40 protein-coding genes, 1 tRNA gene and 3 pseudogenes are annotated in these 40,521 nt (G+C 62.2%); 30 read left to right on the top strand and 14 right to left on the bottom strand.

All coding sequences use genetic code 11. The annotated features are described in order from the left end of the window. The 5 genes from E2H86_RS26355 to E2H86_RS23695 all read left to right on the top strand — a co-directional run. Positions 1-83: hypothetical protein (locus E2H86_RS26355; protein ID WP_243744096.1), on the top strand; the 83-nt coding region annotated here is incomplete at its 5' end. Positions 84-575: 492 nt separating this feature from the next. Further along, a complete protein-coding gene (locus E2H86_RS23710; protein WP_133331943.1) occupies positions 576-830 on the top strand; it encodes a hypothetical protein in 255 nt (84 codons plus the stop codon). A gap of 130 nt (positions 831-960) precedes the next feature. Next, on the top strand, positions 961-1,464 hold the full coding sequence (locus E2H86_RS23705; protein WP_133331942.1) for a CinA family protein: 504 nt from the start codon (positions 961-963) through the stop codon (positions 1,462-1,464). Positions 1,465-1,476: 12 nt separating this feature from the next. Further along, on the top strand, positions 1,477-1,983 hold the full coding sequence (locus E2H86_RS23700) for a hypothetical protein (RefSeq protein ID WP_165976117.1): 507 nt from the start codon (positions 1,477-1,479) through the stop codon (positions 1,981-1,983). Between the two features lie 9 nt (positions 1,984-1,992). Then, a complete protein-coding gene (locus E2H86_RS23695; RefSeq protein WP_133331941.1) occupies positions 1,993-2,436 on the top strand; it encodes a DUF421 domain-containing protein in 444 nt (147 codons plus the stop codon). A 77-nt stretch (positions 2,437-2,513) separates the two neighbouring features. Here the strand turns inward: E2H86_RS23695 and E2H86_RS23690 are convergent. Then, positions 2,514-2,601, bottom strand: a tRNA-Ser gene (locus tag E2H86_RS23690). A gap of 134 nt (positions 2,602-2,735) precedes the next feature. Between E2H86_RS23690 and E2H86_RS23685 the strand changes: the two genes are divergently transcribed. The 8 genes from E2H86_RS23685 (at position 2,736) to E2H86_RS23650 (ending at position 8,494) form a co-directional block, all read left to right on the top strand. Beyond that, complete coding sequence (locus E2H86_RS23685) at positions 2,736-3,407, top strand: Bax inhibitor-1/YccA family protein (RefSeq protein WP_133331940.1); 672 nt, start codon at positions 2,736-2,738, stop codon at positions 3,405-3,407. Between the two features lie 184 nt (positions 3,408-3,591). Further along, on the top strand, positions 3,592-4,971 hold the full coding sequence (locus tag E2H86_RS23680) for a nucleobase:cation symporter-2 family protein (RefSeq protein WP_133331939.1): 1,380 nt from the start codon (positions 3,592-3,594) through the stop codon (positions 4,969-4,971). An 87-nt stretch (positions 4,972-5,058) separates the two neighbouring features. Then, entirely contained in the window at positions 5,059-5,451 is a 393-nt protein-coding gene (gene tusD / locus E2H86_RS23675; RefSeq protein ID WP_133331938.1) for a sulfurtransferase complex subunit TusD, read from the top strand. 1 nt (position 5,452) lies between these two features. Continuing rightward, entirely contained in the window at positions 5,453-5,812 is a 360-nt protein-coding gene (gene tusC / locus E2H86_RS23670; RefSeq protein WP_133331937.1) for a sulfurtransferase complex subunit TusC, read from the top strand. Next, the gene (tusB, locus tag E2H86_RS23665) at positions 5,812-6,108 is read left to right on the top strand and encodes a sulfurtransferase complex subunit TusB (RefSeq protein ID WP_133331936.1); all 297 of its coding nucleotides are present in this window, start codon (positions 5,812-5,814) and stop codon (positions 6,106-6,108) included. Before tusC ends, tusB begins: the two co-directional genes overlap by 1 nt. Next, a complete protein-coding gene (locus tag E2H86_RS23660; RefSeq protein WP_133331935.1) occupies positions 6,105-6,440 on the top strand; it encodes a TusE/DsrC/DsvC family sulfur relay protein in 336 nt (111 codons plus the stop codon). Before tusB ends, E2H86_RS23660 begins: the two co-directional genes overlap by 4 nt. Then, positions 6,437-7,438: a glycosyl transferase family protein gene (locus tag E2H86_RS23655; protein ID WP_133331934.1), complete on the top strand. Its 1,002-nt coding sequence runs from the start codon at positions 6,437-6,439 to the stop codon at positions 7,436-7,438. Before E2H86_RS23660 ends, E2H86_RS23655 begins: the two co-directional genes overlap by 4 nt. A gap of 96 nt (positions 7,439-7,534) precedes the next feature. Further along, positions 7,535-8,494, top strand: coding sequence for a glutathione S-transferase family protein (locus E2H86_RS23650; RefSeq protein WP_133331933.1), 960 nt, complete (start codon positions 7,535-7,537; stop codon positions 8,492-8,494). Positions 8,495-8,607: 113 nt separating this feature from the next. Here E2H86_RS23650 and cysG read toward each other — a convergent pair whose 3' ends face one another. The 6 genes from cysG to E2H86_RS23620 all read right to left on the bottom strand — a co-directional run bounded on the left by cysG (position 8,608) and on the right by E2H86_RS23620 (position 16,257). After that, positions 8,608-9,999 (bottom strand): siroheme synthase CysG, encoded by a 1,392-nt coding sequence (gene cysG / locus E2H86_RS23645; RefSeq protein ID WP_133331932.1) that lies wholly within the window; start codon positions 9,997-9,999, stop codon positions 8,608-8,610. Next, positions 10,000-11,280, bottom strand: a complete 1,281-nt coding sequence (gene serS, locus E2H86_RS23640; protein ID WP_133331931.1) for a serine--tRNA ligase — start codon at positions 11,278-11,280, stop codon at positions 10,000-10,002. Between the two features lie 29 nt (positions 11,281-11,309). Next, on the bottom strand, positions 11,310-11,684 hold the full coding sequence (gene crcB / locus E2H86_RS23635; protein ID WP_133331930.1) for a fluoride efflux transporter CrcB: 375 nt from the start codon (positions 11,682-11,684) through the stop codon (positions 11,310-11,312). Beyond that, a complete protein-coding gene (locus E2H86_RS23630) occupies positions 11,681-13,006 on the bottom strand; it encodes a replication-associated recombination protein A (RefSeq protein ID WP_133331929.1) in 1,326 nt (441 codons plus the stop codon). Before E2H86_RS23630 ends, crcB begins: the two co-directional genes overlap by 4 nt. 12 nt (positions 13,007-13,018) lie before the next feature. After that, positions 13,019-13,654: an outer membrane lipoprotein chaperone LolA gene (lolA, locus tag E2H86_RS23625; RefSeq protein ID WP_133331928.1), complete on the bottom strand. Its 636-nt coding sequence runs from the start codon at positions 13,652-13,654 to the stop codon at positions 13,019-13,021. Between the two features lie 62 nt (positions 13,655-13,716). Further along, positions 13,717-16,257: a DNA translocase FtsK gene (locus E2H86_RS23620; protein WP_397466788.1), complete on the bottom strand. Its 2,541-nt coding sequence runs from the start codon at positions 16,255-16,257 to the stop codon at positions 13,717-13,719. Between the two features lie 315 nt (positions 16,258-16,572). Here E2H86_RS23620 and aat point away from each other — a divergent pair, with 315 nt between their 5' ends. From aat to infA, 3 genes are all read left to right on the top strand, one after another. Then, positions 16,573-17,253: a leucyl/phenylalanyl-tRNA--protein transferase gene (gene aat / locus E2H86_RS23615; protein ID WP_133331927.1), complete on the top strand. Its 681-nt coding sequence runs from the start codon at positions 16,573-16,575 to the stop codon at positions 17,251-17,253. 57 nt (positions 17,254-17,310) lie between these two features. Continuing rightward, positions 17,311-18,018, top strand: coding sequence for an arginyltransferase (locus tag E2H86_RS23610; protein ID WP_133331926.1), 708 nt, complete (start codon positions 17,311-17,313; stop codon positions 18,016-18,018). 103 nt (positions 18,019-18,121) lie between these two features. Continuing rightward, complete coding sequence (gene infA, locus E2H86_RS23605) at positions 18,122-18,340, top strand: translation initiation factor IF-1 (RefSeq protein WP_002553999.1); 219 nt, start codon at positions 18,122-18,124, stop codon at positions 18,338-18,340. A 175-nt stretch (positions 18,341-18,515) separates the two neighbouring features. Here infA and clpA read toward each other — a convergent pair whose 3' ends face one another. Both clpA and clpS read right to left on the bottom strand, forming a co-directional pair. Next, on the bottom strand, positions 18,516-20,786 hold the full coding sequence (gene clpA, locus E2H86_RS23600; protein WP_133331925.1) for an ATP-dependent Clp protease ATP-binding subunit ClpA: 2,271 nt from the start codon (positions 20,784-20,786) through the stop codon (positions 18,516-18,518). Between the two features lie 30 nt (positions 20,787-20,816). Next, positions 20,817-21,179: an ATP-dependent Clp protease adapter ClpS gene (clpS, locus tag E2H86_RS23595; RefSeq protein WP_013973290.1), complete on the bottom strand. Its 363-nt coding sequence runs from the start codon at positions 21,177-21,179 to the stop codon at positions 20,817-20,819. Between the two features lie 230 nt (positions 21,180-21,409). On the opposite strand from clpS, the gene cspD reads away from it, so the two are divergent. Continuing rightward, on the top strand, positions 21,410-21,670 hold the full coding sequence (cspD, locus tag E2H86_RS23590) for a cold shock domain-containing protein CspD (RefSeq protein ID WP_133331924.1): 261 nt from the start codon (positions 21,410-21,412) through the stop codon (positions 21,668-21,670). Positions 21,671-21,736: 66 nt separating this feature from the next. Here cspD and icd read toward each other — a convergent pair whose 3' ends face one another. Beyond that, a complete protein-coding gene (gene icd / locus E2H86_RS23585; protein WP_133331923.1) occupies positions 21,737-22,993 on the bottom strand; it encodes an NADP-dependent isocitrate dehydrogenase in 1,257 nt (418 codons plus the stop codon). A 429-nt stretch (positions 22,994-23,422) separates the two neighbouring features. On the opposite strand from icd, the gene E2H86_RS23580 reads away from it, so the two are divergent. The 8 genes from E2H86_RS23580 to E2H86_RS23545 all read left to right on the top strand — a co-directional run bounded on the left by E2H86_RS23580 (position 23,423) and on the right by E2H86_RS23545 (position 33,385). Then, positions 23,423-25,648, top strand: a complete 2,226-nt coding sequence (locus E2H86_RS23580) for an NADP-dependent isocitrate dehydrogenase (RefSeq protein WP_133331922.1) — start codon at positions 23,423-23,425, stop codon at positions 25,646-25,648. A gap of 97 nt (positions 25,649-25,745) precedes the next feature. After that, positions 25,746-26,186, top strand: a complete 441-nt coding sequence (locus E2H86_RS23575; protein WP_133331921.1) for an NUDIX hydrolase — start codon at positions 25,746-25,748, stop codon at positions 26,184-26,186. Positions 26,187-26,245: 59 nt separating this feature from the next. Then, positions 26,246-27,370 (top strand): tRNA 2-thiouridine(34) synthase MnmA, encoded by a 1,125-nt coding sequence (gene mnmA / locus E2H86_RS23570; protein WP_133331920.1) that lies wholly within the window; start codon positions 26,246-26,248, stop codon positions 27,368-27,370. Then, positions 27,367-27,993, top strand: a complete 627-nt coding sequence (gene hflD / locus E2H86_RS23565) for a high frequency lysogenization protein HflD (protein ID WP_133331919.1) — start codon at positions 27,367-27,369, stop codon at positions 27,991-27,993. Before mnmA ends, hflD begins: the two co-directional genes overlap by 4 nt. A gap of 198 nt (positions 27,994-28,191) precedes the next feature. Continuing rightward, a complete protein-coding gene (gene purB / locus E2H86_RS23560) occupies positions 28,192-29,562 on the top strand; it encodes an adenylosuccinate lyase (RefSeq protein ID WP_133331918.1) in 1,371 nt (456 codons plus the stop codon). Positions 29,563-29,643: 81 nt separating this feature from the next. Continuing rightward, a complete protein-coding gene (locus tag E2H86_RS23555) occupies positions 29,644-30,810 on the top strand; it encodes a ribosomal protein uL16 3-hydroxylase (protein WP_133331917.1) in 1,167 nt (388 codons plus the stop codon). Then, positions 30,803-31,237 carry a GNAT family N-acetyltransferase gene (locus E2H86_RS23550; RefSeq protein WP_133331916.1) on the top strand — a complete coding sequence of 145 codons (435 nt, stop codon included), beginning with the start codon at positions 30,803-30,805 and terminating at the stop codon, positions 31,235-31,237. Before E2H86_RS23555 ends, E2H86_RS23550 begins: the two co-directional genes overlap by 8 nt. A 189-nt stretch (positions 31,238-31,426) precedes the next feature. Next, positions 31,427-33,385 (top strand): DNA topoisomerase III, encoded by a 1,959-nt coding sequence (locus E2H86_RS23545; RefSeq protein WP_133331915.1) that lies wholly within the window; start codon positions 31,427-31,429, stop codon positions 33,383-33,385. 131 nt (positions 33,386-33,516) lie between these two features. On the opposite strand, the pseudogene E2H86_RS23540 reads toward E2H86_RS23545, so the two are convergent. Together E2H86_RS23540 and E2H86_RS23535 are read right to left on the bottom strand one after the other, a co-directional pair. Continuing rightward, positions 33,517-33,801: pseudogene (locus E2H86_RS23540) on the bottom strand (ATP-binding protein); the annotation flags it as partial. Between the two features lie 159 nt (positions 33,802-33,960). Continuing rightward, a complete protein-coding gene (locus tag E2H86_RS23535) occupies positions 33,961-34,545 on the bottom strand; it encodes a TetR/AcrR family transcriptional regulator (RefSeq protein ID WP_133331913.1) in 585 nt (194 codons plus the stop codon). Between the two features lie 262 nt (positions 34,546-34,807). Here E2H86_RS23535 and E2H86_RS23530 point away from each other — a divergent pair, with 262 nt between their 5' ends. After that, on the top strand, positions 34,808-36,235 hold the full coding sequence (locus E2H86_RS23530; protein WP_207955651.1) for an MFS transporter: 1,428 nt from the start codon (positions 34,808-34,810) through the stop codon (positions 36,233-36,235). Between the two features lie 156 nt (positions 36,236-36,391). Here the strand turns inward: E2H86_RS23530 and E2H86_RS23525 are convergent, their stop codons facing one another. Beyond that, on the bottom strand, positions 36,392-37,246 hold the full coding sequence (locus E2H86_RS23525; RefSeq protein ID WP_243744095.1) for an NAD(P)-dependent oxidoreductase: 855 nt from the start codon (positions 37,244-37,246) through the stop codon (positions 36,392-36,394). Positions 37,247-37,375: 129 nt separating this feature from the next. Here E2H86_RS23525 and E2H86_RS23520 point away from each other — a divergent pair, with 129 nt between their 5' ends. The 4 genes and pseudogenes from E2H86_RS23520 to E2H86_RS23505 all read left to right on the top strand — a co-directional run. Then, a complete protein-coding gene (locus tag E2H86_RS23520; RefSeq protein WP_133331911.1) occupies positions 37,376-38,227 on the top strand; it encodes a LysR family transcriptional regulator in 852 nt (283 codons plus the stop codon). A 102-nt stretch (positions 38,228-38,329) separates the two neighbouring features. After that, complete coding sequence (locus E2H86_RS23515; protein ID WP_133331946.1) at positions 38,330-38,935, top strand: hypothetical protein; 606 nt, start codon at positions 38,330-38,332, stop codon at positions 38,933-38,935. A 78-nt stretch (positions 38,936-39,013) separates the two neighbouring features. After that, positions 39,014-39,630: pseudogene (locus E2H86_RS23510) on the top strand (cytochrome b/b6 domain-containing protein). A 114-nt stretch (positions 39,631-39,744) separates the two neighbouring features. Next, positions 39,745-40,005, top strand: a pseudogene (locus tag E2H86_RS23505) (molybdopterin-dependent oxidoreductase); the annotation flags it as partial. Between the two features lie 3 nt (positions 40,006-40,008). On the opposite strand, the gene E2H86_RS23500 reads toward E2H86_RS23505, so the two are convergent. Beyond that, entirely contained in the window at positions 40,009-40,488 is a 480-nt protein-coding gene (locus E2H86_RS23500) for a nuclear transport factor 2 family protein (protein WP_133331910.1), read from the bottom strand. Between the last annotated feature and the right edge of the window lie 33 nt (positions 40,489-40,521).

Here is a 40,521-nt window from a genome sequence, read left to right as displayed (position 1 = left end):
CCCTGGGTGGCGGTAACTGGGACCACTCGGCGCTGATCAAAGGCCTGGAGCACATGGCCAACTTCTCGATCCGCGACCTGTAGGAGCGAGCGCAGCTCGCGATAAGGCACACACTGGCTGGCCTGCTGCCCCTGGGTCTGTGCAGTACCAGGGGACGAGCGCTGAAGCCAGGCGATGTCGCTTTGCAAGTCGACCCAGAGGGCCCGGTTCCGGGGTCGACTCGCCCCGTGAGTGGGTCAGGCGATGACCTTCAGGAACATTACGGTCGCCAGCAGATCCAGGGCGAGCACGGCAACCACGACGAAAATCATGTAGTAGCGGTCGTCTTGAGTCATTTTGCTTTTCCCCAAGCTGGTTGTTTTCCAGGGGTGGAGCAATTCCTGTTCCAACAACGGATCGCTAAAGGAAGAGGCCAACCCTACCCCTCGTCACATTCTTGTACCATTTAGTACATTCCATGATTAGAATCCGCGGCCTCTTCGATGTTGTTCTACAAGCGGACAATCTGATACCTGGAGTGTATTGAGTCGATGCAAGCGGATTCGAATCGCCTAGTGAGCGTTCTGGAGCACCAGATGCTGCTCGAAGACTTCAGCAGCCGTTCAACCCAAGCTGAAGATCAACTGAAAAATGTCGTTCGCGGACAATCCACTCTCACCGAGCTAGAGCATCTGCTCGGCCCTTCCGAGGTATGTGGGATTTGGGGAGACGTGAGACTTTTCCGGTGGCAGTTCGTGTACACCGAAATGGGCTTTGCGCTAAGCGACCCTCAGGTCCTCACCGTGGCCATCGACGGTAACGGCTACATCACTGATTTCGCATTGGTCTAGCATAGAGCACCTGCTCGCTTTCCAGAGTCCAGGCGAGGAAGGACACCGGAAATCGCCGGACAGCAGATAGGAGGAACCAATCCCCACCCGCTTGCGTCCACCGCAAAACATCAAGCGAGTCGACTCTGCAATGGAAACCGACCCCGTGCTGGCCGCGCTTGGCTATCTGAAAGAAAACCACTTGATTCTGACCACAGCCGAATCGTGCACCGCGGGATGCATGGTCGCCTTGTTGGCGGCAGTGCCTGGGACTGGTGAGGTGCTGGAAAGCGGCTATGTCGTCTACTCGCCCGCCGCCAAGAAGCGACTGTTGGGTGTCAGCGTCGAAACCATCGAGCGCTATGGCCTGACCAGCGAAGCGGTGGCCTGGGAGATGGCCCTGGGTGCATTAAGAGACAGCGATGCCAATGTGGTCATCGCGACCACCGGGGTGGCCGGGCCAGCATCCGAATCGGGCGTACCGCCTGGGACGATGTGCTTCGCCTGGGCTTTTGCCGGCGAACCGGTCGCCGTTTTCACGCGTACCCAACGCTTCTTCGGCGAGCGAACCGAGGTCATGCGCCAAGGGGCGCTATACGGATTGACGCGGCTCTCCCACTATCACCAGCGCTGGCTGCGCGGTGAACGTGCCTGAGGGCAGTTGATCATGACGGAAGATGAACTGACATCCAGGCGTCATCCCGTGCGCGAAGACATGGCCATGCAGCGGCGGGTCTGGCGCTTCGAGCGAGTGGGATGGTATGTGCTGTTGGCCGTCGTCCTGCTGGCTCTGGCTGGACTATTCGGTAATGGCCCATTGAGCGATGCCGAAGTGATCAGCCCCGATGGCCGAGTGAAAGTCGAGTATCAACGCCTCAGTCGCAGCGGAACCACTGACAGCCTTGTGATCACGGTTCAGGGAACCCCTGGGGATCCGGTCGCGGTGCAACTGGAGGGTTCAGTGCTGCGCAAAGCCAGCATCGAAACGATACAGCCGCAGCCGCAAGTCTCACTGTCTCACGGCTCAGCGTTATTGCTACAGCTGGGTACCAGCGAAGACGGATTGGCCACGTTGTACCTGACCCTTCGCAGTGACCATGTAGGAACCCTGGAGGGAACGGTCAGGGCCGGGCCAAGAAGTGCCGTTGGCTTTTCCACGTTCCTTTATCCCTAGGAGTGCGTCATGGATTCCATTCTCCGTGCCGCCGGCATGTACCTTGCCCTCATGCTGCTGTTTCGGGTAGCCGGACGGCGCTCGCTGGCCGACCTGACCACCTTCGATTTCGTTCTGCTGCTGATCATCGGGGAAGCCACCCAGCAAGCGCTGCTGGGTGATGATTTTTCGTTCACCAATGCCATGCTGGTGATCGCTACGCTGATCGTTCTGGACGTTGGGCTGTCGCTCGCCAAGCTCAACTCCAAGCCATTGGCGAGGCTTCTGGATGGACACGCTACCCTGGTCGTTGAGAACGGGCGCTTCCTGCACCACCGCATGCATCGGGCACGTCTCACAGAGGACGATATTCTTGAGTCAGCACGGGACAGCCATGGCCTCGAACACATTCAGCAGGTCAAATTCGCCATCGTCGAGCGCAATGGAAAGATTTCGATCATTCCCGCCGAGTGAGGCGCAGACGGTTCACAGAGGTTGTTTTGTCATGCCCCAGAAACGCAAAAAGCCCTGAATAATCAGGGCTTTGAATATGGCGGAAGCGTAGAGATTCGAACTCTAGGATAGTTGCCCATCGACGGTTTTCAAGACCGTTGCCTTAAACCACTCGGCCACGCTTCCAGCTTGTTTTGCGGCGGCAATAATACCTTAATGAAACACGCTGTCAAACTCTCTGTGTCGCCGGTTGCAGGGGCTCTGTTAGACTCGTTGCATCACACGTTTCAAAACCACAGGTTTACCCAAGGAGTGTCGCAATGCGCGAACAGGATTATGCCGTTCATCACGGCCAGCAGGTCGAGCAGCAGGAGATCAGCAAGGTCCTGCGCAACACCTACAGCCTTCTGGCGCTGACGCTGGTGTTCAGCGGGGTCATGGCCTACGTTGCCCAGCAGATGCGCGTCGGCTACCCGAACATTTTCGTGGTGCTCATCGGCTTCTACGGCTTGTTCTTCCTCACCGCCAAGCTGCGTAACTCGGCCTGGGGCCTCGTGTCTACCTTTGCCCTCACCGGCTTCATGGGCTTCATCCTGGGTCCGATCCTCAACCGCTACCTGGGCATGACCGGTGGCGCTGAGGTGGTCAGCTCGGCCTTCGCCATGACTGCACTGGTGTTCGGTGGTCTGTCGGCCTATGTGCTCATCACCCGCAAGGACATGAGCTTCCTCAGTGGCTTCATCACCGCCGGCTTCTTCGTGCTGCTGGGTGCCGTGGTGGCTAGCTTCTTCTTCCAGATCAGCGGCCTGCAGCTGGCGATCAGCGCTGGTTTCGTGCTGTTCTCGTCGGTGTGCATCCTGTTCCAGACCAGCGCCATTATTCATGGCGGTGAGCGGAACTACATCATGGCGACCATCAGCCTGTATGTCTCGATCTATAACTTGTTCGTCAGCCTGCTGCAGCTGTTCGGCATCATGGGTAGCGACGACTGATCGAATCCGTCCCGCGTGATGAAAAGCCCGCTTCGGCGGGCTTTTTCACACCTGCAAATTGACCTTTAAGTCAGTTTATTGCGGATATAGCCGGCGATCTTGCTGCTAACGTGCCTGCCTCTACCGCAATTGCGCTGCAGCCCGTAGAATGCGCTCCCTTTTTTCATGCCGGACCGCTTTCTCGATGAGCTCACACGAACACAGCCCAGGCGCGCCGGCGCCTGCCAACGAACTGGTGCTTGGCCTCGAGGACAAGCCACGGCTGCTGATCGGCCTGTTGGCTGCCCTGCAACACCTGCTGGCGATCATCGTGCCGATCGTCACACCGGGTCTGTTGATCTGCCAGGCGCTGGGAGTGTCGGCGCGTGACACCAACCTGATCGTCTCCATGTCGCTGGTGATCTCGGGTATCGCCACCTTCATCCAATGCAAGCGCTTCGGACCGTTCGGCGCAGGCTTGCTGATCGTGCAAGGCACCAGCTTCAACTTCGTCGGCCCGCTGATTGCCGGCGGCGCGCTGATGGTCAAACAAGGCACCCCGGTGGAAAGCGTGATGGCAGCGATCTTTGGTGTGGTGATTGCCGGCTCGTTCGTCGAAATGGGCGTGTCGCGCATTCTGCCTTTCGTCAAACGCCTGATCACCCCGCTGGTGACCGGCATCGTGGTGCTGATGATCGGCCTGACCCTGATCAAGGTGGGCCTGATCAGCATGGGCGGCGGCTTCGGCGCCATGGCCAATGGCACCTTCGCCAATGGCGAGAACCTGCTGCTGTCGGGCGTGGTGCTGGCGATCATCGTCATTCTCAACCGTATTCCGGTGGTGTGGATGCGCAGCTGCGCCATCGTCATCGCCCTGGCCGCGGGTTATGCACTGGCCGGCTACCTCGGTCGCCTGGACTTCACCGGCATGCATGAGGCCGCGCTGTTCCAGGTGCCGACGCCGCTGCACTTTGGTTTGGGCTTCTCCTGGGCACTGTTCATTCCGATGCTGGTGATCTACCTGGTGACTTCGCTGGAAGCCATCGGCGATGTGACGGCAACCAGCAAGGTGTCGCGCCAGCCAGTCGAAGGGCCGCTGTGGATGCAGCGCATCAAGGGTGGTGTGCTGGTCAATGGCGCCAACTCGCTGCTGGCAGGGTTGTTCAATACCTTCCCCAGCTCGATCTTCGCCCAGAACAACGGGGTGATTCAGCTGACCGGTATCGCCAGCCGCCATATTGGTGTGTGGATCGCCCTGATGCTCGTGGTGCTCGGCCTGTTCCCGAGCGTTGCCGGGGTGATCCAGGCGGTGCCTGAGCCGGTGCTGGGCGGTGCGGCGATGGTGATGTTCGGTGCAGTAGCTGCTTCGGGGATCAATATCTTGGCCAGCACTCGCCTGGACCGCCGCGCCCTGCTGATCATCGCCGTGTCGCTGGCCCTGGGCCTGGGCGTGGCTCAGGTGCCTGAATTTCTGGCGCACATGCCGGCGGCGATTCGCAACGTGCTGGAGTCGGGTGTGGCTACAGGCGGTATCTGTGCGCTGGTGCTGAACTGGTTCCTGCCGGAGAGCAAGGAAAACGCCTGATCCGCGCTGCCCTGTCGACAAAAGCCCGCGCCTGCCTGCGCGGGCTTTTTGCTTTATCATGGCCGCATTCCTTTGCACGAGTTGTCCATGAAATTCGCTATCGCGGTTTTTTCACCAGCCCATGCGCCCTCCTCTCGCCGCGCCTTGCGCTTCGCCGAGGCGGCGCTGGCCGGCGGGCATGAAATTGCCCGGCTGTTCTTTTACCAGGACGGGGTACACAGCGCCTCGGCCAACGTGGTCGCGCCCCAGGATGAACAGGACATCGCCAGCCAGTGGCGTGCCTTCATCGAGATCAACGCACTGGATGCCGTGGTGTGCATCGCCGCTGCGCTACGTCGTGGCGTGCTCGATGAAGCCGAAGCCAGTCGTTATCAGCGCCCAGCGGTGAACCTGCCCAAACCCTGGGAGCTGTCAGGGCTCGGTCAACTGCACGAAGCCGCGCAAACCGCCGACCGCCTGGTCTGCTTCGGAGGCGATTGAAATGGCCAAATCCATGTTGATCATCAGCCGCCAGGCGCCCTGGAATGGCCCATCGGCCCGGGAGGCGCTGGATATCGCGCTGGCCGGCGGCGCCTTCGACCTGCCGTTGGGCATGCTGTTTCTGGATGATGGTGTGTTCCAGCTTGCATCCGGCCAGCAGCCCGCTGCGGTGCAACAGAAGAACCTGGCGGCCAATCTGCAGGCCTTGCCGATGTTCGGCGTCGAAGAACTGTTCGCCTGCCAGCACAGTCTGACACGCCGCGGCCTGTCCGCCGACAGCCTGGAACTGCCCGTAGAGGTGCTGGACGATGCTGCGCTCAAGGCCCTGATGGCCCGTTTCGACCAAGTGGTGACGCTCTGATGACAACCCTGCATGTGTTATCCCACTCCCCGTTCGGCGATGAGCGCCTGGAAAGCTGCCTGCGCCTGCTCGGCGCCGAGGATGGCGTATTGCTGTGCGGCGATGCCGTGTATGGCTTGCGCAGCGGTAGCGCCCCCCATCACCAACTGCTGGTTGCCGATCTTGCGCAACGCCTGTTCGCCCTCGACGAAGACCTGCAGGCTCGCGCCATCGACAGCGACCTGGCCAAGGCTGTGGACTACCCGGCGTTCGTCGAACTTTCGCTGCGCTATGACAAGGTCAACAGTTGGCTATGAGTACCCTGACTGTCGGCGCTAGCGCCATCGCCCTGGACAAGGACGGCTTTCTGGTCGACCTGCAAGACTGGTCACCTGCCGTGGCCGAAGCGCTGGCTGCCCGCGAAGCCATTGCCCTGACGCCGGACCACTGGGAAATCCTCGAACTGCTGCGCGCGTTCTACGCCGAGTACCAGCTGTCGCCGGCTACCCGTCCGCTGATCAAGTACACCGCGCTCAAACTGGGCGTGGAAAAGGGCAACAGTCCGCACCTGAACCGCCTGTTCAACGGCACTCCCGCCAAACTCGCCGCCAAGCTGGCGGGCCTGCCCAAGCCGACCAACTGCATATGACCGAACCACTTCCGCTGACCCTGCAAACCCCGGCCGAGCACCCATTCGCCGAATTCGTACGCATCCTTGGCAAAGGCAAGCGCGGCGCCCGCGGCCTGACCCGCGAGGAAGCCCGAGCGGCGATGACCTTGCTGCTCGAAGACAAGGTCGAGGACACCCAGCTGGGCGCCTTCCTGATGCTGCTGCGACACAAGGAAGAAAGCGCCGAGGAGCTTGCTGGCTTCACCGAGGCCGTGCGCACGCACCTCAAGGCGCCGAGCATCGCCGTGGACATCGACTGGCCGACCTACGCGGGCAAGCGGCGGCACCTGCCCTGGTACCTGCTGGCAGCCAAGTGCCTGGCCGACAACGGCGTACGCATCCTGCTCCACGGTGCCGGCGCGCACACGGCCGGGCGCCTGTACACCGAACAAGTGCTGGAGCTGTTGCACATTCCCCTGTGCCGCAACTGGCAACAGGTACGCGAAGCGCTCGACCAGCATCAGCTGGCATTTTTCCCGCTGCAGGACTGGGCACCCTCCCTGCAGCGCATGATCGACCTGCGCAATACCCTTGGCCTGCGCTCGCCGATCCATTCCCTGACCCGGGTGCTCAACCCGCTCGGTGCCCGCTGCGGCCTGCAGAGCATCTTCCATCCGGGTTACCAGGCCGTGCATCGCGAGGCCAGCCAGTTGCTCGGCGATCACGCCATCGTGATCAAGGGCGATGGCGGGGAAATCGAAATCAACCCCGACACCATCAGCCACCTTTACGGCACCACAGGCGGCGAAGCCTGGGACGAGGAATGGCCAGCCATGAGCGAGCGTCGCCATGTGAAACCGTCCAGCCTCGAGCCCGATCATCTGCTGGCGGTTTGGCGCGCGGAAGCCGAGGACAGCTACGGTGAAATGGCCGTCATCGCGACCATAGCCCTTGCCTTGCGCGGCTTGGGCAGCACCCAGGCGCAGGCGTTCGAGCAAGCGCATGGGTACTGGAAGAGCCGTAATCAATCGAATTAGCCGATAATAGTCCCGCGGTATTTGCGCTATTTATTCGAACGTTTTTCTCTAGACTGAGCTCCAACGACAAACGACTTTTGTTTCCGAGGAGCTCACATGGGCCTGTTGATCGATGGCCGCTGGCACGACCAGTGGTATGAAAACGGCAAGGACGGCACGTTCAAGCGAGAGAATGCCCAGCGCCGCAATCCACTGCCAGCCCCTGAGGCCGGCCGCTACCACCTCTATGTATCGCTGGCCTGCCCCTGGGCACACCGAACCCTGATCGTGCGCGCGCTCAAAGGCCTCGACCCCTTGATCGACGTGTCTGTTGTCAGTTGGCTGATGCAGGACCACGGCTGGACCTTCGACACCCAGCAGGGCTCCACCGGCGATCACCTCGACGGCCTGCAGTATTTGCACCAACGCTACACCCAGGATGACCCGCACTACACCGGCCGCGTGACGGTTCCGGTGCTGTGGGACAAGAAAGAGAAGCGTATCGTCAACAATGAGTCGTCGGAGATCATCCGCATCTTCAACAGCGCGTTCGACGAGTTGACCGGCAACCGTCTGGACCTCTACCCCGCGTCGCTGCGCCCAACCATCGACGCGCTCAACGAGCGGATTTATCCGGCGGTGAACAACGGCGTGTACCGCGCAGGCTTCGCTACCACGCAAGACGCCTACGAGGCGGCGTTCGACGATGTCTTCAATGAACTGGACTACCTGGAAGACCTGCTCGAGCGCAATCGCTACCTGGCCGGTGAGTACCTGACCGAGGCCGACGTGCGCCTGTTCACCACGCTGGTGCGGTTCGACGCGGTGTACCACGGGCACTTCAAGTGCAACCTGCGGCGCCTTGGCGACTATCCGAACCTGTCCAACTGGTTGCGTGAGCTCTACCAGTGGCCTGGCGTGGCCCAGACGGTGAACATGGAGCACATCCAGAAGCACTATTACATGAGCCACAAGACCATCAACCCGAACGGGATCGTGCCCAAGGGGCCGTTGCAGGACTTCACGTTGCCCCATGACCGGGAGCGGTTGATGGGCAAGGGGATCTGGCAAGGTTGATATCGCTGGGGCTGCTTCGCAGCCCATTCGCGGGGCAAGCCCGCTCCCACAGGTTTGGCGCGGGCTTTGAAAACGGCGCTGACCATTGGGGCCGCAAAGCGGCCCCGGTGATGTCAGCTGTTCTGCGCCCCTTCGAACCAGGCCAGCTTGTCACGCAACTGCACGACTTCCCCAACGATCACCAGGGTCGGCGCATGCACTTCATGCTGGGCCACCAGCGCCGGCAAGTCTGCCAGGGTACCGGTGAATACCCGCTGGTTGCGCGTGGTGCCTTGCTGCACCAGCGCAGCCGGGGTGCTCGCGGCACGGCCGTGACGGATCAGTTCGGCACAGATGGTCGGCAAGCCGACCAGGCCCATGTAGAACACCAGGGTCTGGGCCGGCGCCACCAGGTCATTCCAAGGCAAGTTGCTGGTGCCGTCCTTGAGATGGCCGGTGACGAAGCGCACCGACTGGGCGTAATCGCGGTGGGTCAGCGGGATTCCGCCATAGGCAGAGCAACCGCTGGCAGCGGTGATGCCTGGCACCACCTGGAACGGGATACCCTGCTCGGCCAGCTCCTCGATCTCCTCGCCACCACGACCGAAAATGAACGGATCGCCGCCTTTCAGGCGTAACACGCGTTTGCCCTGCTGAGCCAGATCGACCAAGAGGCGATTGATCTGCTCCTGCGGCACGGCATGCTCAGCACGGCGCTTGCCGACGTAGATACGCTCGGCATCGCGCCGGCACATCTCGATGATCGCAGGCGCCACCAGGCGGTCGTAGAGCACCACATCGGCTTGCTGCATCAGGCGCAAGGCACGGAAGGTCAGCAAGTCCGGATCGCCCGGCCCAGCGCCCACCAGATAGACCTCACCGCCCTGCTGCACAGGCGCACCATCGACCATGGCCTGCAACAGGCGTTCGGCTTCGGCGCCCTGCCCGGCCAGCTGGCGCTCGGCAACAGGCCCCTGGAATACCGTCTCCCAGAAGCCCCGGCGCTGATTGACATCCGGGTACAAGCGCTTGACCTGATGCCGGAAACGCGCGGCAAGCCCTGCGAGTTCGCCATAGGCCGAGGGAATCCAGGCCTCCAGCTTGGCGCGGATCAAACGCGCCAACACCGGAGCGTCACCGCCACTGGACACCGCGATGACCAACGGCGAGCGGTCGACGATCGCCGGGAAGATCACCGTGCACAAGGCCGGGGCATCCACCACGTTGACCGGTAGGCTACGAGCCTGGGCATCCGCCGAGACCTGGGCATTCAGTGCCGAGTCGTCGGTAGCGGCGATGACCAGGCGGCAACCGTCAAGGTCGTTCGCCTGATAGCCACGCACCAGCACCTCTCCGCCGCCCTCATGCGCCAGGCTGGCCAGTTGCTCGTCCACCTCCGGCGCCACCACGCGCAGCGCAGCGCCGGCATCGGCCAGCAAGCGCGCCTTGCGCAGGGCGATCTCACCGCCGCCGACGACCAGCACGCGGCCGCCCTGCAGCTTGTGAAACAGTGGCAGGTAGTTCATTTAGCGGATGACCTCGACGCCGCCCATGTAAGGCTTGAGCACTTCAGGTACACGGATCGAGCCATCGGCCTGCTGGTAGTTCTCCAACACCGCCACCAGCGTACGGCCAACGGCCAGGCCGGAACCGTTCAGGGTGTGCACCAGCTCGGGTTTGCCGGTTTCCGGATTGCGCCAGCGGGCCTGCATGCGGCGGGCCTGGAAGTCGCCGCAGTTGGAGCAGGAGCTGATCTCGCGGTACTTGTCCTGGCTCGGCACCCACACTTCCAGATCGTAGGTTTTCACCGCGCTGAAGCCCATGTCGCCAGTGCACAGGGCCAATACGCGGTACGGCAGCTCCAGGGCTTGCAGCACGCGCTCGGCGTTGGCGGTCAGACCTTCCAGGGCTTCCATCGATTTGGACGGTTCGACCACCTGGACCATCTCGACCTTGTCGAACTGGTGCTGGCGGATCATGCCACGGGTGTCACGGCCCGAAGCGCCGGCTTCGCTGCGGAAGCATGGAGTATGGGCGACGTACTTGATCGGCAATTGCTTGGCGTCGAGGATCTCGCCAGCCACCAGGTTGGTCAGCGACACTTCAGCGGTCGGGATCAGGTAGAAGTCGGCCTCGCCTTCGCGGCTGATCTTGAACAGGTCTTCCTCGAACTTGGGCAACTGGCCAGTGCCTTGCAATGCCGGCGCCTGCACCAGGTACGGGGTGTAGGCCTCTTCGTAGCCATGCTCGGCGGTGTGCAGGTTGATCATGAACTGCGCCAGGGCACGGTGCAGGCGGGCGATTGGGCCGCGCAGCACAGCGAAGCGAGCGCCGGACAACTTGGCGGCAGCCTCGAAGTCCAGGCCGCCGCTGATTTCACCCAGGGCGACGTGGTCCTTGATGTCGAAATCGAACTGGGTCGGAGTACCCCAGCGGCGTACTTCGACGTTGTCGTCTTCGCTGGCCCCGACCGGCACACTGGCATCCGGCAGGTTGGGAATGGTCAGCACGATGCTGTCGAGTTCGGCCTGGATGCTGTCGAGCTCGGTCTTGCCGGCAGCCAACTCGTTGGCCATGCGCTCGACATCGGCCATCAGCGGCGCGATGTCCTCGCCCTTGGCTTTGGCCTGACCGATGGACTTGGAGCGGGCGTTACGCTCGGCCTGCAGTTGCTCGGTACGGGTCTGCACCGACTTGCGACGCTCTTCCAGTGATTCGATGCGCGCGACATCCAGGCTGAAGCCACGGGAGGCCAGGCGATCCGCCACTTCCTGAAGTTGGCCGCGTAACAGTTTGGAATCGAGCATATCGTTCTCTCGTTATAGGTAGGTGTTGGTCAGAAACGGGTCAGGGACAGGCCGGCCCAGGTGGCCAGAAGCCCGCCCACCACGCTGATAGCGGTATAGCCCAAGGCCAGGGGCACTTGCCCGCCTTCCATCAGGCGCACGGTATCGAGCGAAAAGGACGAAAAGGTGGTCAAGCCGCCGAGAAAGCCGACGACCAGGCCTGCGCGCAGTTCGACCGGCGCGAACGGCTTGTGCAGGAACAGCCCGTAGAGCAGGCCGATCAGCAAGCAGCCCACCAGGTTGACCGCAAGCGTACCGGTATAATAATGCTGCGGCCAGCGTGCCACGACCCAGTTGGAGGTGGCGAAGCGCAACAGGGTACCGGCGGCCCCTCCGGCACTGACGGCGGCGATGAGTGCGATCACGGTTTTCTCCGTTGCCGTGGGCTGTTGCGGTCGAGGTCGGCCAGGTGGCGCAGTTTCTCGCCGATCTTGAGTTCCAGGCCACGTGGCACCGGTTGGTAGTACTGACGTGGCTCGAGTTGTTCGGGGAAGTAGTCTTCGCCCGCTGCATAGGCGTCGGGCTCGTCGTGGGCGTAGCGGTACTCATCGCCGTAGCCAAGCTGCTTCATAAGCTTGGTCGGGGCGTTACGCAGGTGCAAGGGCACTTCCAGCGAGCCGTGCTCGGCCGCCTCGCGCAGGGCGGTCTTGAACCCGGTGTACACGGCGTTGCTCTTCGGCGCACAGGCAATGTAGGTGATGGCCTGAGCCACTGCCAGCTCGCCCTCGGGGCTGCCCAGACGCTCCTGCACATCCCAGGCTGCCAGACACAGGCTCAACGCCCGCGGATCGGCGTTACCAATGTCCTCGCTGGCCATGCGCACCACGCGCCGGGCGATGTACAACGGATCGCAGCCGCCGTCGAGCATGCGCGCGAACCAGTACAACGCGGCATCCGGGTTGGAGCCGCGAACCGATTTGTGCAAGGCGGAAATCTGGTCGTAGAACGCTTCGCCGCCCTTGTCGAACCGGCGGCGACTGTCGCCCAGCAGGCTCTGCAGCATCTCGACGTCGATCTCGCTGCCGTCTTCAGCCAGGTCCGAGGCATTTTCCAGGAAGTTGAGCATGCGCCGGCCATCGCCGTCGGCGGCGGCCATGAGCATCTTGAAAGCGTCATCGCCCACGCGCAGGTTACGCTTGCCCAGGCCACGCTCTTCGCTCAACGCCCGGTCGACCAGCTTGCGCAAGGCCGACTCGTCCAGGCTCTTGAGCACGTACACCCGGGCGCGCGACAGCAGGGCGTTGTTCAGCTCGAACGATGGGTTTTCGGTGGTGGCGCCGATGAACAGCAGGGTGCCGTCTTCCACATAGGGCAGGAAGGCATCCTGCTGCGATTTGTTGAAGCGATGCACCTCGTCGACGAACAGGATGGTGCGCCGACCGTACTGGCCCGCCTGCTGCTTGGCCACCTCGACGGCCTGACGGATCTCCTTGACCCCTGCCAGCACCGCCGACACCGTTTCGAAATGGGCATCGCAGAACTGCGCCAGCAAGCGCGCCAGGGTGGTCTTGCCTACCCCTGGCGGGCCCCAGAAGATCATCGAGTGCAGCGCCCCCTGCTCCAGCGCCTCGCGCAGCGGCTTGCCGCGTGCCAACAAATGCTCCTGGCCGACATACTCGTCCAGGTTGGACGGACGCAGGCGGGCGGCCAGAGGCTGGGCAACGGGTTCGCTTCGAAACAGGTCCATCACGGCCTCGGCTTACTCCTGGATGATGTCCGCGCCTTTGGGGACATCGAACTTGAACGTGCTGTCGGATACCGGATCGTTGGCCTTGACCCCATTGAACAGGATATTGGTGCGCTGGCCGACGCTGTCGACCAGTTGCATGTCATTGATCAGGCCTTTGCGGAACGACACACGCAGCGAGTCGAACAACGTGTCCTTGGTTTTCGGCTTGAGGGTGAAGTCCATGACATCGCCCTGCTCCTTGGAGGTGATGTCGAAGCTCTGGCTGATCTTCGATACATCACCGGACAGCAGCAGCGCCGGGGTCTGGTTCAGACGCACGTCGAGCTTCTTGATGGTCGCCTGCTCCAGATCAGGGTCCCACAGGGTGACATTCTTGCCATCGGACACCACCACCTGCTCCTGGGGAGCATCGGTGTGCCAGTAGAACAGGCCCGGGCGCTTGACGGTCATCTTGCCGGACGTTTCCTGCAGGCTGGTGCCGCTGGCGTCGAGGGTCAGTTGGGAGAAGTTGGCCTGGATGGTCTGCGACTTTTCCAGCAACTGGGTCAGGCGCTTCACGTCTTGCTCAGCGGCTTGCGCCAAGAGGGTGGCCGACACGGAGCCCAGTGCCAGGGCAGAAACCAACAGCATGCGAATCACGCGCATGGAAATCCTCGTTGAGCAGTGATTGGGCCGGGCACCGTGAATGGCGCCCGACAGGGTAACGATCAATCGCGCGGGCCGCCTGGGGCGATGACTTCCCGCGAGCCGTTGCTGTTCATGGGGGTAACCACACCCGCCATTTCCATCGCTTCGATCATGCGCGCAGCGCGGTTGTAGCCGATCTTGAGCTTGCGCTGCACCGCCGAGATCGAAGCGCGGCGGCTTTCAAGCACGAACTGCACGGCTTCATCATACAGGGCGTCGCTCTCCGAATCTTCACCATCGCCACCACCGCCGCCGCCTTCGAAGCCGCTGCCGGCCTCTTCCACGCCATTGAGGATGTCGTCGTTGTAGTCCGGCGCGCCACGCAGCTTCCAGGCCTCGACCACGCGGTGCACTTCGTCGTCGGAAACGAACGCGCCATGCACGCGGATCGGCAGACTGGTACCCGGCGGCATATAGAGCATGTCACCGTGACCGAGCAGCTGCTCGGCGCCGCCCTGGTCGATGATGGTCCGCGAGTCGATCTTGCTCGACACCTGGAACGCCATGCGGGTCGGGATGTTGGCCTTGATCAGGCCGGTGATGACGTCCACCGACGGGCGCTGCGTGGCGAGGATCAGATGGATACCGGCAGCCCGCGCTTTCTGGGCGATACGGGCGATCAACTCTTCGACCTTCTTGCCGACGATCATCATCATGTCGGCGAATTCGTCGACCACGACCACGATGGTCGGCAGGGTCTTCAGCGCCGGCGGCTCGTCGTCCATGCTTTCGCGGCGGTACAGCGGGTCGTGGATGATTTCGCCGGCTTCCTGGGCGTCCTTGATCTTGCGGTTGAAGCCGGCCAGGTTGCGCACCCCCATGGCCGCCATCAGCTTGTAACGGCGTTCCATCTCGGCAACGCTCCAGCGCAGGGCATTGGCAGCGTCCTTCATGTCGGTGACCACCGGGCACAGCAGGTGCGGAATGCCTTCGTAGATCGACAGCTCGAGCATTTTCGGGTCGATCATGATCAACCGCGCGTCTTCCGGGCTGGACTTGAACAGGATCGACAGGATCATCGCGTTCACCCCCACCGACTTACCGGAACCGGTGGTACCGGCGACCAGCAGGTGGGGCATCTTGGCCAGGTCGGTGATCACCGGTTTACCGCCGATGTCGTGCCCCAGGGCCAAGGTGACAGGCGACTTCTGCTCGTCGTACTGGGGCGTGGCGAGCACCTCGGAGAAACGCACCATCTGCCGATTTTCGTTGGGGATCTCGATACCCACGGTGGTCTTGCCAGGGATCACCTCGACCACCCGCACACTGGTCACTGCCAGCGAGCGCGCCAAGTCCTTGGCCAGGTTGGCGATGCGGCTGACCTTGACGCCGGCGGCAGGCTGGATTTCGTAACGGGTAATGACCGGGCCTGGGTGGATGGAGTCCACCGAAACCTCGACGCCGAATTCCTTGAGCTTGATTTCCAGCAGTTGACCCACACCCGCCAGGGATTCCGGCGAGTATTCGATCTTCTTCTGCTCCGCCGGATCGAGGATGGAAATCGATGGCAAGGTGCCTTCCACGGCGCTGTCGACGAACAGCGGTGCCTGTTTCTCCTTCATCACCCGCTTGCTTTGCTCCGGCGCTTTGGCCGCTGCCGGAGGCACGATGGTCGGGGCTGCGCCAGACTGCTCGCGGGACACCACGGAATCACGCGGTGCCAGAGGCTCGCGGGGCACGACCGGCTCGCGCGCCAGGGTCGGTTCGCGGGGCTCGACGTCCGCGGCCGGCGCCGCCTCACGCTTGAAGATGCGCTCGCGCAGCGCCGGCTTGGCCGGCTCGCGCTTGTCGGCGGTTTTCGGCCCGAGGTCGAACACCGGATCATCCACTTCACGCAACTGCGCTTCCAGGCGCTTGCGCTCGGCGCGGGCCTCCCACCAGCGGCTTGCGGCGCCCTGGACCAGCTCGAACAGGTCGAGGGTGATCTTGCCGGTCAGGTCCATGACCTTGAACCACGACAGATCGGTGAACACGGTCAGGCCGAACAGGAACAGGGCGATGAACATCAGCGTGCTGCCCTGCACGTTCAGCAGATTGCGCGCCAAGTCGCCGAGGCTTTCGCCCAGCGCACCGCCCGCGGAGAACGGGATGTTGGCTGCCGGGTGAAAGTGGATATGGGCCAAGGCCGCGCCCGACAGCACCAGGAACACCAGACCGATCAGGCGCCAGGAGAACAGCCAGCCGCTCCACTGCCATGGCTGGTGGCGCTCACGGAAAATCTGCCAGGTCTTGATCGCCAACAGCAACGGGAAGATGTAGGCGAAATAGCCCAGCACCATGAACAGGATGTCGGCGAAGTAGGCCCCGGCACGCCCAGCGGCATTCTGCACCTGCTCGACGTTGCTGGTGTGGCTGAAGCCAGGGTCCGAGGTGTCGTAGGTCAGCAGCGCCATCCACAGATACAGGCACAGCGCGCCGACAGCGATCAGCGCACCTTCCTTGAGGCGGTAATGCAGCTGCTGGCGCCACAGAGGCACGGGCAAGGGAGCTGGGGTTGCGGTGGATTTCTTCAAAACGCGTCTATTCCTGCGCGTACTGCGCGTCCAATAGTGATCGGCCAGGTGAACGGCCAACGAACCACTACTTTTAACATTACTGCCCGCCAGCCGCCATGGCGGCACGCCATGAGGCACTTGAGTGGGGGCGACTTTCGTATGACTGCAATTTGAGCATGCATTTTCTTTCGTGACAAAGGCTTATGCTGTGTTTTTGCACAGGTGTGACAGCAAATGTGCCAGATGGTGCCGGCGACCCTCGCAATGTGTAGGAAATTACATCTGGCGCTGTACTGCGTCAGCCGCCAACGAGACCAGCATTGACCCGAAAAGCCGCACGCGCCATCCTGCCCACTCCCCTCCCCCACCGCACGATAGACCATGCTCACCTGGCTTACCCGCGACTCGCTGACCTTCCCCCCTCTGGAAAAGGCCCTGCACGACCCTAACGGCCTGCTCGCGGCCGGAGGCGACCTCAGTGCCGAGCGACTGGTGCAGGCCTATCGGCATGGTTGCTTCCCCTGGTACCAGGACGGCCAGCCTATCCTCTGGTGGTCACCTGATCCACGCACCGTGCTGTTCCCGGACGAACTGCACGTCTCTCGTTCGCTGGCCAAGCTGATGCGCCAGGGCCGCTACCAGGTCAGTTTCGACACCGACTTCCGCGCAGTCATCGATGCATGCGCCGCTCCCCGGGACTACGCCGAGGGGACCTGGATCACCGACAACATGCGCGACGCCTATTGCCAACTGCACCAGCGCGGCATCGCCCACAGCGTCGAGGTGCGCCAGGACGGCGAGCTGGTGGGTGGTCTCTATGGCCTGGCAATGGGCCAGCTGTTCTTCGGTGAGTCGATGTTCAGCCGCGCCGACAACGCCTCGAAAGTCGGTTTCGTGACGCTGGTCGGGCATTTGCGCGATGCCGGCTTCGTGCTCATCGACTGCCAGATGCCCACCAACCACCTGCACAGCCTCGGCGCCCGCGCCATCAGCCGCGCCCAGTTCGCCGACTACCTACGTCAGCACCTCGACCAACCCAACGGCGCCACGTGGGTTTGCTAGGCGAGTTCTGCCAGCTGGCTTACACTTAAAGCAAAGTCTCACCGAGGGGGGTAGATCATGACAGAGCTGGCGCGACTGAAGTTCTATGCCACTCAGCCCCACTCCTGCAGCTATCTGCCGGACGAGCAGGCGACCACCCTGTTCCTCGACCCCAGCCAGCCGATGGACGTGCACGTATATGCCGACCTGTCGGAAATGGGCTTTCGCCGCAGTGGCGACCATCTCTATCGCCCCCATTGCCAGAACTGCAATGCCTGCGTGCCTGCGCGCATCCCCGCCGCGCGTTTCATCCCCAATCGCCAGCAACGGCGGATCCTCAAGCGCAATGCCGATATTACCGTGAGCGCCGCGCGCCCGGCGTTCAAGGAGGAGTACTTCGATCTGTACCGGCGCTACATCGAGACCCGCCACGCCGACGGCGACATGTATCCGCCCAGCCGCGACCAGTTTTCCACCTTCCTGGTCCGCGACCTGCCCTTCTGCTGGTTCTACGAATTCCGCCTCGAAGGCCGGCTGCTGGCGGTGGCGGTCTGCGACCTGCTGCCCAACGGCCTGTCGGCGGTGTACACCTTCTACGAGCCCGCCGAAGAGCGCCGCAGCCTAGGTCGCTATGCCATCCTCTGGCAGATTACCGAAGCCCTGCGTCAAGACCTCGAGGCGGTGTATCTCGGCTACTGGATCAAGAACTGCAAGAAAATGAGCTACAAGACCCAGTACCGCCCCATAGAGCTGCTGATCAACCAGCGCTGGGTCAGCCTCAACTGAAAGACATTGGCTTGACACACAATTTTCGGGCATAATCCACGCCACTTTTTTGCCCGGTGCGGTTATGCGTCGGGCCAACACTGGATACCGAGGGCTCTACTGCATGTCGAAAGAAGACAGCTTCGAAATGGAAGGTACTGTCGTCGACACCCTGCCCAACACCATGTTCCGCGTGGAGTTGGAAAACGGGCACGTCGTAACCGCGCACATCTCCGGAAAGATGCGCAAGAACTACATTCGTATTCTCACTGGCGACAAGGTCCGCGTCGAACTGACGCCCTACGACCTGAGCAAGGGCCGCATCACCTATCGCGCGCGCTAAACTCAAGCCATGAAAAAGCCCGGCCATGTGCCGGGCTTTTTTGTGCCGTACATATTGCCAAGGGCTGCTTTGCAGCCCATTCGCGGGGCAAGCCCGCTCCCACAGATGCAGTGCAGTCCTCAGCGTGTGGGAGCGGGCTTGCCCCGCGAATGGGCCGCAAAGCGGCCCCAAGCCATCAAGCGACTTCAGCCGTGGTCTCGAAATCGAACACCAGCTCGCCGTCGCGCAGATCCACATGCACCACACCACCGTGCTCGGCCAGCTCGCCGAACAGGATCTCCTCGGCCAACGGCCGCTTGATCTTGTCCTGGATAAGCCGCGCCATGGGACGCGCGCCCATCTGCACGTCGTAGCCGCTGGCAGCCAACCAGCCACGGGCATCGTCGCTGACCTCCAGCAGTACACGCTTGTCTTCCAGCTGCGCCTGAAGCTCGATGAGGAACTTGTCGACGATGCTCTTGATCGTCTCGTGGCTCAGGCGGCCAAACTGGATGATGGTGTCCAGGCGGTTGCGGAACTCCGGCGTGAAGCTCTTGCGAATGACCTCCATCGCATCGGACGCATGGTCCTGATGAGTGAAGCCGATCGAGGCCCGCGCGGCGGTTTCGGCGCCGGCGTTGGTGGTCATGATCAGGATCACGTTGCGGAAGTCGGCCTTGCGCCCGTTGTTGTCGGTCAGGGTCCCGTGATCCATCACCTGCAGCAGCAGGTTGAAGACTTCAGGGTGGGCCTTCTCGATTTCATCGAGCAGCAATACGCAGTGCGGTTGCTTGGTGATCGCTTCGGTCAGCAAGCCGCCCTGGTCGAAGCCGACATAGCCAGGAGGCGCGCCGATCAGACGCGATACAGTGTGCCGCTCCATGTACTCGGACATGTCGAAGCGCACCAACTCGACCCCCAGCGCCTTGGCCAACTGCCGGGCGACTTCGGTCTTGCCGACACCGGTGGGGCCGGCGAAGAGGAACGAGCCGACCGGCTTGTCCGGTGCCTTGAGACCGGCACGCGACAGCTTGATGGCGGTGGCCAGCGAGTCGATCGCGGCGTCCTGGCCGAATACGGTCAGTTTCAGGTCGCGCTCGAGGTTACGCAGCAATTCCTTGTCGGAGCTGGTGACATGCTTGGGCGGAATCCGCGCGATCTTGGCGACGATATCCTCGACCTGCGGCACATCGATGCGCTTGACCCGATTGGCTTCGGGCTGCAACCGCTGATAGGCACCGGCTTCGTCGATGACGTCGATGGCCTTGTCCGGCATGTGGCGGTCATTGATGTAGCGCGAGGCCAGCTCGGCCGCTGCACGCAGGGCCTCGTCGCTGTACTCGATGTTGTGATGGCTTTCGAAGCGGCCCTTCAGGCCCCGCAGAATGCCCACCGTATCCTCCACCGACGGCTCGGTGACATCGACCTTCTGGAAGCGCCGCGCCAAAGCGCGATCTTTTTCGAAGATGCCGCGGAACTCCTGGAAGGTGGTAGACCCGATGCAGCGGATGTCGCCAGAAGACAACAGCGGCTTGAGCAGGTTGGAGGCATCCATCACCCCACCCGAGGCTGCGCCCGCACCGATGATGGTGTGGATCTCATCGATGAACAGGATGGCCTGCGGACGCTTGCGCAGCTCGCCGAGCAGCGCCTTGAAGCGCTTCTCGAAATCACCCCGGTATTTGGTACCGGCCAGCAGCGCGCCTAGGTCAAGGGAGTACACCACGCTCTGCGCCAACAAGTCAGGCACCTGGCCATCGACGATACGCTTGGCCAGGCCTTCGGCGATGGCGGTCTTGCCGACGCCGGCCTCGCCGACCAGCAGCGGGTTGTTCTTGCGCCGGCGGGCCAGGATCTGCGCCACGCGCTCGACTTCCTGCTCGCGCCCCACCAGGGGATCGATGCGTCCGGCGCGGGCCAGCTCGTTGAGATTGCTGGCGTAGGCATCCAGCGGGTTGCTCGAGGAGGACGCTTCGCCGCCCTCATCGTCCTGCATGTCCTGCTCGCCTTCGGTATTGGGGCCATGGCCAGGCACCTTGGAGATGCCATGGGCGATGTAGTTGACCACATCGATGCGGGCCACGCTCTGCTGCTTGAGCAGGAACACGGCCTGGCTTTCCTGTTCGCTGAAGATCGCCACGAGTACGTTTGCGCCGGTCACTTCGCGCTTGCCGGAGCTCTGCACGTGGAATACGGCGCGCTGCAGCACACGCTGGAAGCCCAGGGTCGGCTGGGTCTCGCGGTCTTCGTCGTTGACCGGAATCAACGGGGTGGTGGAATCGATGAACTCTTGCAGGTCGTGCTTGAGTTTGTCGAGATTGGCGCCACAGGCGCGCAGAACGGTCGCGGCAGCCTCATTGTCAAGGAGTGCCAACAGCAGATGTTCGACGGTCATGAATTCATGACGCTTCGAACGGGCCTCCTTGAAGGCAAGATTGAGGGTGACTTCGAGCTCGCGGTTTAACATAGCTTCACCTCATACCCAAGTGGTCGGCGATTAACCGTCCTTCTCGATTTCACAGAGTAGCGGATGCTGGCTTTCCCTGGCGTATTGGTTGACCTGCATGGCCTTGGTTTCGGCGATGTCACGGGTAAACAATCCGCACACTGCCCGCCCTTCGGTATGGACGGTCAGCATGATCTTGGTCGCCAGCTCGCGGTTCAGATTGAAGAACGTCTCGAGCACTTCGACGACGAAATCCATTGGTGTGTAGTCGTCGTTGAACAAAACCACCTTGTACATCGGTGGCGCCTGCAGGATCGGCTTGGCTTCCTGAACCGCGAGACCAGAGCCATCGTCCTCGTTCGATTGCGGGCGATCCTGATTGAATGTTAGTCGAATCTCGCTAGGTGCATGCATGGAAAGAATTTCATCACGATCGACAGGTTAAGGTTGTGGGTTGACCGCTAAGGCCCTCGCCGGCGCGGGCGCCGCATGACCTTGACTATCGGCAAAACGGTGTTACAACCAATAAGAACCCACCGTGGTCGATAAAGATCCGCGCAGTCAACCAGATTTTTCGCATGGTTCGTATGCGGATGAAGTGGATGATACTCCAGTGATGGAGTCCTTTGCAGAGGGACATAGGGATGGCAAGCGGCAAAGTCAAGTGGTTCAACAATGCCAAGGGCTATGGTTTCATCAATGAAGACGGCAAGACCGATGATCTGTTCGCCCACTATTCGGCTATCCAGATGGACGGTTACAAGACGCTCAAGGCCGGCCAGGCCGTGACCTTCGAGATCGTCCAGGGCCCCAAAGGGCTGCACGCCACGCAAATCACCAACGCGACCGCCCCGGTCAGCGAGCCAAGCGCCCCGCAGAATTCGAGCGTACCACTCGAAGCCTGACGCGCCAGCTTCCCGGTAGACGATCGAAACGGCCACCTCTTTAGCAAGGTGGCCGTTCGTCGTTCGCTACATGTGCTTGATCATGGCGTCACCGAAGCCCGAACTGCCGACCAGGGTCGCGCCGTCCATCAAACGCTCGAAATCATAAGTGACCGTCTTGGCGCCAATGGCACCGTTGGTGCCCTTGATGATCAGATCCGCCGCCTCGGTCCAGCCCATGTGCCGCAACATCATCTCCGCCGAGAGGATCACCGACCCTGGGTTGACCTTGTCCTGGCCGGCATACTTCGGCGCTGTGCCGTGCGTAGCCTCAAACATGGCCACGGTATCGGACAGGTTGGCACCAGGAGCGATGCCGATCCCCCCGACTTCCGCTGCCAGGGCGTCGGACAGATAGTCACCATTGAGGTTAAGCGTGGCGATCACGTCGTATTCGGCCGGGCGCAACAGGATCTGCTGGAGCATGGCATCGGCAATGGCATCCTTGACCACCACCTCGCGGCCGCTTTTCGGGTTCTTGAACTTCATCCAGGGCCCGCCATCGAGCAGCTCGGCGCCGAATTCGTCACGGGCCACCTCATAACCCCAGTCCTTGAAGGCCCCTTCGGTGAACTTCATGATGTTGCCCTTGTGCACCAGGGTCAGCGACTCGCGATCGTTGTCCACGACGTATTGCAGGGCTTTGCGCACCAGGCGCTGGGTGCCCTCGCGGGAGACCGGCTTGACCCCGATGCCACAATCCTTGTCGAAGCGGATCTTGGTGACGCCCATTTCCTCCTTGAGGAATTTGATCACCTTGTCGGCCTCGGGCGAGCCTGCCTTCCACTCGATGCCGGCATAGATGTCCTCGGAGTTCTCCCGGAAGATCACCATGTCGACATCCCCGGGTTTCTTGACCGGGCTCGGCACTCCCTGGAACCACAGCACCGGCCGCAGGCATACGTACAGGTCGAGTTGTTGGCGCAGGGCTACGTTCAGCGAGCGAATGCCGCCGCCGACCGGCGTGGTCAGCGGGCCTTTGATCGAGACCACATAGTCGCGCACCGCATCGAGGGTCTCCTGCGGCAGCCAGGTATCCTGGTCGTACACCTGGGTGGCCTTTTCCCCGGCGTACACCTCCATCCAGGCGATCTTGCGCTTGCCGCCATAGGCCTTGTGCACCGCGGCATCGACGACCTTGATCATCACCGGCGAAACATCCACGCCGATGCCATCGCCCTCGATGAAGGGGATGATCGGGTTGTCGGGCACATTGAGCGAATGGTCGGCATTGACGGTGATCTTGCTACCGTCGGTCGGAACCTTGATTTTCTGGTATCCCATGGTGGCACTACTCCGCTTGCGGGTCGTGGTTGGACTTCATGCGATGCAATCAGCCTAAACCACATCCACCACCCTGCAAGCCCTGCGACAACCGGACACATTGCCCATGCGTCTTTGGTCTTATAAATGGGCCGATATCACTTAGCCTTGCTGAATAGTCCGATTGGTTTGATATACTGCGCCGCGACCGTAGGGTCATCGGGGCGAACCCTTGGAAAAACGCGGCTCGCCCTCGGCCAGGTAAAGGCCGCAAAACCTGGCCATCCAGCCTGGACTGTTACCGCAGGCCAGCACTTGACGCTCGACTGATGCATCCACCATCACCGCTCGCAGCCTCTCGACTTTTCGCTTATGGCGCTGCCTGAGCGATGCGCCTACCCTGCGCACCTCGAGACTCGAGCACGCTCAGCACACAGAGAGTTAACCCGCATGCCCACCCGTTCCAAGATCATCTATACCTTCACCGACGAAGCCCCCGCCCTCGCCACCTACTCGCTGCTGCCGATCATCGAAGCGTTCACCGCTTCGGCTGACATCGCCGTCGAAACTCGCGACATCTCCCTGGCTGGCCGTATCCTCGCGGCTTTCCCGGAGCAACTGGGCGCAGAGAAGCAAGTAGGCGATCACCTGGCGGAACTGGGCCAGCTGGCTACCACCCCTGAAGCCAACATCATCAAGCTGCCGAACATCAGCGCCTCGGTACCGCAGCTCAAGGCCGCGATCAAGGAGCTGCAAGGCAAGGGCTTCAACATCCCTGACTACGCCGACGAGCCGAGCACCGCCGAGGAAAAAGAATCCCGCGCGCGCTACGACCGCATCAAGGGCAGCGCCGTGAACCCGGTTCTGCGCGAAGGCAACTCCGACCGCCGCGCTCCGCTGTCGGTCAAGAACTACGCTCGCAAGCACCCGCACAAGATGGGCGCCTGGGCCGCCGACTCCAAGTCGCACGTTGCCCACATGACCCAGGGCGACTTCTACGGGAGCGAGAAAGCTGCCCTGATCGAGGCTGACGACAGCCTGCGCATCGAACTGGTCGGCAAGGACGGCAGCACCTCGGTACTGAAAGAAAAGACCGCCGTCAAAGCCGCCGAAGTCATCGACTGCGCCACCATGAGCCGCAAGGCCCTGAAAGCCTTCATCGCCGAGCAGATCGCCGATGCCAAGGCCGCTGGCGTACTGCTGTCGGTTCACCTGAAAGCCACCATGATGAAGGTCTCCGACCCGATCATGTTCGGCGTCATCGTCGAAGAGTTCTACAACGACGTGCTGACCAAGCATGCCGCCGAACTGAGCCAGGTCGGCTTCAACGCCAACAACGGCATCGGCGACCTGTATGCCCGCATCAAGGACCTGCCAGCCGACAAGCAGGCCCAGATCGAAGCCGATGTCCAAGCCCTGTACGCCCAGCGTCCAGCCCTGGCCATGGTCAACTCCGACAAGGGCATCACCAACCTGCACGTACCGAGCGACGTCATCGTCGACGCCTCGATGCCAGCCATGATCCGTGACTCGGGCAAGATGTGGAACGCCGCTGGCGAGCTGCAAGATGCCAAGGCGATCATCCCGGACCGCTGCTACGCCGGCATCTACCAGGCGACCATCGAAGACTGCAAGGCCAATGGCGCATTCGACCCGACCACCATGGGCAGCGTGCCGAACGTTGGCCTGATGGCCCAGAAGGCCGAAGAGTACGGCTCCCACGACAAGACCTTCCAGATCAAGGCCGACGGCGTCGTGCGCGTGGTCGACAGCAAGGGCAAGGTCCTGCTGGAGCAGAACGTCGAAGCCGGTGACATCTTCCGCATGTGCCAGACCAAGGACGCGCCGATCCAGGATTGGGTCAAGCTGGCCGTCAACCGTGCCCGCCTGAGCAACACCCCTGCGGTGTTCTGGCTGGACCCGGCTCGCGCCCACGACGGCGTGATGATCGAGAAGGTGCAGAAGTACCTGAAGGACCACGACACCTCCGGCCTGGACATCCGCATCCTGGCACCGGTCGAGGCCATCAAGTTCTCCCTGGCCCGTATCCGCGAAGGCAAGGACACCATCTCGGTGACCGGCAACGTGCTGCGTGACTACCTGACCGACCTGTTCCCGATCATGGAACTGGGCACCAGCGCCAAGATGCTGTCGATCGTCCCGCTGATGAACGGCGGTGGCCTGTTCGAAACCGGCGCTGGCGGCTCGGCGCCCAAGCACGTCCAGCAGTTGGTCGAAGAGAACTTCCTGCGTTGGGACTCGCTGGGTGAATTCCTGGCCCTGGCCGCTTCCCTGGAGCACCTGGGCAACACCTACGACAACCCACGTGCCAAGGTCCTGGCCAACACCCTGGACGAGGCGACCGGCAAGTTCCTCGATACCAACAAGTCGCCTTCGCGCAAGGTCGGCGGTATCGACAACCGTGGTAGCCACTTCTACCTGACCCTGTACTGGGCCCAGGCCCTGGCTGCCCAGAGCGACGACGCTGCCCTGCAGGCACGCTTCGCCCCACTGGCCAAGACCCTGACCGAGAACGAGGAGACCATCGTCGCCGAGCTCAACGCCGTCCAGGGCAAGCCGGCCGATATCGGTGGCTACTACGCCCCGGATGCCGAGCTGACCGCCAAGGTGATGCGTCCAAGCCAGACCCTGAACAGCGCCATCGCCGCACTGTAAGGTTCGCTTGATGTAACAGCACAAACCCCGGCCACGCACCGGGGTTTGTGCTTTTTGGCAATTAATCGACACCATGCCAGCCTTGGAGGAGCAGCACATGACCTGGCAACCCCACATCACCGTCGCCACCATCGTCGAAGACGAAGGCAAGTTCCTCTTCGTCGAGGAGTTCAAGACCGGCCAACACGTCTTCAACCAACCCGCCGGCCACCTCGAAGCCAACGAATCCCTGACTCAAGCCGCCCTGCGCGAAACCCTCGAGGAAACCGCCTGGGAGGTCGAGCTGACCGGCGTCGTCGGCATCTACCTGTACACCGCGCCAAGCAACGGCGTGACCTATCAGCGTATCTGCTTCGCTGCGCGGCCCCTTCGCCACCATGCCGACCTGGCGTTGGACGCCGATATCGTCCGGGCCGTCTGGCTGACCCGCGAGGAACTGCTGGCCGACCCCAACCGCTGGCGCAGCGAACTGGTGCCACGCTGCCTCGACGACTACCTCGCAGGCCCTCTGCACAGCCTCGCACTGCTACGCGACTGACGCGAAGGCGTGGGTTTGATAGAATCGGCGTTTTTCCCCCTTGATACACATCGGTAACCATGACCAGCCCAGCACTCAAAGACCCCGCCAAGACCCGCGTCATCGTCGGCATGTCCGGCGGCGTGGACTCTTCCGTCTCCGCCCTCCTGCTCATGGAGCAGGGCTACCAGGTGGAAGGGCTGTTCATGAAGAACTGGGAAGAGGACGACGGCACCGAATACTGCACCGCCCGTGAAGACCTGGCCGACGCCCAGGCCGTATGCGACCGCATCGGCATCAAGCTGCACACCGCCAACTTCGCCGCCGAATACTGGGACAACGTGTTCGAGCACTTCCTCGAGGAGTACAAGGCCGGCCGTACGCCCAACCCCGACATCCTTTGCAACCGCGAAATCAAGTTCAAGGCGTTTCTCGACTACGCCCTGTCCCTGGGCGCCGACCTGATCGCCACCGGCCACTACGTGCGCCGCCGCGACACGGGCGAGCTCACCGAACTGCTCAAGGGCCTGGACCCGAACAAGGACCAGAGCTATTTCCTGCACGCTGTCGGCGGTAAGGAAATCGCCCGCACGCTGTTCCCGGTAGGCGAGCTGGAAAAGCCCGAGGTGCGCGCCATCGCCGAGAAACACGGCCTGGCCACCGCCAAGAAAAAGGACTCGACCGGCATCTGCTTCATCGGCGAGCGCCGCTTCAGCGACTTCCTCAAGCAGTATCTGCCGGCCCAACCGGGCGACATCGAGACGACCGAAGGTGAAGTGATCGGCCGCCACCACGGCCTGATGTACCACACCATCGGCCAGCGCCAGGGCCTTGGCATCGGCGGCCTCAAGGACGCCGGCGACGAGCCGTGGTACGTGCTGCACAAAGACCTGACTCGCAACGTGCTGGTGGTCGGCCAGGGCAACGAGCATCCATGGCTGTTCTCCCGCGCCCTGCTCGCCTCGGAGATCTTCTGGGTCAACCCGATCGACCTGAGCAGCCCGCGCCAGCTCACCGCCAAGGTGCGCTACCGCCAGAGCGACCAGCAATGCACCCTGGAGCGTACTGCCAATGGCTATCGCGCCGTGTTCGATGAGCCGCAGCGCGCCGTGACACCCGGCCAATCGGTGGTGTTCTATGACGGCGAGGTGTGCCTGGGCGGCGGCGTGATCGAAACCGCCGAGCCGTGGAGCCCGCGCGCATGAGCAACCTGCAGGAGCAGTTGATTGCCCTGGGCGGTGTGTTCCAGGCTGCCGTGCTGGTCGACCGCATCGCCCGCACCGGCCAGGCCAGCGAGGCCAACATCGGCTGCATGCTCGGCAGCCTGCTGGTGCGCGACCCGGAAAACACCCTGCAGGTGTTCGGCGGCGACGACCTCAACCTGCGCGACGGTTATCGCGCCCTGGTCGGCGCCCTCGAGCGCGACCCCAGCAGCCTGCAGCGCGAGCCGCTGCGTTATGCGCTGTCGATGCTCGGCCTCGAGCGCCAGCTGAACAAGCGCGGCGACCTGCTCGACACCATTGGCAACCGCTTGCCGCAGATCCAGTCCCAGGCCGAGCATTTCGGCCTGGTTCACGAAAACGTCATCGCTTCCAGCGGCGCCTTGTACCAGGACACCCTGAGCACCTTGCGCCAGCGCATCCAGGTACACGGCGACATGCGCTTCCTGCAACAGGCCAGCAACGCCTCGAAGATCCGCGCCCTGCTGCTCGCCGGTATCCGTGCTGCACGCCTGTGGCGCCAGCTGGGCGGGCATCGCTGGCAACTGGTGTTCAGCCGGCGCAAGCTGCTCAACGAACTGTACGACATGATGCGTTCGCCTTCCTGAAAGGCAACGCAGCCCCTGTAAGAGCGGGTTTACCCGCGAATGCGATGCCAGACGCACCGCCGCCTTCGCGGGTAAACCCGCTCCGACAGGGCCCGACCTGCTTTTATAGGCCCGACCTTTGGTCAGCCACCCGACTCGGGCGCATTTTTCATGTATGATATGCGCCCTTCCAAAAGCCTGACTGTCCGAGAACACCCCATGCAGCTCTCTTCGCTCACTGCGGTTTCCCCTGTAGACGGCCGTTACGCCGGCAAAACCCAGGCCTTGCGCCCCATTTTCAGCGAATACGGCCTGATCCGTTTCCGCGCCCTGGTCGAAGTGCGCTGGCTCCAGCGTCTGGCCGCCCACCCGCAGATCGGCGAAGTGCCGGCGTTCTCCGCCGAAGCCAATGCCCTGCTGGACACCCTGGCCACCGACTTCAAGCTCGAGCACGCCGAGCGCGTCAAGGAAATCGAGCGCACCACCAACCACGACGTCAAGGCGATCGAATACCTCCTCAAGGAGCAGGCCGCCAAGCTGCCTGAGCTGGCCAAGGTCAGCGAGTTCATCCACTTCGCCTGCACCAGCGAGGACATCAACAACCTGTCCCACGCCTTGATGCTGCGTGCCGGCCGTGACGAAGTGCTGCTGCCGCTGATGCGCCAGATCGCCGACGCCATCCGCGCCCTGGCCCACGCCCATGCCGAGGTGCCGATGCTCTCGCGCACCCACGGCCAGCCGGCTTCGCCGACCACCCTGGGCAAGGAGCTGGCCAACGTCGTCTACCGCCTGGAGCGGCAGATCGCCCAAGTGGCCGCCGTGCCGCTGCTGGGCAAGATCAATGGCGCCGTGGGCAACTACAATGCCCACCTCTCGGCCTACTCGCAGATCGACTGGGAGCAGAATGCCCGCGCCTTCATCGAAGACGAGCTGGGCCTGGTGTTCAACCCCTACACCACCCAGATCGAGCCGCACGACTACATCGCCGAGCTGTTCGACGCCATCGCCCGCTTCAACACCATCCTCATCGACTTCGACCGCGACGTCTGGGGCTACATCTCGCTGGGCTACTTCAAACAGAAGACCGTCGCCGGCGAAATCGGCTCCTCGACCATGCCACACAAGGTCAACCCGATCGACTTCGAGAACTCCGAAGGCAACCTGGGGATCGCCAACGCGCTGTTCCAGCACCTGGCCAGCAAGCTGCCGATCTCGCGCTGGCAGCGTGACCTGACCGACTCCACCGTGCTGCGCAACCTGGGCGTGGGCTTTGCTCACAGCGTCATCGCCTACGAAGCCAGCCTCAAGGGTATCGGCAAGCTGGAAGTCAACGAAGCCCGCATCGCCGCCGATCTGGACGCCTGCTGGGAAGTCCTTGCCGAGCCGATCCAGACCGTCATGCGCCGCTTCAACATCGAGAACCCCTACGAGAAGCTCAAGGAGCTGACCCGTGGCAAGGGCATCACGCCCGAGGCGCTGCTGACCTTCATCGATGGCCTCGACATGCCTGCCGAAGCCAAGGCCGAGCTCAAGCAACTGACCCCCGCCACCTACATCGGTAACGCGGTGGCCCAGGCCAAACGCATCTAAGCTGAGCGTTGCGCTCAACGCCCGGCTTAGCCGGGCGTTTTTATTCCCGCATGAAAATTACGTCTTTTCAATAGGTTGAACATGAATCCTGATACTCCACTGCAGTTGCTCGGCGGCATCTCGGCCCGCGAATTCATGCGCGACTACTGGCAGAAGAAGCCCCTGCTGGTGCGCCAGGCCTTCCCGGACTTCATCAGCCCGATCGACCCCGACGAGCTGGCCGGTCTGGCACTGGAAGAGGAAGTAGAGTCGCGCCTGGTGCTCGAGCATGGCGAGCACCCATGGGAACTGCGCCGCGGCCCGTTCACCGAAGACACCTTCGCCGAGCTGCCGGAACAGGACTGGACCTTGCTGGTGCAGGCTGTCGACCAGTTCGTACCGGAAGTTGCCGAGCTGCTGGAGCATTTCCGCTTCCTGCCGAGCTGGCGCATCGACGACGTGATGATCAGCTTCGCCGCACCAGGTGGCAGCGTCGGTCCGCACTTCGACAACTACGATGTGTTCCTGCTGCAGGGCCACGGCAAGCGCAACTGGAAGATCGGCCAGATGTGCAACAGCGACAGCCCTCTGCTGGAGCACGCCGACCTGCGCATCCTCGCCGAATTCGAACAGAGCGGCGAGTGGACCCTGGAACCAGGCGACATGCTCTACCTGCCCCCGCGCCTGGCCCACTACGGTGTGGCCGAAGACGACTGCCTGACGTATTCGGTCGGCTTCCGCGCGCCGAGCGCCGCCGAAGTGCTGACCCACTTCACCGACTTCCTCAGCCAGTTCCTGCCTGACGAAGAGCGTTACAGCGACGCCGATGCCCAGCCGGTCAGCGACCCGCACCAGATCCAGCACGACGCGCTGGACCGGCTCAAGGCCCTGCTGGCCGAGCACATGGGCGACGAGCGCCTGCTGCTGACCTGGTTCGGCCAGTTCATGACCGAACCGCGCTACCCCGAACAGGTCTCCGGCGAGGAGCTGAGCGAGGAAGAGCTGATCGACAGCCTGCAACAGGGTGCCATCCTGATCCGCAATCCGAGTGCCCGCATGGCCTGGTCGGAAGTCGACGACAACCTGCTGCTGTTCGCCAGCGGCCAAAGCCGTTTGCTGCCAGGTCACCTGCGCGATCTGCTGAAACTGATTTGCGCCGCCGACGCACTGCACATCGAAAACCTTGTAGAGTGGCTGGAAGACGAAGACGGCCTGACGCTGGTCTGCCAGCTGGTCAAACAAGGAAGCCTGGGATTTGCCAATGAATAAGATCAGCGTTCGCCTCGCCGACTGGCACAAGGATCACGCCGATATCCATCGCATCCGCAGCGCGGTATTCGTTGCCGAGCAGCATGTACCGCCAGAGCTGGAGTTCGATGCCGAGGACCCGACCGCCCTGCACTTTCTGGCGCTGGAAGGCGACTACCCGATCGGCACCGCCCGCTTGTTGCCCGACGGCACCATCGGTCGGGTTTCGGTCTTGCGCGACTGGCGTGGACTGAAGGTGGGTGATGCACTGATGAACGCGGTGATCCGCGAGGCGCAGAACCGCGACCTGCGCCAGCAGATGCTCAGTGCCCAGGTGCATGCCACGCCGTTCTATGAGCGGCTGGGCTTTCGCGTGGTGAGCGAGGAGTTTCTCGAAGCCGGCATCCCCCACGTAGACATGGTGCGCGATTCCAGAGAATTCGCCTGATCCGCACGGGTCTCATTGCCGGCGAACGGGCTCCTACTGGGGTTGTAGGATCCGATTCGCTGGCAATGAAGCCAGACTGCCACACACATCCCGACCGAAATAAACTGTACATCCATCCAGATAAAACTTGCCTACGCGCCCCCACTTGCGCATCCTATCGCCCATCACCCCGATGAAGCGTTCCTGGCCATGCGCCTGTTCCTCTGCGAAAAACCCTCCCAGGCAAAAGACATCGCCAAGGTCCTCGGCGCCACCCGCAAGGCTGACGGTTGCTGGCAAGGCACCGATGTATGCGTGACCTGGTGCATCGGCCACCTGCTCGAAACCGCCCCGCCCGACAGCTACGACGAACGCTACAAACGCTGGACTCTTGCCGACCTGCCGATCATCCCGGAGAAGTGGAAGATGCAGGTCAAGCCCAAGACTGCCAGCCAGTTCAAGGCGGTCAAGCGCCTGCTCGGTGAAGCCCGCGAACTGGTCATCGCCACCGACGCCGATCGTGAAGGCGAGATGATCGCCCGTGAGCTGGTCGAGCACTGCCGCTACCGCGGGCCGATCCAGCGCCTGTGGCTCTCGGCACTGGACGACGCCTCCATCCGCAAGGCCCTGGGCCGCCTGCTACCCGGACAGCAAACCTTCAGTCTCTACCATTCGGCGCTCGGCCGCTCGCGCGCCGACTGGTTGATCGGCATGAACATGAGCCGCCTGTTCACCCTGCTCGGCCGCCAGTCCGGATACCAGGGCGTACTGCCGGTAGGACGGGTCCAGACCCCGACCCTGCGTCTGGTGGTGGACCGTGACCGCAGCATCGCCGACTTCGTGCCGGTGCCGTTCTGGGCCATCGAGGTGCAACTGGAGCACCATGGCCAAACGTTCAATGCCCAGTGGCGTGCGCCGGAAGACGCCTGCGATGACCAAGGGCGGTGTCTGAACCAGGAGTTGGCGCAACAGGCAGCCGCCGCCATGGGCACAGCCGGCACCGCCAAGGTACTCGACGTGGCCACCGAGCGCGTGCGCGAAGCCGCTCCCCTGCCCTTCGACCTCGGCACCTTGCAGGAACTGTGCTCGAAGAAGTTCGGCCTTGGCGCCCAGGAAACCCTCGACATCGCCCAGGCGCTGTACGAGACGCACAAATTGATCACCTATCCACGCAGTGACTGTGGTTACCTGCCTCTCAGCCAGCACGTCGAGGCCCCGGGCATCCTTGCCGCCCTGCTGCGCGCCGATGCCAGCCTCGCCCCGCTGCAAGCCCACCTGGAACCGCAACGTCGGTCGCGGGCCTGGAACGACGCCAAGGTCAGCGCCCACCATGGCATCATCCCAACCGCAGCCGCCAGCGACCCATCGCGCCTGCCGCCCAAGTACAAGGCCGTGTACACCCTGATCCGCGCCCGCTACCTGGCGCAGTTCCTGCCCAATCACGAATACGACCGCACCCAGGCCGAATTCGACTGCGCTGGCCATGCCTTGCGTGCCGTCGGCAAGCAGATCGTCGAGCCCGGCTGGCGCCGCGCCCTGCCCGAGGCGCTGACGCCGGCCAAGGGCCGCGAAGCAGCGCCTGCCCAGGTGCTGCCAGCGCTGCGCAAAGGAGACGATTGCCTGCTGCGCGGCCTGCAACTCAAGGACATGTGGACGCAACCACCCAAGCCATTCACCGAAGGCGACCTGATCAAGGCGATGAAGAACGTCGCCAAGCTGGTGGACGATCCGCGCTTGAGGCAGAAGCTCAAGGACACTACTGGCATCGGCACCGAGGCGACCCGCGCCAGCATCATTCAAGGCCTGCTCGACCGTGGCTACCTGGTGAAGAACGGCAAGGCGTTGTCCGCCACCCCGGCCGCGTTCAGCCTGATCGACGCGGTGCCGCGGGCGATTGCCGACCCTGGGACCACCGCCATCTGGGAACAGGCGCTGGACATGGTGCAGAGCGGTGAGATGACCCTGGAAGAGTTCGTTACCCGTCAATCGGCTTGGATGGGCAAGCTGGTGCAGCGCTGCAGTGGGTTACGCCTGAGCATCAGTGGGCCAGCGGTGGGCAAGGCGCCTGCGTGGAAGAAGAAGCGCGGCGGCAAAGGCAAGGTAGCCCGCGGCGGGAGCAAAACCCCCACGGGCAAGTCTCGACAGGCGCAGCGCAAGACGACTCTCTAGAGTCAGCGCGACATCATCAAGTACATGTCTGCGTGTTTGGACCAACGAACGCCAGAACAGCCAATGTGGTTACTGCTCAAAAATATCTAGCCTTTGGCCATGGATCAGTTCACTGCGGGCAGGCAAGAGCATTAAGGGCGAATCTTCACGGGGAAGCGCAACGCAAAGCATATTTGCCCAGGCTCAGGCTGGCTGACCGCTGCACGCCCTCCATGCAAGTGCATGATGGCGGTCACGATGGCCAATCCCAACCCATTGGAATCGGACAACTGGTGCCGAGAGGCGTCGCCGCGGTAGAAGCGGTCGAATCCCTTGTTCAAGACCGCTTCGCTGAGCCCAGGCCCCTGATTTTCGACCTCGATACGACATTCATCTGCCGCGAAAATTGCCCGTAGTTCGATGTGACTTCCCTCATCGGTTTTCTCCGCGAGATACCCCGTACTTTAGTGCGGGGAGGATGTCAACTTCTATAACCAGAATGTGCATGGGCACAGGCCCTCTGTCGTCGACTGATACCGGGGGTCGCCAGCCGCAGCGATGCTGTGGCTAGAAGGGTTGCACTGCGATCGTTTCCATCACTTCCCAGTAATGAGCCTTTCGATCATCGGTTGGGTGATCACCCCGAATATACTGGGATCGCCATAGGCCCGGGCTGAAAGCATCGTCCCATGAACGGTAGCCATGAAGGTTTCTGCCTCGCTGCGAGCATCGCTCGGCAGGACCAGGCGACCTTGCTCAGCCCCTCGTTCGAATACGGAAACCAACCAGGCAGACAACATCTGGAAATGCGCCCTGACCTCCACCACGATTTCTTCAGGCAATACCGGAATCTGGGTGGCTAGCAATGCACACACACAATAGCCCTTGGTTGCATCTCCAATGCACTCCAGCCAGTAACCAATGTACGCCCGGAGTTGCTCGGCAGGATCAGGGATCGCACGGTCGAGGTGTTCGAGACCCGCCTGCGCCTCTTGCCGGTACTGGCTGACGAGGGTACGAACCAGGTCCACCTTGGTCGGAAAGTGGTGATGGATGCTGGCTTTACGGATGCCGACAAACGCGGAGATATCCGCGTAACTGAACCCGCTATAACCGCCGGCGATGACCAAGGCACGGGTACAGTCGAGGATTTCGAAATAGGTCTTGGAATGCGTAATCATGACGCCACCCTACCTTCTGGTAGGGTGGCCGTCAACACGGTTCGAGGCGTGGCGTTTCGCCACCTGCTGTTCGATGGGTGCTTGAGCGCTGCGCGGCGCGATGCTCCCCGGCGTACAGGAATGAACGCCAAACGTACATAAATGGCAGTCCCGGTACCACCGTGTGCATCACACACTGGGCGTGTTCCCCACTGCTGGCTGAATCGCTGCGAGGCACTCAACCAGGACGCTGGGTTTGCAGACTCCAGAGAAGGCCCTTTTCATGTCAAGCATCCATGCTCTCCCTATCGAACGACGTCGTTGGTCGATGTTCGTCATTCTGCTGGTCGGGGCGTTCCTGCCGCCCTTGGACTTCTTCATCGTCAATGTCGCATTGCCCTCGATCCAGCAAGACCTGAACACCGCCTCTTCGGCTGAGCAACTGGTCATTTCCTCATATGCCGGACTGTATGCCGTGACCCTGATCACCGGAGGACGCCTGGGTGATCTCTATGGACGCGGGCGGATGTTCTTCCTCGGCCTGATCGGCTTCGCTACGGCGTCGCTGATCTGCGGACTCGCCGAGTCACCCTGGGTACTGGTCGCCGGACGCGCCCTTCAGGGCATAACGGCGGCAATCATGGCCCCACAGGCCCTGGCATCGGTGCAGGCGATCTTCCCGGAGGCGGAAAAGCCGCTGGCACTGAGTATCTATGGCGCGGTCTTCGGGCTGGCCTCGGTGGTCGGCCAGGCCCTGGGAGGCGTGTTGATATCACTCGATGTCTTGGGCTTGGGTTGGCGGGCGATTTTCCTGGTCAACCTGCCCATTGCGCTGCTGGTCATTTTATTCGGCGTGCCCTTGCTCAGCGAAACCCGTGCACGTCAGGCAAGCAAGCTGGACCTGATAGGCATGCTGTTGTCGGTTTTGACGTTGAGCGCTCTCATCGTACCCTTGATCGAAGGCCGTGAAGCGGGCTGGCCCTTGTGGTCCTGGCTGACTTTGCTGGCGGCTCCGGTGCTAGGCTGGTTGCTCTGGCGCCATCAAACGCGCCTGTTCCTTGCCGGCGGTAACCCGCTGCTCAACCCGCTGGCATTGCAGGCTCCAGGCTTGGGCCGTGCGCTGTTGGTCGCTTTGTCATTCTACGCGATCGGCGTGTTCTTCCTGCTGTTGTCGATCTATCTGCAGGGCGCATTACATGTCAGTGCCCTCAGCGCTGGCCTGACGTTCCTGCCATTCGGCATGGGTTTCCTTCTGGGGCCGCTCTCGACAGCTCGATTCAGACGGGTGCTCGGCATCTATCTCAACGCTTTCGGAATGGGACTTGAGGTCGTGGGCCTGTTGGCCTTGATCTGGCTAGTGGTGATGACACCGATTTCTGCCTCTGCACCTCCCATGCTGCTTGCCCTGCCCCTGTTCCTGATCGGCTTTGGACAAGGACTGGCGCTGCCGACCTTGATGAGCATGATCACCAGCCGGGTAGCCCCCGCACTGTCGGGCATGATTGCCGGCATCGCCAGCTCGACGCTACAAGTCAGCACCGCATTGAGCGTCGCGGTGATCGGTGGAGTGTTTTACACGCTCGTCGGCCCCAATGGCGACGAAGCGGCCATCGGACATGCCTTCATCGTCGCCCTTCTGTGCATCGCCGGCTGCCTTGCCGCCGGCGCCGGGCTGAGTTTCTCGCTGGCCCGCCAGTCCATCGGTCGCTAAACGCATGTCCGGCGATCTGCCTACTACAAGCATGGCCCAGCACTCGAGCCTCTGCTGGAAAGCAACTTGACGCCTCGGATGCGGACCCTGTGCAAGGTCCTGGGAGCGCCTTGCTCCGGATGATCCGGAGCAAGGGTATCCGGTGAAAGAATTGCGCTAAGCGCCCCTTTCACTCAGATCGTCGGCCACCGTCGCCAGCACTGACCAATCCTGGCTGCCAAGCCCTCTCTCCAGCGCAGCCGCCATTCGGCGACGCACCGCGCTAGCAGCCGGAAGAGAAAGCCCCTGGGCCTGACCGGCAGCCAACGCGAGGTCGACGTCCTTGAGGCCGAGGGAAAGCTTGAAGCCGGGCTCGTAGCGACCGTTGACTATATTGAGTCCGTAACGCTGATAGCTCGGGCAGGCAAACAGGGTCTGGGTGACCACCTCGATGAATGCCTGCGCGCTCAGGCCGTGACGCTCGGTAAGATGACTGGCTTCGGCCAGGGCCTCGATGGCCTGACTGATCATCATGTTGCCCGCGACCTTGGCAATGCAGGCCTGCACCGGCCGGTCACCCAGCCGCCAGGTATGTTTGCCGAGCACATCGAGCACCGGCTGCACCCGCTCGATGGCTGCTGGATCGCCAGCAGCCAAGATATTCAGTTCGCCCCTGGCGGCCACTGCAGGGATACCGAAAACCGGGGCTGCGACCAGACCGAGCCCGAACGCCTCATGTTGGCTCGCCAACTGCTCGATGAGCGCAGGCGAAAGCGTCGACATCACGATATGAATGCAGCCCTTGGCCGCGCCCTGCAAGACTCCCGGAGCCAGCAAGACCTCTTTCACTGCTTGATCGTCGGCCAGCATGCTGATGACCACAGGTGCCTGCAACGCTGCAGACGCCGACGGCAATACACCAACGTCTCCCAATCCAGATAGCGACCCGGCGCTGCGGTTCCAGACGCCCACTCGATAACCCGCCCGTAACAGCAACGGGATCATCGCCTGCGCCATGCTACCAACTCCCACGAAACCAATGTCCATGCCAGCTCTCCTCGCCCGCAATACAGGCCTGTAGTCGTCACTGTGCCGTTGCAAGGGTTGCGACGGGACTGCCATTGCTGCATCTTCGCCGTTCATCTTTGTGCGAGGTACGTCATGGACTGGAACGACTTGCGCGTCTTCCTGGCAATTGTCCGCACCGGCTCCCTCGGCGCTGCCGCGAAACAACTGGGGGTGAGCCATCCCACCGTGGGGCGGCGGCTCAATGCGCTGGAGCAGGCCAGCGGACAGGTGTTCTTTCGTCGTGTCGGACAAGCGCTGGTCTTGACCGACAGCGGTGACAAGATCCTGCGCCTGGCGCAAGAAATGGAACAAAACGCGCTGGCCATCGAGCGACACATTGCCGGTGACAGCGACCAACCTGAAGGGCTGCTGCGCATCTCCTCGGCAGACTGGTTCGCCGGCTACGTGCTATCCCCCGTGCTCGGGGAACTAAACCGGCGTTATCCCTTGATCGTCCCGGAAGTGATCCCGGGCCATCGATTGTTCGACCTCTCACGTCGCGATGCCGACATCGCCTTTCGCATCGTTCCGTTCACTGAACCGGACATCGTGCAACGCCGCTTGATGACGATGAACTATGGCCTCTACAGCGCCGCCGATCTGCCACTTACTGCGTCGAACGAGGGTGATGGCCTGGGACTGATCACGATGAACACCGCCCAGGCCCATTATCCCGACGTACGCTGGTTGCAGGAGCTGTTCCCCCGCGCCAAGACCGTATTCACCAGCAGCAGCCGGACGGTCCAAGCACAAATGTGCGGCATGGGGCTGGGGGTGGCGGTGTTACCCCGCCCACTGGGCGACAAGCTGCCCTATTTGCGGCTGCAGGACATCGGTGGCCAGCCACCTGGGCGCGATATCTGGATGGGCTACCACCACGACATGCGCCAGATGGATCGGCTTCGCGCCCTGGCCGATCTCGCCGTCGACATGCTGGGCCCTTGATCTGACCAATCTTGACGCAAATGTAATCGGCCGGTCATCTTCGAGTGCCAGGACGGAACTTAGCATCAAGGGACTTCAAACAGAGGAAATGTCCCGATGAAAATGAAGAACGTCCTGTCCAGCTCGTTCGGAATCTGCATGGCGGCTGCCACGCTCCTCGCCAGTGCGGCAGATATGCCGGTGATCAAACCACTGCGGGGGGGGGTTGAAGATTTCAGCAACAACACCTTGAGCTTCACCACCCGCTCCGGCATGCACCAAAGCATCGCAATGAGCGACAAGACCGGTGTGGTCAGCGCTTCACACGCCGACCTTGCCTCGATCAAGACCGACAGCTTCGTAGGGTCGGCTGCTATCCCCCAGGCCAACGGCACCCTTAAAGCACTGGAAGTCACGGTCTTCGATGCCCGACTCAAGGGAAGCGGCGAGGGTCACTATGGCTGGCAGAATGCCGACGGAAGTACCGGCACCATGACCAACGGTACGGTGGGTAAGCTCTCCAGCGCTAATGGCCGCACCTTGAGCGTCAAGTACAAGGGCGGCACCAAAGAGCTTGTGGTACCTGACGACGTACCGATCGCGTTCATCGAACCAGGCTCGACCCAGGAGCTGGTCAAAGGCGCCAAGGTCGTGGTGTTTCCTGCCGAAGACGGCAAGACCGCCCGCGGTGTCGCCGTCGGTAAGAACGGCTTCCAGCCACCGATGTAAGCCTGCAGACGGCCTGATGCGTGGTCACCCTGACCACGCGTGGGTCTGTCGATTCAGACCATCGCGCAAGGTGGCAGCATGAAACAAATCCGTATCCACCCCTGGCCCGTCCGCTTGATGCATTGGCTCAACGCTCAGTGCATGGTGTGCATGTTCATGAGCGGCTGGGCCATCTATAACGCCTCGCCGTTGCTCGAGTTCAGGTTTCCTGTCGAGCTGACGGTGGGTGGCTGGCTGGCTCCCTCGCCTGGCACTTCGCATTCATGTGGGTGCTGGTCATCAATGGCTTGCTCTACCTGATCCACGGCCTGGCCAGCCGGCATTTCCAGCGCGACCTGCTGCCCGTGACGGCCTGCTCCGTGGGGCGGGATTTGCGGGCGGCATTGCGCTTTGAACTCAAGCACGAGCACGGCGTGTACAACGCGTTGCAGCGCCTGATGTATTGGCTGGTGCTGGCGGCGGGTGTGCTGATCGCGGCATCGGGCTTGGCGATCTGGAAGCCGGTCCAGCTTCAGATGCTGGTTGCACTGCTGGGCGGCTACGACACTGCACGCTACGTGCACTTCACCGCGATGGCGGCCATCGGTGCGTTTGTCGTTGTGCACGTTGCGATGGTGTTGTTGGTCCCGAAAACCTTTCTGCCGATGATCACTGGTGGCAAGCGTGAGGACACGAGAGGAGAAAACCGAACATGAACCTGCCGAAGCGACGCCCAACGGCGCGCATTGAGCTTGAGCCGGCCCAGCGCTGGCAACTTGAAAGCCTCCAGCGCCGACAGTTCTTGCGTGGCAGCCTGACGGTCGGCGCATGCCGGGTTCGTTGGTTTCAAATGTGCCGACCGCTACTATTCAAGCCTCGACATGGCCAGCGCCCTGCACCCACAGACATTGTTGGCCCTGGACTACGGTGAAGTCGCCTTGCCGCCGGAATACGGCTATCCGTTGCGGGTCAGAGTACCGACCAAACTGGGGTTCAAGAATCCCAAGCATATCGTCGAGATCTTCGTCAGCAACGATAATCCCGGCGGGTATTGGGAGGACCAGGGCTACAACTGGTTCAGTGGTATCTGAAGCCTAGCGCGGCTCGGACCAGGCCAGCTCTTCCCCGGCAATGGCTAACCAGTCGTTCAGCGGTGCCAGCAAGTGCAGTTCGAAGCCTCTGGAGCGGAAAGCCCACTTGCCCTCACGGCGTTCAAACCTGTCGTGATACAGCCCGCTGACTTGGATAGGGCCTTTGTCGATGTCGTAGAACAGGCAATCTGCAGCGACGGTAGCCGATGCACTATCCCCCTCAATCTCGATCAAAGGGTTGGCCATCCAGTGGTGCATGTGCGGCATCTGCCGCCAGCTGTTCTCGGCCATCTGCAGAATTTCGTCGCGACTCGTCGCGCTGCCGAATCCCGGCAGGTCCAGCGTCGACTCGGCGTGCCAGATGCCCTGAAGAAGCTTCCTGTCGATGCGGTCGAATGCGTGTGCGTAGGTGGCGATGAGCGTCTCGATCGCGATGCGACTTTCCAATGCATCCAATCGGGCGGTGAGGGCTTCGATGTCCATGCAGTACTCCAGAAAGGTAGAATTTGCAGTGCA

This window comes from Pseudomonas putida (genome assembly GCF_004357765.1).
Lineage (GTDB): Bacteria > Pseudomonadota > Gammaproteobacteria > Pseudomonadales > Pseudomonadaceae > Aquipseudomonas > Aquipseudomonas putida_U.
This window is presented reverse-complemented; position numbering and strand designations above follow the sequence as displayed.

Excerpts from the sequence above, each read along its gene's own strand:
- E2H86_RS23500 (WP_133331910.1), bottom strand. The coding sequence starts at position 40,488 with ATGGACATCGAAGCCCTCACCGCCCGATTGGATGCATTGGAAAGTCGC.
- E2H86_RS23685 (WP_133331940.1), top strand. The coding sequence starts at position 2,736 with ATGCGCGAACAGGATTATGCCGTTCATCACGGCCAGCAGGTCGAGCAG.
- E2H86_RS23680 (WP_133331939.1), top strand. The coding sequence starts at position 3,592 with ATGAGCTCACACGAACACAGCCCAGGCGCGCCGGCGCCTGCCAACGAA.
- E2H86_RS23705 (WP_133331942.1), top strand. The coding sequence starts at position 961 with ATGGAAACCGACCCCGTGCTGGCCGCGCTTGGCTATCTGAAAGAAAAC.
- purB (WP_133331918.1), top strand. The coding sequence starts at position 28,192 with ATGCAGCTCTCTTCGCTCACTGCGGTTTCCCCTGTAGACGGCCGTTAC.
- hflD (WP_133331919.1), top strand. The coding sequence starts at position 27,367 with ATGAGCAACCTGCAGGAGCAGTTGATTGCCCTGGGCGGTGTGTTCCAG.
- mnmA (WP_133331920.1), top strand. The coding sequence starts at position 26,246 with ATGACCAGCCCAGCACTCAAAGACCCCGCCAAGACCCGCGTCATCGTC.
- E2H86_RS23555 (WP_133331917.1), top strand. The coding sequence starts at position 29,644 with ATGAATCCTGATACTCCACTGCAGTTGCTCGGCGGCATCTCGGCCCGC.
- E2H86_RS23610 (WP_133331926.1), top strand. The coding sequence starts at position 17,311 with ATGACAGAGCTGGCGCGACTGAAGTTCTATGCCACTCAGCCCCACTCC.
- E2H86_RS23550 (WP_133331916.1), top strand. The coding sequence starts at position 30,803 with ATGAATAAGATCAGCGTTCGCCTCGCCGACTGGCACAAGGATCACGCC.
- tusB (WP_133331936.1), top strand. The coding sequence starts at position 5,812 with ATGACAACCCTGCATGTGTTATCCCACTCCCCGTTCGGCGATGAGCGC.
- aat (WP_133331927.1), top strand. The coding sequence starts at position 16,573 with ATGCTCACCTGGCTTACCCGCGACTCGCTGACCTTCCCCCCTCTGGAA.
- E2H86_RS23545 (WP_133331915.1), top strand. The coding sequence starts at position 31,427 with ATGCGCCTGTTCCTCTGCGAAAAACCCTCCCAGGCAAAAGACATCGCC.
- clpS (WP_013973290.1), bottom strand. The coding sequence starts at position 21,179 with ATGCATGCACCTAGCGAGATTCGACTAACATTCAATCAGGATCGCCCG.
- E2H86_RS23575 (WP_133331921.1), top strand. The coding sequence starts at position 25,746 with ATGACCTGGCAACCCCACATCACCGTCGCCACCATCGTCGAAGACGAA.
- clpA (WP_133331925.1), bottom strand. The coding sequence starts at position 20,786 with ATGTTAAACCGCGAGCTCGAAGTCACCCTCAATCTTGCCTTCAAGGAG.
- E2H86_RS23660 (WP_133331935.1), top strand. The coding sequence starts at position 6,105 with ATGAGTACCCTGACTGTCGGCGCTAGCGCCATCGCCCTGGACAAGGAC.
- E2H86_RS23695 (WP_133331941.1), top strand. The coding sequence starts at position 1,993 with ATGGATTCCATTCTCCGTGCCGCCGGCATGTACCTTGCCCTCATGCTG.
- tusD (WP_133331938.1), top strand. The coding sequence starts at position 5,059 with ATGAAATTCGCTATCGCGGTTTTTTCACCAGCCCATGCGCCCTCCTCT.
- E2H86_RS23655 (WP_133331934.1), top strand. The coding sequence starts at position 6,437 with ATGACCGAACCACTTCCGCTGACCCTGCAAACCCCGGCCGAGCACCCA.
- lolA (WP_133331928.1), bottom strand. The coding sequence starts at position 13,654 with ATGCGCGTGATTCGCATGCTGTTGGTTTCTGCCCTGGCACTGGGCTCC.
- E2H86_RS23630 (WP_133331929.1), bottom strand. The coding sequence starts at position 13,006 with ATGGACCTGTTTCGAAGCGAACCCGTTGCCCAGCCTCTGGCCGCCCGC.
- tusC (WP_133331937.1), top strand. The coding sequence starts at position 5,453 with ATGGCCAAATCCATGTTGATCATCAGCCGCCAGGCGCCCTGGAATGGC.
- cspD (WP_133331924.1), top strand. The coding sequence starts at position 21,410 with ATGGCAAGCGGCAAAGTCAAGTGGTTCAACAATGCCAAGGGCTATGGT.
- E2H86_RS23710 (WP_133331943.1), top strand. The coding sequence starts at position 576 with ATGCTGCTCGAAGACTTCAGCAGCCGTTCAACCCAAGCTGAAGATCAA.
- icd (WP_133331923.1), bottom strand. The coding sequence starts at position 22,993 with ATGGGATACCAGAAAATCAAGGTTCCGACCGACGGTAGCAAGATCACC.
- E2H86_RS23530 (WP_207955651.1), top strand. The coding sequence starts at position 34,808 with ATGTCAAGCATCCATGCTCTCCCTATCGAACGACGTCGTTGGTCGATG.
- E2H86_RS23580 (WP_133331922.1), top strand. The coding sequence starts at position 23,423 with ATGCCCACCCGTTCCAAGATCATCTATACCTTCACCGACGAAGCCCCC.
- E2H86_RS23650 (WP_133331933.1), top strand. The coding sequence starts at position 7,535 with ATGGGCCTGTTGATCGATGGCCGCTGGCACGACCAGTGGTATGAAAAC.
- cysG (WP_133331932.1), bottom strand. The coding sequence starts at position 9,999 with ATGAACTACCTGCCACTGTTTCACAAGCTGCAGGGCGGCCGCGTGCTG.
- E2H86_RS23515 (WP_133331946.1), top strand. The coding sequence starts at position 38,330 with ATGAAGAACGTCCTGTCCAGCTCGTTCGGAATCTGCATGGCGGCTGCC.
- serS (WP_133331931.1), bottom strand. The coding sequence starts at position 11,280 with ATGCTCGATTCCAAACTGTTACGCGGCCAACTTCAGGAAGTGGCGGAT.
- E2H86_RS23535 (WP_133331913.1), bottom strand. The coding sequence starts at position 34,545 with ATGATTACGCATTCCAAGACCTATTTCGAAATCCTCGACTGTACCCGT.
- E2H86_RS23700 (WP_165976117.1), top strand. The coding sequence starts at position 1,477 with ATGACGGAAGATGAACTGACATCCAGGCGTCATCCCGTGCGCGAAGAC.
- infA (WP_002553999.1), top strand. The coding sequence starts at position 18,122 with ATGTCGAAAGAAGACAGCTTCGAAATGGAAGGTACTGTCGTCGACACC.
- E2H86_RS23520 (WP_133331911.1), top strand. The coding sequence starts at position 37,376 with ATGGACTGGAACGACTTGCGCGTCTTCCTGGCAATTGTCCGCACCGGC.